Annotated in this window: 50 protein-coding genes and 2 pseudogenes (1 of these 52 only partly in view); 28 read left to right on the top strand and 24 right to left on the bottom strand. The window is 69.3% G+C overall.

Going from position 1 to position 54,990, the window contains the following annotated elements; genetic code table 11:
- On the bottom strand, positions 1–505 hold the 5' portion of the coding sequence (locus tag PIQ37_RS07205; RefSeq protein WP_342072932.1) for a VIT1/CCC1 transporter family protein. It extends 191 nt beyond the left edge of the window; the window shows 505 of its 696 coding nt (coding positions 1–505); it begins with the start codon at positions 503–505; its stop codon lies beyond the left edge, outside the window.
- A 222-nt stretch (positions 506–727) separates the two neighbouring features.
- On the opposite strand from PIQ37_RS07205, the gene PIQ37_RS07200 reads away from it, so the two are divergent.
- The 8 genes from PIQ37_RS07200 (at position 728) to PIQ37_RS07165 (ending at position 5,812) form a co-directional block, all read left to right on the top strand.
- A complete protein-coding gene (locus PIQ37_RS07200) occupies positions 728–2,092 on the top strand; it encodes a glutamate--cysteine ligase (protein WP_342072931.1) in 1,365 nt (454 codons plus the stop codon).
- 26 nt (positions 2,093–2,118) lie between these two features.
- Positions 2,119–2,508 carry a hypothetical protein gene (locus PIQ37_RS07195; protein ID WP_342072930.1) on the top strand — a complete coding sequence of 130 codons (390 nt, stop codon included), beginning with the start codon at positions 2,119–2,121 and terminating at the stop codon, positions 2,506–2,508.
- Between the two features lie 3 nt (positions 2,509–2,511).
- Positions 2,512–2,826: a hypothetical protein gene (locus PIQ37_RS07190; RefSeq protein ID WP_342072929.1), complete on the top strand. Its 315-nt coding sequence runs from the start codon at positions 2,512–2,514 to the stop codon at positions 2,824–2,826.
- Positions 2,827–2,974: 148 nt separating this feature from the next.
- The gene (locus tag PIQ37_RS07185; protein WP_342072973.1) at positions 2,975–3,796 is read left to right on the top strand and encodes a DUF2199 domain-containing protein; all 822 of its coding nucleotides are present in this window, start codon (positions 2,975–2,977) and stop codon (positions 3,794–3,796) included.
- 117 nt (positions 3,797–3,913) lie between these two features.
- Entirely contained in the window at positions 3,914–4,495 is a 582-nt protein-coding gene (locus PIQ37_RS07180; RefSeq protein ID WP_342072928.1) for a hypothetical protein, read from the top strand.
- A gap of 57 nt (positions 4,496–4,552) precedes the next feature.
- Entirely contained in the window at positions 4,553–4,882 is a 330-nt protein-coding gene (locus PIQ37_RS07175) for a hypothetical protein (protein WP_342072927.1), read from the top strand.
- Positions 4,883–4,982: 100 nt separating this feature from the next.
- Entirely contained in the window at positions 4,983–5,354 is a 372-nt protein-coding gene (locus PIQ37_RS07170) for a hypothetical protein (RefSeq protein WP_342072926.1), read from the top strand.
- Between the two features lie 74 nt (positions 5,355–5,428).
- The gene (locus PIQ37_RS07165; protein ID WP_342072925.1) at positions 5,429–5,812 is read left to right on the top strand and encodes a YbjQ family protein; all 384 of its coding nucleotides are present in this window, start codon (positions 5,429–5,431) and stop codon (positions 5,810–5,812) included.
- A gap of 37 nt (positions 5,813–5,849) precedes the next feature.
- Here the strand turns inward: PIQ37_RS07165 and PIQ37_RS20655 are convergent.
- The 3 genes and pseudogenes from PIQ37_RS20655 to PIQ37_RS07155 all read right to left on the bottom strand — a co-directional run.
- Positions 5,850–6,809: pseudogene (locus PIQ37_RS20655) on the bottom strand (ATP-binding protein); the annotation flags it as partial.
- Positions 6,810–7,033: 224 nt separating this feature from the next.
- Positions 7,034–7,361 (bottom strand): annotated as a pseudogene (locus PIQ37_RS20650) (two-component sensor histidine kinase); the annotation flags it as partial.
- Positions 7,358–8,068, bottom strand: coding sequence for a response regulator (locus tag PIQ37_RS07155; RefSeq protein WP_153750682.1), 711 nt, complete (start codon positions 8,066–8,068; stop codon positions 7,358–7,360). The pseudogene PIQ37_RS20650 and the gene PIQ37_RS07155, both read right to left, overlap by 4 nt.
- A 325-nt stretch (positions 8,069–8,393) precedes the next feature.
- On the opposite strand from PIQ37_RS07155, the gene PIQ37_RS07150 reads away from it, so the two are divergent.
- The 5 genes from PIQ37_RS07150 to PIQ37_RS07130 all read left to right on the top strand — a co-directional run bounded on the left by PIQ37_RS07150 (position 8,394) and on the right by PIQ37_RS07130 (position 11,841).
- A complete protein-coding gene (locus PIQ37_RS07150) occupies positions 8,394–8,669 on the top strand; it encodes a metal/formaldehyde-sensitive transcriptional repressor (protein ID WP_342072923.1) in 276 nt (91 codons plus the stop codon).
- Positions 8,670–8,709: 40 nt separating this feature from the next.
- On the top strand, positions 8,710–9,819 hold the full coding sequence (locus PIQ37_RS07145) for an S-(hydroxymethyl)glutathione dehydrogenase/class III alcohol dehydrogenase (RefSeq protein WP_017908004.1): 1,110 nt from the start codon (positions 8,710–8,712) through the stop codon (positions 9,817–9,819).
- 70 nt (positions 9,820–9,889) lie between these two features.
- A complete protein-coding gene (gene gfa, locus PIQ37_RS07140; protein ID WP_043090701.1) occupies positions 9,890–10,462 on the top strand; it encodes an S-(hydroxymethyl)glutathione synthase in 573 nt (190 codons plus the stop codon).
- A 90-nt stretch (positions 10,463–10,552) separates the two neighbouring features.
- Positions 10,553–11,383: an S-formylglutathione hydrolase gene (fghA, locus tag PIQ37_RS07135; protein WP_342072922.1), complete on the top strand. Its 831-nt coding sequence runs from the start codon at positions 10,553–10,555 to the stop codon at positions 11,381–11,383.
- Positions 11,384–11,712: 329 nt separating this feature from the next.
- Positions 11,713–11,841, top strand: a complete 129-nt coding sequence (locus PIQ37_RS07130) for a hypothetical protein (RefSeq protein ID WP_342072921.1) — start codon at positions 11,713–11,715, stop codon at positions 11,839–11,841.
- Positions 11,842–12,055: 214 nt separating this feature from the next.
- Here PIQ37_RS07130 and PIQ37_RS07125 read toward each other — a convergent pair whose 3' ends face one another.
- Positions 12,056–13,465, bottom strand: coding sequence for an aminotransferase-like domain-containing protein (locus PIQ37_RS07125; RefSeq protein WP_342072920.1), 1,410 nt, complete (start codon positions 13,463–13,465; stop codon positions 12,056–12,058).
- Positions 13,466–13,570: 105 nt separating this feature from the next.
- On the opposite strand from PIQ37_RS07125, the gene PIQ37_RS07120 reads away from it, so the two are divergent.
- Entirely contained in the window at positions 13,571–14,362 is a 792-nt protein-coding gene (locus tag PIQ37_RS07120; RefSeq protein ID WP_342072919.1) for a PhzF family phenazine biosynthesis protein, read from the top strand.
- The gene (locus PIQ37_RS07115; RefSeq protein ID WP_342072918.1) at positions 14,359–15,270 is read left to right on the top strand and encodes a DMT family transporter; all 912 of its coding nucleotides are present in this window, start codon (positions 14,359–14,361) and stop codon (positions 15,268–15,270) included. The genes PIQ37_RS07120 and PIQ37_RS07115 overlap by 4 nt, the downstream gene beginning before the upstream one ends.
- Positions 15,271–15,324: 54 nt before the next feature.
- On the opposite strand, the gene PIQ37_RS07110 is transcribed toward PIQ37_RS07115, so the two are convergent.
- The 3 genes from PIQ37_RS07110 to PIQ37_RS07100 all read right to left on the bottom strand — a co-directional run bounded on the left by PIQ37_RS07110 (position 15,325) and on the right by PIQ37_RS07100 (position 17,363).
- On the bottom strand, positions 15,325–15,663 hold the full coding sequence (locus PIQ37_RS07110; RefSeq protein ID WP_017913202.1) for a hypothetical protein: 339 nt from the start codon (positions 15,661–15,663) through the stop codon (positions 15,325–15,327).
- A gap of 81 nt (positions 15,664–15,744) precedes the next feature.
- A complete protein-coding gene (locus PIQ37_RS07105; protein ID WP_342072917.1) occupies positions 15,745–16,686 on the bottom strand; it encodes a DegV family protein in 942 nt (313 codons plus the stop codon).
- Between the two features lie 47 nt (positions 16,687–16,733).
- Positions 16,734–17,363: a 2-hydroxychromene-2-carboxylate isomerase gene (locus PIQ37_RS07100; RefSeq protein WP_342072916.1), complete on the bottom strand. Its 630-nt coding sequence runs from the start codon at positions 17,361–17,363 to the stop codon at positions 16,734–16,736.
- A gap of 317 nt (positions 17,364–17,680) precedes the next feature.
- On the opposite strand from PIQ37_RS07100, the gene PIQ37_RS07095 reads away from it, so the two are divergent.
- Positions 17,681–18,514, top strand: a complete 834-nt coding sequence (locus PIQ37_RS07095) for a GH12 family glycosyl hydrolase domain-containing protein (protein WP_342072915.1) — start codon at positions 17,681–17,683, stop codon at positions 18,512–18,514.
- Positions 18,515–18,721: 207 nt separating this feature from the next.
- Here the strand turns inward: PIQ37_RS07095 and PIQ37_RS07090 are convergent, their stop codons facing one another.
- The 3 genes from PIQ37_RS07090 to PIQ37_RS07080 form a co-directional block, all read right to left on the bottom strand.
- Entirely contained in the window at positions 18,722–20,326 is a 1,605-nt protein-coding gene (locus PIQ37_RS07090) for a rhamnogalacturonan lyase B N-terminal domain-containing protein (RefSeq protein ID WP_342072914.1), read from the bottom strand.
- 188 nt (positions 20,327–20,514) lie between these two features.
- The gene (locus PIQ37_RS07085) at positions 20,515–21,804 is read right to left on the bottom strand and encodes an amidohydrolase family protein (protein WP_342072913.1); all 1,290 of its coding nucleotides are present in this window, start codon (positions 21,802–21,804) and stop codon (positions 20,515–20,517) included.
- A complete protein-coding gene (locus PIQ37_RS07080) occupies positions 21,801–23,201 on the bottom strand; it encodes an amidohydrolase (protein ID WP_267101865.1) in 1,401 nt (466 codons plus the stop codon). Before PIQ37_RS07080 ends, PIQ37_RS07085 begins: the two co-directional genes overlap by 4 nt.
- Before the next feature lie 163 nt (positions 23,202–23,364).
- Here PIQ37_RS07080 and PIQ37_RS07075 point away from each other — a divergent pair, with 163 nt between their 5' ends.
- Entirely contained in the window at positions 23,365–23,910 is a 546-nt protein-coding gene (locus PIQ37_RS07075; protein WP_342072912.1) for a DUF924 family protein, read from the top strand.
- Positions 23,911–24,415: 505 nt separating this feature from the next.
- On the opposite strand, the gene grxD is transcribed toward PIQ37_RS07075, so the two are convergent.
- Positions 24,416–25,342 (bottom strand): Grx4 family monothiol glutaredoxin, encoded by a 927-nt coding sequence (grxD, locus tag PIQ37_RS07070; RefSeq protein WP_342072911.1) that lies wholly within the window; start codon positions 25,340–25,342, stop codon positions 24,416–24,418.
- A 42-nt stretch (positions 25,343–25,384) separates the two neighbouring features.
- Here grxD and PIQ37_RS07065 point away from each other — a divergent pair, with 42 nt between their 5' ends.
- The gene (locus tag PIQ37_RS07065) at positions 25,385–26,176 is read left to right on the top strand and encodes a polysaccharide deacetylase family protein (RefSeq protein ID WP_342072910.1); all 792 of its coding nucleotides are present in this window, start codon (positions 25,385–25,387) and stop codon (positions 26,174–26,176) included.
- Between the two features lie 78 nt (positions 26,177–26,254).
- On the opposite strand, the gene PIQ37_RS07060 is transcribed toward PIQ37_RS07065, so the two are convergent.
- The 4 genes from PIQ37_RS07060 to PIQ37_RS07045 all read right to left on the bottom strand — a co-directional run bounded on the left by PIQ37_RS07060 (position 26,255) and on the right by PIQ37_RS07045 (position 29,391).
- Entirely contained in the window at positions 26,255–26,593 is a 339-nt protein-coding gene (locus PIQ37_RS07060) for a hypothetical protein (RefSeq protein ID WP_342072909.1), read from the bottom strand.
- Positions 26,594–26,660: 67 nt separating this feature from the next.
- Entirely contained in the window at positions 26,661–27,332 is a 672-nt protein-coding gene (locus PIQ37_RS07055) for a methyltransferase domain-containing protein (protein WP_342072972.1), read from the bottom strand.
- Positions 27,333–27,389: 57 nt separating this feature from the next.
- Entirely contained in the window at positions 27,390–28,031 is a 642-nt protein-coding gene (locus PIQ37_RS07050; protein WP_342072908.1) for an SGNH/GDSL hydrolase family protein, read from the bottom strand.
- Positions 28,032–28,113: 82 nt separating this feature from the next.
- On the bottom strand, positions 28,114–29,391 hold the full coding sequence (locus tag PIQ37_RS07045) for a pyridoxal phosphate-dependent aminotransferase (RefSeq protein ID WP_342072907.1): 1,278 nt from the start codon (positions 29,389–29,391) through the stop codon (positions 28,114–28,116).
- A 308-nt stretch (positions 29,392–29,699) separates the two neighbouring features.
- Between PIQ37_RS07045 and rsgA the strand changes: the two genes are divergently transcribed.
- The 3 genes from rsgA (at position 29,700) to PIQ37_RS07030 (ending at position 32,862) form a co-directional block, all read left to right on the top strand.
- A complete protein-coding gene (rsgA, locus tag PIQ37_RS07040) occupies positions 29,700–30,827 on the top strand; it encodes a ribosome small subunit-dependent GTPase A (RefSeq protein ID WP_342072906.1) in 1,128 nt (375 codons plus the stop codon).
- 8 nt (positions 30,828–30,835) lie between these two features.
- Positions 30,836–32,080 (top strand): flavohemoglobin expression-modulating QEGLA motif protein, encoded by a 1,245-nt coding sequence (locus PIQ37_RS07035; protein ID WP_342072905.1) that lies wholly within the window; start codon positions 30,836–30,838, stop codon positions 32,078–32,080.
- A gap of 101 nt (positions 32,081–32,181) precedes the next feature.
- Positions 32,182–32,862 carry a type 1 glutamine amidotransferase domain-containing protein gene (locus PIQ37_RS07030; RefSeq protein WP_342072904.1) on the top strand — a complete coding sequence of 227 codons (681 nt, stop codon included), beginning with the start codon at positions 32,182–32,184 and terminating at the stop codon, positions 32,860–32,862.
- A gap of 514 nt (positions 32,863–33,376) precedes the next feature.
- Here PIQ37_RS07030 and PIQ37_RS07025 read toward each other — a convergent pair.
- From PIQ37_RS07025 to PIQ37_RS07015, 3 genes are all read right to left on the bottom strand, one after another.
- Positions 33,377–34,195, bottom strand: coding sequence for an SEL1-like repeat protein (locus PIQ37_RS07025; protein ID WP_342072903.1), 819 nt, complete (start codon positions 34,193–34,195; stop codon positions 33,377–33,379).
- A 411-nt stretch (positions 34,196–34,606) separates the two neighbouring features.
- Positions 34,607–36,526, bottom strand: a complete 1,920-nt coding sequence (locus tag PIQ37_RS07020; RefSeq protein WP_342072902.1) for an alpha-amylase family glycosyl hydrolase — start codon at positions 36,524–36,526, stop codon at positions 34,607–34,609.
- Positions 36,527–36,574: 48 nt separating this feature from the next.
- Positions 36,575–39,034 (bottom strand): TonB-dependent receptor domain-containing protein, encoded by a 2,460-nt coding sequence (locus PIQ37_RS07015; protein ID WP_342072901.1) that lies wholly within the window; start codon positions 39,032–39,034, stop codon positions 36,575–36,577.
- Between the two features lie 299 nt (positions 39,035–39,333).
- Between PIQ37_RS07015 and PIQ37_RS07010 the strand changes: the two genes are divergently transcribed.
- Positions 39,334–40,659 (top strand): MFS transporter, encoded by a 1,326-nt coding sequence (locus PIQ37_RS07010; RefSeq protein ID WP_342072971.1) that lies wholly within the window; start codon positions 39,334–39,336, stop codon positions 40,657–40,659.
- A 126-nt stretch (positions 40,660–40,785) separates the two neighbouring features.
- Here PIQ37_RS07010 and PIQ37_RS07005 read toward each other — a convergent pair whose 3' ends face one another.
- The 4 genes from PIQ37_RS07005 to PIQ37_RS06990 all read right to left on the bottom strand — a co-directional run bounded on the left by PIQ37_RS07005 (position 40,786) and on the right by PIQ37_RS06990 (position 45,485).
- Positions 40,786–41,817, bottom strand: a complete 1,032-nt coding sequence (locus tag PIQ37_RS07005) for a LacI family DNA-binding transcriptional regulator (protein ID WP_342072900.1) — start codon at positions 41,815–41,817, stop codon at positions 40,786–40,788.
- Between the two features lie 234 nt (positions 41,818–42,051).
- Positions 42,052–42,792 carry an acetoacetyl-CoA reductase gene (gene phbB / locus PIQ37_RS07000; RefSeq protein ID WP_010344527.1) on the bottom strand — a complete coding sequence of 247 codons (741 nt, stop codon included), beginning with the start codon at positions 42,790–42,792 and terminating at the stop codon, positions 42,052–42,054.
- Positions 42,793–42,901: 109 nt separating this feature from the next.
- Complete coding sequence (locus PIQ37_RS06995) at positions 42,902–44,227, bottom strand: CitMHS family transporter (protein ID WP_342072899.1); 1,326 nt, start codon at positions 44,225–44,227, stop codon at positions 42,902–42,904.
- 58 nt (positions 44,228–44,285) lie between these two features.
- Complete coding sequence (locus tag PIQ37_RS06990; RefSeq protein ID WP_342072898.1) at positions 44,286–45,485, bottom strand: OprO/OprP family phosphate-selective porin; 1,200 nt, start codon at positions 45,483–45,485, stop codon at positions 44,286–44,288.
- Between the two features lie 316 nt (positions 45,486–45,801).
- Between PIQ37_RS06990 and PIQ37_RS06985 the strand changes: the two genes are divergently transcribed.
- The 4 genes from PIQ37_RS06985 (at position 45,802) to PIQ37_RS06970 (ending at position 49,816) form a co-directional block, all read left to right on the top strand.
- Positions 45,802–46,509: a hypothetical protein gene (locus PIQ37_RS06985; protein WP_342072897.1), complete on the top strand. Its 708-nt coding sequence runs from the start codon at positions 45,802–45,804 to the stop codon at positions 46,507–46,509.
- A gap of 142 nt (positions 46,510–46,651) precedes the next feature.
- The gene (locus PIQ37_RS06980) at positions 46,652–47,356 is read left to right on the top strand and encodes a response regulator transcription factor (protein ID WP_342072896.1); all 705 of its coding nucleotides are present in this window, start codon (positions 46,652–46,654) and stop codon (positions 47,354–47,356) included.
- Positions 47,349–48,737, top strand: coding sequence for a sensor histidine kinase (locus tag PIQ37_RS06975; RefSeq protein WP_342072895.1), 1,389 nt, complete (start codon positions 47,349–47,351; stop codon positions 48,735–48,737). Before PIQ37_RS06980 ends, PIQ37_RS06975 begins: the two co-directional genes overlap by 8 nt.
- Positions 48,734–49,816 (top strand): ABC transporter substrate-binding protein, encoded by a 1,083-nt coding sequence (locus tag PIQ37_RS06970; protein WP_342072894.1) that lies wholly within the window; start codon positions 48,734–48,736, stop codon positions 49,814–49,816. The genes PIQ37_RS06975 and PIQ37_RS06970 overlap by 4 nt, the downstream gene beginning before the upstream one ends.
- 286 nt (positions 49,817–50,102) lie before the next feature.
- Here the strand turns inward: PIQ37_RS06970 and PIQ37_RS06965 are convergent, their stop codons facing one another.
- A complete protein-coding gene (locus PIQ37_RS06965) occupies positions 50,103–53,237 on the bottom strand; it encodes a diguanylate cyclase domain-containing protein (protein WP_342072893.1) in 3,135 nt (1,044 codons plus the stop codon).
- 279 nt (positions 53,238–53,516) lie between these two features.
- Here PIQ37_RS06965 and PIQ37_RS06960 point away from each other — a divergent pair, with 279 nt between their 5' ends.
- Together PIQ37_RS06960 and PIQ37_RS06955 are read left to right on the top strand one after the other, a co-directional pair.
- A complete protein-coding gene (locus PIQ37_RS06960) occupies positions 53,517–54,155 on the top strand; it encodes a LuxR C-terminal-related transcriptional regulator (protein WP_017910914.1) in 639 nt (212 codons plus the stop codon).
- A gap of 94 nt (positions 54,156–54,249) precedes the next feature.
- A complete protein-coding gene (locus PIQ37_RS06955; protein ID WP_153750699.1) occupies positions 54,250–54,600 on the top strand; it encodes a DUF5713 family protein in 351 nt (116 codons plus the stop codon).
- Positions 54,601–54,990 lie beyond the last annotated feature (390 nt).

Here is a 54,990-nt window from a genome sequence, read left to right as displayed (position 1 = left end):
GCCAGGCGGCCACGATCGGCAGCGCCGCGCCGGTGCAGAACGCGGCCGCCGATGCGGCCGCCGCCTGCAGCGGACGCGCACGCAGGCTCTCGGTGATGCCGAGTTCGTCGCGCGCGTGCGCGCCCAGCGCATCGTGCGCGGTCAACTGCTCGGCGACCTGGCGGGCCAGGCCGGGGTCGAGCCCGCGCTGGCGATAGATCGCGGTGAGTTCGTCCAGTTCGCTCTGCGGATCCTCGTGCAGTTCGCGGCGTTCCAGCGCCAGGTCGGCGCGCTCGGTGTCGGCCTGCGATTGCACCGACACGTATTCGCCGGCGGCCATCGACATCGCGCCGGCGACCAGGCCGGCGATGCCGGTGGTCAGTACCGTGGCCGCCGACGCGCCGCTGCTTGCGACGCCGACCACCAGGCCGGCCACGGACAGGATGCCGTCGTTGGCGCCGAGCACGGCCGCGCGCAGCCAGCCGGCGCGGTCGCTGCGATGGCGTTCGGAGTGGGTCGGGCGCATGGCGCTGCCTGCGGCGGAGCGGGAAGGAGACCGCAGCCTAGCCGAGCCGGCGCCGCGATCGTTTGCTGCGTCTCACTCTCGACGCCGTCAGCGGCGCGGCCATGGAATGCTGCAGTGCCGCCGGTAGCGACGCGGGCCCCGCCCCCGGCACGCTATAGTGCGGGCCTTGCGATGGCAGGGGATGGTCCCCACATCGCCTCACCCGCCGTGCGAGTCCTGCCCTTGTCGAGCCCCAGCCACGTTGCCGAGACGCCGATCACCGACCGCGCCGAACTGGTCGAGGTGCTTGCCTCCGGAGAAAAACCCGAAGCGCAGTGGCGCATCGGCACCGAGCACGAGAAGTTCGGCTTCCGGCTGGACGACCTGCGGCCGCCGACCTTCGACGGCGAGCGCGGCATCGAGGCGCTGCTGCTGGGCCTGACCCGCTTCGGCTGGGAGCCGGTGCGCGAAGCCGGGCACACCATCGCCCTGCTGCGCGATGGCGCCTCGGTGACGCTGGAGCCGGCCGGTCAGCTGGAACTGTCCGGCGCGCCGCTGCCGACCATCCACGACACCTGCGTCGAAGTGGGCAGCCACCTCAACGAGGTCAAGCAGGTCGCCGACGAACTGGGCCTGGGTTTCCTGGGCATGGGCTTCCAGCCGAAGTGGCGCCGCGACGAGATGCCGTGGATGCCCAAGGGCCGCTACCAGATCATGAAGCACTACATGCCCAAGGTCGGTTCGCTCGGCCTGGACATGATGACGCGCACCTGCACGGTGCAGGTCAACCTGGATTACGCCAGCGAAGCGGACATGATCAGGAAGTTCCGCGTGTCGCTGGCGCTGCAGCCGATCGCCACCGCGCTGTTCGCCGACTCGCCGTTCGCCGAGGGCAAGCCCAAGGGCTACCTCAGCTACCGCTCGCATATCTGGACCGACACCGACGCCGACCGCACCGGCATGCTCGACTTCGTGTTCGAGGACGGCTTCGGCTACGAACGCTACGTCGATTATCTGCTCGACGTGCCGATGTACTTCTCCTACCGCGACGGCACCTACGTCGACGCCAGCGGGCAGAGCTTCCGCGATTTCATGCAGGGCAAGCTGCCGGCCTTGCCCGGTGCGCTGCCGACGCTGCGCGACTGGTCCGACCACATGACCACCGCGTTCCCGGAAGTGCGCCTGAAGAAGTACCTGGAAATGCGCGGTGCCGATGCCGGTCCGTGGGGCCGGTTGTGCGCGCTGTCGGCGTTCTGGGTCGGCCTGCTGTACGACGATGCCGCACTGGACGCTGCCTGGGACCTGGTCAAGGATTTCAGTCTGGTCGAACGCCACGCGCTGCGCGACGGTGTGCCGAAGCAGGCGCTGAAGCTGCCGTTCCGCAACGGCACCGTGCAGAACCTGGCTGCCGAGGCGGTGAAGATCGCCCTGTCCGGCCTGCGCAGGCGCGCGCGCCTGAACCGCGACGGCCAGGACGAATCGCGCTTCCTCGAACCGCTGGTGGAAATCCTGCATGGCGGCGAGACCGCGGCCGAGCGCAAGCTGGCGCTGTACCACGGCGCCTGGCAGGGCGACATCGACCACGTGTTCCGCGAGTTCGCGTACTGAGCGCCGCGCCGCACGCCCGCAGGACGATGACCGCGATCGGTGACATGGCGGGCCTGTTCCAGGGCGAGCCGAGCAGATGGGGCGGCCGTGGCGATCCGTATCTGTGGGAAGAGATGGCGTCGACCCTGGCCGGCGTGCCGCTGCCGGCGACGTCCGTGCAGTGCGAGGCGCTGCTCACCGACACCTTCGCGCGCCTGGTCGGCACGGCGCTGGACGACGCATCCGTCGAGTCGGTCTTCGTGCCGCGCCTCAGCCATGGCGGCATGTCCTCGGGATACGTCAGCCTGGTGTTCTGGCGGGCGACCGCACTGCCGCTGTTGCTGGCGCGTCATGCCGAGGCTGTGGCGCAGCGACATGCGGCCGGCATAGCGCCGCAAACGCCGCCATGGTGGCGACGGTTATGGCCTTCGCGCTAGACCTTGCTGCCGTCCATCCGCGCTCTGGTCACGTCCCAGGCCGGGCAGCCACGCGCCGATGGAGTGCTGCTGTACGCCGCCACTGACCTGGCCGAACGCCATGCGACCTTCGAGGTCGCGCGCTGCCTGCCGGGCCATGTGCTGATCGGCGACGACAGCGGTGGCCAGGGCGTGCCGGTTGCGTTGACCGGACCGGCGTATCCCGTCTTTCTCTGCGATCTGGGCGCCCTGGCCGAGGCAGAGCGCGTGCCGCTTGCGGCGTCGTTGCCGGAACGGATGGCGGCGGGAAGCCTTTTTTTTCGTAGCGTCTTCGTCTAGCGTTGGTTGGCGTGAAGCGGGTGACTTTGGACTGCTCAGTGGCCTGGCGCACCGTCGACAGGAGGGCTGGAGATCGGTGCATTCCAATGCATCCTTGCAGGGCGGATACTGGGAACTGAAGTTTTTCGAACGGTCCCTGGGGGGAGCTATGGCGGGACATGACGTTGTGTGCACGAGCTGTGGGGAGGTGCATCAGGGATTGCCGACGGATAGGGGCTTTGGATTGCCGGATGAGGTCTTCGCGCTGTCCTATCTGGACGCCTACCGCCGTGTCCGTTCCAACGCCGATCTGTGCACGCTGGACGAGCGGAGATTCTTTATTCGGGGCGTCCTGGAAATTCCGTTTTTGTATCGGGAAGACGCATTTGCCTGGGGGCTTTGGGCCGAGGTGTCGAAGCAGGATCACGACTTCTATGTGAACAGCTTCAATGACGCGTCGGTGCAAGGCAGGGTGTTTTCGGGAACGCTCGCCAATACCATTCCCGGGATGAACGCTACCGCGGGGCTGCCTGTTTCGATCGAGTTCCAGGATCCGGCGAGCCGTCCCACGTTTGTCTTTCCATCATCCGCAGACCATGTGCTTGCCGTGGATCAGCGAAATGGCATCAATGAAGCGCAGCACCACCGCATGCTGGAGTTGTGCGGGCATTTCAAGGACTCTCGACGTATGGACGTCGCTCAGCAGGCTTCTTCTTGGGAGGTCGCACCAATTGGGGAAGGTGCAGAGCGTTTGGTGTCTCGCAATCCGGAAAGTGCCGCGATCACGTCTTGGCACTTCTACAAGAATGCCGCAGGCTTCTTCGGCTTTGTGTCTCTTTTCGTCTATTGCGGCATTCTGCTCGCGCTTGGACCAGCTGCAGGCGCGGTGTTGTTCATTGCATTGGGAATGCTTGCCACCTTCTTGATATCGGTGCGGTCGGGCAAACGGCTCCTGCTGCTCCGGCGCATGCGGATGGCGCAACGTCGATAGCGCTTTGCATCGGCTGGCCTGGTTTGCGGCCTCGCGTCTTCCATTGACACGCCTGAATGGTGATGACGGTAGCCACGAGGCAGGCGACAATGCAGCATTCGTCTTCAGGGGGACGTCATGCACCAAGCGCCGCCGCGATCCAGCTTTGTCACCATCCTGGCCTGGATCTTCATCGCACTCTCCGGTTTCGGTACGGTGGCCGGCCTCATGCAGATCTTCGTTCTGTTCGCCGTGTTCGATCACGTGGAGTTCGCCGACATGGCACGGAGGCTTCCGCCAGGGATGCCGCCCACGATGGCCTTAATTTTTTCCAACTTTCGTTGGTTGTTTCTTGGAACTGCGCTGTTTTCAGTGTGGACCCTGGCGAGTTCTATCGGGCTTCTGCGACGGCTGAGTTGGGCGCGGTGGTGTTTCATCGCGGCCATGTTGCTGGTGATCGCATGGAACCTGGGCGGCGCGGTCGTGCAGGTGCAGATGATCGCTTTCATGCAGAAGCAGCTCGCTGTTGCACAGATGCACGGCGCGCCGGACATGCAGCCGATGCTTTGGGCCATGTCGGCGATCGGCGTGGTCTTTGCTGCGGCTTTCGTCGCCCTGCATGGCTGGATCATCGCGCGCTTGCTTTCACGGCCTGTCGCTGCCGAGTTTCGACGTTCATTGCCGACGATGGGCGGCAGCGACGCGCCACCGACGCGTTGATCTGCAGTTTTTCGGGTGTTGCAGTCAACGGTGCTTCAGGCAGGGAAGGAGGATTCCATGGTGCGTGCGGATTGGTTCGAATCGAAATGGCGATGGCTCAAGCGATTCGCGGGCGCCGCTGGACTGGGAAGCGTGCTCATCGTCGCTGGCTGGAGCGCGGAGCGCGAGGTGGTTGTCGCTGTCGGAGGGCTGCTGGTGGTGCCGCTCCTGCTCTGGCTGTTCATCATTCCGATCCTGCACTGGAAGGATCGCTATGTGGGCGAACGCAGTGGCGCGTGGGGTGCACTGCTGGTGTTAGAGACTTCAAACTGGTCGAAAATGCTCTATTGGTATCGACATGTGTTGCCCGATTGGCGGCGCACGGGGCGCTACGAGCATGTGCCGTGATGGCGGTGTCCGCTGCATGAGGGTGTTGCCTTCTACGTTCGGCCAGAGACTTCACGACCAGGCGTGCGCGATGCGCTGTCGCTCGTCGAGTCGCTTCGCAATGAGCGCACTTCGCATCGTTCGCACTCGCCTTGCCACCTGCCTTGCGACGCGCAGCGGTTCTCGGCGCCATTGTGTTGGTCTGGTCGGCGTTCTGGCCGCGTCGCTCGGCTGCATGGCATCCGCGCATGCGACCAGCCAATGCCCGGCTGAGTTCGGTCCCAAGGATCCGCTCATCGATCTGCTTGGATGGGCCGTGGTCGCCAGCGGCGTGGTGCTGGGCGGCTGGCTGTGCGTGCATGTGGTGCGGCGCTCGCGCGGGCTGCGCCGATGGCGGCGGGTGGCGGTCGTGCTGGCCGGCGTCGTGGCGATGCTGCTGCTATGGGGTGGCGGCCTGGTGCTGGCGATTGCGTGGTTCTTCATGCGGTGCTAACACTGCCGGCCTCGGTGCGTGCGCGCCGGGTCCGCGGTCCGCGGAGCCACGGACCACGCCAGCAGGGGACACCGATGACCGATCCGTACAATTCCTCGCCGCCGCGTGCGGCGGTCTCGCCACTGAACGATGCGATGGTGACCACCGCGCTGGAGCTTCCCGGCCACCGGATCGTGCGCAATCTGGGCATCGTGCGCGGCATCACCGTGCGCTCGCGCTCCATCGTCGGCAATTTCCTGGGCGGGCTGCAGACGCTGTTCGGCGGCAACATCACCATCTATACCGAGCTGTGCGAGCAGGCGCGCCTGGAGACCTACCGGGACATGCTGCAGCACGCGCGGCAGATGGGCGGCAATGCCATCGTCGCGGTGCGCTACGACGCCACCGAGCTGATGGCCGGCCTGACCGAGGTGCTGTGCTACGGCACGGCCGTGGTCGTCGAGGCGAACCAGCGCTGAGTCGATCGACGTGCGGCGGTACGGCGGCGCGGCCGGCTCAGCCGCCGACGGCCTGGCACGGCAGCCGCACGCTGACCCGCAGGCCGCCTTCGGGGCGGTTGTCCAGGGCGATCTGGCCGCCATGCGCCAGCACGATGCTGTGCGCCACCGACAGGCCCAGGCCGATGCCGCCGGTGTCGCGGTTGCGCGAGTTCTCGCCGCGGAAGAACGGCAGGAACAGCTTCTCGCGCTGTGCGGGATCGATGCCGGGGCCGTCGTCGTCGATCCACAGCACGCATTCGCCGGCCTCGTGACGCAATTGCAGGCGTGCGCGCTTGCCATATTTCAGCGCGTTCTCCACCAGGTTCATCACCATGCGCCGCAGCGACAGCGGGTCGCCGTCGAGAGTGATGGCGTCGCCTAGCAGCAGCACCACGTCGGCGCCGGTGTCGCTGGCGTCGTCGACCACGCTTTCCACCAGCAGGCGGAAATCCAGTGGAGAGCGGGTGCCGCGGCGGCTGTCGTTGTGGATGAAGTCCAGCGCCGCGGAGATCATCGCCTTCATCTCGTCGATGTCGGCCATGGTCTTCTCGCGCAGCGGCGGCTGCAGGGTCTCCAGGCGGAACGCCAGCCGCGCCAACGGCGTGCGCAGGTCGTGGGCGATCGCCGCGACCATGTGCGTGCGCTCGTTGATCAGCCGGTTCAGGCGTGCCTGCATCGCGTTGAACGAATCGGCCGCCTGCACGATCTCGCTGGGGCCGCTGCGCCGCAGCGGCTGCGCGTCGGGATTGCGGCCGAGCTGGTCGGCGGCCTCGGCGAAGCGCCGGATCGGCGCCGACAGTGCGCGCGAGAACCACCAGGCCAGCGGCAGCATCGCCAGCATGCCGACCAGGAACAGCATCACCACCTGGGTCTTGAATTCGTTGGAGAACCGGCGTGGCGGCGACATCACGCTGCGCCAGTGTCCGTCGGGTTGGCGCAGGGCCGCGGTGAAGCCGTCCAGCAGCGGTACCGCCGGGGCGAAGCCGCGTTCGCGCCACCCCACGGCGCGCATGGTCGCGCCGAAGGCGCCATTGCGCGGTGCCTCGCCCGGCGCGGGCGGCGGCTCCGGCGGTGGCGGTTGCTGCGCGGTGGCTGGGGGTGACATCTCCGCGGGTGCGGGGACGTCGTCGTCGGCGGCCATGGCATGCGGCGGCGGCGGCGGGCGTTCGCCCAGGCGCAGGCGCAGGCGTTCCAGGCGGCCGTCGCTGTTGCGGTAGAAGCGCACCTGGTCCGGCGCGACTTCCAGCCAGTGCGCCATCAACCGTTCCACGTTGCGGTCGCGCACCTGGTCGCGCGCTGGCAGCGGCGCATGGGCGGTGTCCTGCACCTTGAGGGTCTGGGTGCCGGCCGGCATGCGCGTACTGAGCAGGGCGATCACTTCCGGGGGGTGCACCGGCATCTCGTAGACCGGCGTGCGCAGCACCAGGGCGATGCCGATCAGCTGCGCGGTGAGCAGCGCCACCACCAGCAGCAGGAAGGCGCGGGCGAAGATCGGCACGCCGCGGCGGGCGCGCGTGGGTCCGCTCACAGGCGGGCGACGCTCGGCAGCAGCATGTAGCCCTCGTTGCGCACGGTGCGGATCAGTTCGGTCTGCACGCGCTCGTTGATCTTGCGGCGCAGGCGGCTGATCTGGCTGTCGATGGCGCGGTCGTAGACCTCGGTGTCGCGGCCGCGCGCGTAGTCGAGCAGCTGGTCGCGGCTGAGCACGCGCTGCGGGTGCTCGACGAAGGTGCGCAGCAGCGCGAATTCGCCGTCGGAGAGATTGATGAAGATGCCGGTGGGATCGCGCAGGTCGCGACGGATCACGTCCAGCCGCCAGCCGGCGAACTCGTAGACGTTGCCGCGCGCTTCCGGCGGCAGTGTCGCCGCCTGGCTGCGCCGCAGCAGGGCGCGCACCCGCGCCAGCAGCTCGCGCGGATTGCACGGCTTGGCCAGGTAGTCGTCGGCACCCACTTCCAGGCCGATGATGCGGTCGGTGTCGCTGCCCAGCGCGCTGAGCATGATCACCGCGGGCGCGCCGCGCTCGCTGGCGAGCTGGCGGGCGGCGCTGAGGCCGTCCTCGCCGGGCATCATCACATCCAGGATCACCAGGTCCGGCTGGCGCTCGGCCATCCGCAGGCGCATCTCCGCCACGGTCTCGGCGGTGTCCACCTGATAGCCGTGGTCGCTCAGGAACTCGCTGATGAGTCGGCGCAGATCCGGATCGTCGTCGACGACCAGAATGAAGGATTTCATGTCCACGATCTTGAAGGGCGGCCACACGGGAATTCGCCCAGTCTAGACGTGGCCGCGGCTGCCTGGAACTGGGGGCGGGCAGGGACGTGGCCACCGGCACCGGGGCCCGCGCATGAACGCGTGGCCATCATAGGCAGCAGCGGCGGCGCGAACATGGCGGTTTCGTGTCCTTGGCCGACACGCGTTGCCATGCGCCGGCACCCGTGCGGCGGGGGCGTCCGGCCGCGGCCGGGCCGGCCAGGATGGGGGGCGTAGCGGCGCGGGCGTTTTCTTTTTTCGAAGGCAGGAATACTATCCCCCAGTATAGTTCCCGAGCGCCCGCCACATGCCGCACGCCCCGCACGAAAAGAAGCGCGTCCTCGCCCGCATCCGCCGCCTGCGCGGCCAGACCGAAGCGTTGGAACGCGCGCTGGAGGAGGGGACGGACTGTGCTGCTGTGCTGCAGCAAATCGCCGCCATCCGCGGCGCGGTCAACGGCCTGATGTCGGAAGTGATGCAGGCGCACGTCCGCGAGGAATTCGGCCATGCCGCCACCTCCGAGGCGCAGCGCGCCGCGCGCGTGCGCGAGATGGCGATGCTGGTCCGCTCCTACCTCAAATGATCCCTACCCCACGCCCATTCCGTCAGCCAGGAGAAATCGCATGAAGTCCCGAGCCGCCGTCGCTTTCGAAGCAGGCAAACCGCTGCAGATCGTGGAGATCGATGTCGAACCGCCGCGCCAGGGCGAAGTGCTGGTGCGCATCACCCATACCGGCGTGTGCCATACCGACGCGTTCACGCTGTCCGGCGACGATCCGGAAGGCATTTTCCCGGCGGTGCTCGGCCATGAGGGTGGCGGCATCGTCGAGGCGGTGGGCGAGGGCGTGACCAGCGTCAAGGTCGGCGACCACGTGATCCCGCTGTACACGGCTGAATGCCGCAAGTGCAAGTTCTGCCTGTCCGGCAAGACCAACCTGTGCCAGGCGGTGCGCGCCACCCAGGGCAAGGGCCTGATGCCCGACGGCACCACCCGCTTCTCCTACAACGGCCAGCCGATCTACCACTACATGGGCTGCAGCACCTTCAGCGAGTACACGGTGGTGCCGGAGATCTCGTTGGCCGTGGTCAATCCCGAGGCGCCGCTGGAGAAGGTGTGCCTGCTCGGCTGCGGCGTCACCACCGGCATCGGTGCGGTGCACAACACGGCCAAGGTGAAGGAAGGCGACAGCGTCGCGGTGTTCGGCCTCGGCGGCATCGGCCTGGCGGTGATCCAGGGCGCGGTGCAGGCCAAGGCCGGGCGCATCCTGGCCATCGACACCAATCCGGGCAAGTTCGAGCTGGCGCGCAGCATGGGCGCCACCGACTGCATCAACCCCAAGGACTACACCAAGCCGATCCAGGAAGTCATCGTCGAGCTGACCGACGGCGGCGTGGACTTCAGTTTCGAGTGCATCGGCAACGTGCACGTGATGCGCTCGGCGCTGGAGTGCTGCCACAAGGGCTGGGGCGAGAGCGTCATCATCGGCGTGGCCGGCGCCGGCCAGGAAATCAGCACGCGTCCGTTCCAGCTGGTCACCGGCCGCGTCTGGCGCGGCAGCGCCTTCGGCGGGGTCAAGGGCCGCACCCAGCTGCCGGGCATGGTGGAGCAGGCGATGCACGGCGAGATCGACCTCGATCCGTTCATCACTCACACCCTGCCGCTGGACGAGATCAACGAAGCCTTCCACCTGATGCACGAGGGCAAGTCGATCCGCACCGTCATCCACTTCTGACCGCAGGTCAGTCCGGCGCGCGGCCGTTTCCGCGCATTGCAGCGACGCAACGAACCCGGGAGGGGGCAAGATGAGTACTGTGACGATTCATCCGTCGGTGGATGCCGGCGTGCGTGCCGGCGCGGAGCAGTTCCAGGGCGGTACCCTGGAATGCCATTGCGCCAGCGACAAGGTGGTGGTGGAAGTGGGTGCGCAGACCGCGCACAACCACGCCTGCGGCTGTACCAAGTGCTGGAAGCCGAAGGGCGCGACCTTCTCGGTGGTGGCGGTGGTGGCGCGCGACAAGGTCAAGGTGACGGCGCACGAGGAGAAGCTGAAGGTGGTGGACGAGAGTGCGACCATCCGCCGTCACGCCTGCACCGGCTGCGGCGTGCACATGTACGGCCGCATCGAGAACACCGAGCATCCGTTCTACGGCCTGGATTTCGTGCATACGGAACTGTCGCCGCAGCAGGGCTGGTCGGCGCCGGGGTTCGCCGCCTTCGTGTCTTCGATCATCGAGAGCGGCACGCGTCCGGAGGCGATGGACGGGGTGCGCAACCGCCTGCGCGAACTGAAGCTGGAACCGTACGATTGCCTGTCGCCGCCGCTGATGGACGCGATCTCCACCCACGTGGCGCGCAAGAACGGCGTGCTGCACTGAAGCCCGCTGCCGCGCGCGTCGCCGGTCGACGCGTCGCGGCACCCCGCCTGCGGCCGGTCGCGGCCGCAGGCCCTCTTCCCGGAACTGCCCATGGAACGTATCGAACACCACGCCTGCTGCGGCGGCTGGCAGGACGTCTATCGCCACGACTCGGCTGTGCTCGGCTGCCCCATGCAGGTGGCCGTGTACCTGCCGCCGCAGGCCGAGCACACCACGCTGCCGGTGCTGTACTGGCTCAGCGGCCTGACCTGCACCGAGCAGAACTTCATCACCAAGGCCGGCGCGCAGCGCTATGCGGCCGAGCATGGCGTGATCCTGGTCGCGCCGGACACCAGCCCGCGCGGCGAGCAGGTTGCCGATGCCGAGGGCTACGACCTGGGCAAGGGCGCCGGCTTCTACGTCAACGCCACCCAGGCGCCGTGGGACGCGCACTACCGCATGTACGACTACGTGGTGCAGGAACTGCCGGCGCTGATCGAGGCGCAGTTCCCGCACAACGGCCGGCGCGCGATCAGCGGGCATTCGATGGGCGGCCACGGTGCCCTGGTGATCGCGCTGAAGAATCCGGGCCGCTACCGCAGCGTGTCGGCGTTCTCGCCGATCGTGGCGCCCACGCAGGTGCCGTGGGGCGAGAAGGCGTTCACCGCCTACCTGGGCGAAGACCGCACGCAGTGGCAGGCCTATGACGCCAGCGTGCTGATCGGCAGTGCCAGCGAGCGTCTGCCGCTGCTGATCGACCAGGGCGGCGGCGACGAGTTCCTCGAGAAGCAGTTGCGCCCGCAGTTGCTGCAGGCCGCCGCCGACGCTGCCGGCTATCCGCTGACCCTGCGCGTGCAGCCCGGCTACGACCATAGCTACTACTTCATCGGCAGCTTCATCGGCGAGCACATCGCCTTCCACGCGCGCGCCCTGCAGGGCTGAGCGCGCTCCACCGGCGGCCGCGCGACGCGGTCCGCCGGGCAGGGGGCAGCGCGCTGCGGTGCCGGTCGCAGCGTTCCCGCCTTGCCGTCCGTGGCCGTTCTGCGCGGTGGCAGGGCGGCCACAGGCGCGCGATGCATGCGAGGCTCGCCGAGCCCACACATGACAGCCCGGTGACCGCCGCGGCCGCCGCTTGGCCGGTCTCGTAAACAAACAGGGGCGCCGCAGCACCCGACATGCGGTTGTGCGATCGCGTTCGCGTCTGCTGAGACCGGCGCTGGCTAGATTCCGCAGGATTCGCCCTCGCCACGTCCCTGGATCGGAGCCGCGCCATGTCTTGCCGTCGCATCCTGCTGCTCCCCTGGCAGCGCTGGCGCAGCCCGCTCAGCCCCGTGGCGATGCTCGCCTGCACCCTGGTCGGCGCTTGCGTGGCGCTGGCGATCGGCGCGGCAACGCCGTAGCGCACGCCGTTCCTGGCTGACGTCGATCGCGGTCACGCCGTTTCATGGGACGCGGCCACCGCGGTCGTGTCGCATGCGGGGTGATCGCCGCGATCGGTCGGCGTGCATGTGGAGTTGGATGCATGGCTTCGCTCGGAGGCGGCGCAGGGCGCCTTGCAGGCGCGATGCAAGCAAACGCTGGTGGCGAACTTCGCATCGGGACCGCGGTGCGGCGCTAGCGCGGCAGTCGCGCTGCTAGTTCGCCCAGCCGCCGCATTGCATCTTCCAGCGTCTCGCTCCACGGCTGCCCGCAGCTCAGCCGCAGGTGGTCGGCGTAGTCGCCGCGGCTGGAGAACAGGTGCCCGGGCGAGCTGCCGATGCCCTCGGCGAGGGCGGCTTCGAACAGCGCCTGGCCGCTGCCGGCGTCGGCCAGTTGCAGCCACAGCGACAGGCCGCCGGCCGGGTCGCCGATGCGGGTGCCGGCCGGCCAGTGCCGCAGCACCGCCTCGCGCAGGCGCTGGCCGTTGTCGGCCAGGGTGCGGCGCAGCTTGCGCAGGTGGCGTTCCAGGTCGTGCCGCTCCAGGTAGTCGGCCAGGGCCAGTTGCGGCAGGCTGGCGCCGCCGATGGTGGAGAAGTACTTGGCGCGCACCAGCGTGTCGGTCCAGGCGCCACCGAGCAGCCAGCCCACGCGCAGGCCGGGCGCCAGCACCTTGGAGAAGGCGCCGCAGGTGATCACGTTGCCGTGCGTGTCGAAATGGCGCAGCGGCCGTGGGCGCTGCCCCGACCAGTCGAGTTCGCCGTAGATGTCGTCCTCGATCACCACCGTGCCGTGGCGCGCGCAGCTGTCCAGCAGCGCGCGCTTGGCCGCGTCCGGGGTGAGGCTGCCGAGCGGATTGTTGAAGTTCGGCACCAGCACCGCTGCGCGGGCCGGCGTGCGCTGCAGCAGTGCGTCCAGGCGCGCGGCGTCGATACCCTGACCCGGGCGATTGGGCACTTCCAGCACCTTCAGGCGCAGCGCCGCCACCGCCTGCAGGATGCCGTGGTAGGTCGGGGTCTCGACCAGCACCACGTCGCCAGGCGCGGTGAGCGTGCGCAGCGCCAGGCTGATCGCCTCCATCGCGCCGGCGGTCACCACCACCTCGTCGGCGGCGACGGTGGTGGCGCAGTGCGCGTAGCGCTGCGCGATCTGCCGACGCAGTGCGGCGTGGCCCTGCGGCGGTGCGTAGTCGAGCGCGGCGCTGCGCTGGCGGCGCAGTTGCCGCGCCAGTGCGCCGGCCAGGTGCGCGCCGGGCAGCAGCGCCGCCGCCGGCGTGGCGGTGTGCAGCGGCACCAGGTCCGAGCGCGCGAGCATGTCCAGTACGCCTTGCAGCGCGGGATTGGCGACTGTGCCTGGGGCGCGCCGCCGGGATGGGCCGGTGCCGGTCGGCAGCGGCGTCGCCGCGGCACGCACGAAGTAGCCCGAGCGCGGGCGGGCCTGCACCCGGCCTTCGCGTTCCAGCTGCAGGCAGGCCTGCACCGCGGTGGCGGCGCTGATGCCGTGGCCGGCGGCCAGTTGCCGGATCGACGGCAGGCGCTCGCCGGCGCGCAGCGTGCCCTGGGCGATCTGGTCGCGCAACTGGCTGGCGAGGGCTTCGTACAGGCGCATGCGCAGGCCTCATCTGTATCGGTCGATTTGCAGCGTATCTGACTCTGTGCTGGTCGCCCAGCCGGGCGCACACTGGCCGTGTCCTTCCATTCCCCGAGGCCGCGCGTGCAACTGCCGCTGTTCATCGTCGATGCGTTCACCACGGTGCGGTTCCGCGGCAACCCGGCCGCGGTGGTTCCGCTGCAGGCGTGGCTGCCGGACGCGCTGATGCAGGCCATCGCCAGCGAGAACAATCTGTCGGAGACGGCGTTCTTCGTGCCCGAAGCCGATGGCGCGTTCGCGATCCGCTGGTTCTCGCCGCTGCGCGAAGTGGGGTTCTGCGGCCATGCGACGCTGGCCAGCGCCTTTGTCGTCGCCACTCAGGGCCTGGCGCCGCTGCCGTTGCGGTTCCGCGCCGCGGCGGTCGGCGAACTGGCGGTGGATCGCGAGGCCGACGGGCGCTTCGTCCTGCGCTTCCCGAACCAGGCGCCGACCGCGTTGGCGACGGTGCCGCAGGCGCTCGCGCAGGCGCTGTCGATCGCGCCGCAGGCGGCATACCGCAACGATCAGGCCTACATCGCCGTGTACGCGGACGAAGCCCAGGTGCGCGCGGTAGTGCCGGACCTGGCACGGATGCTGGCGTTGGCGCCGCGCGATGTCGCGGTCACCGCGCCAGGCCGCGAGCACGATTTCGTGTCGCGCTATTTCTGGCCGGCCAACGGCGGCGCCGAGGATCCGGTGACCGGCTCGATCCATGCCGCGCTGGCGCCGCTGTGGGCGCAGCGGCTGGGCAAGCAGGACCTGCGCGCGTGGCAGGCCTCGGCACGTGGCGGCGAACTGGAGTGCCGGGTGCTGCCGGACCACGTGCAGGTGCGCGGCGCGGCCGTGCAGTACCTGCACGGGACGATCGCACTGTGAGCGCGGTGCAGGCAGCGCCTGCGGGCGCGTCGCGGCGTGCGCTGTGGCAGCTGTTGCTGGCCGAGGTGTTGATCGGCTCGGTCGGCGTGTTCGTGCACGAGAGCGGCCAGGATCCGGTGACCGCGGTGTTCTACCGCTGCCTGTTCGGCGCGCTGTTCCTGACCGTGTGCGGCCTGCTCGGCGGGCAGTTGCGCGGCCTGTGGCGCGAGCACGCGCTGTTGCGCGACGCCGCGCTCAGCGGCGTGCTGCTGGTGCTCAACTGGGTGGCGCTGTTCGCCGGCATGGCGCGTTCGTCGATCGGCGTGGCGACCATGGTCTACCACGTGTTCCCGTTCGTCATGCTGATCCTGGCAGCGTTGCTGCAGGGCGAGCGCAGCCGCCGTTCCGACCTGGGCTGGACGCTGCTGGCCTTCGTCGGCGTGGCCTGTTCGGCGGACCCGCTGCGGCTGTGGTCCAGCGCCGACCGCGGCTACCTGGCCGGGATCGCGTTGACCCTGCTGGGCGCGCTGCTGTGCGGCGCGTCGTTGCTGATGTCGCGGCGGATCAGCCGCGAGCGGCCACTGGCGGTGGTGACCGTGCAGTGCTGGGTCGGTGCGGCGATGCTGGCGGGCTTCTCCAGCAGCGCCGCGCTGCACCCCGGCCGCCACTGGTTCTGGCTGGTCGGCCTGGGGGTGATCCACAGCGGCGTGGTGTACGTGCTGTTCTACAGCGCCTACCGGCACCTGCACGTGGCGGCGATCGCGGTGGTCGCCTTCGTCTACCCGCTGGTGACGCTGCTGCTGGACTACCTGTTGTACGGCCACCGGCTGGTGCCGGTGCAGTGGCTGGGCCTGGCGCTGATCGTGCTGGGGACGCTGGCGGTCAATCTGCGCTGGTCCTGGCCGCGCCGGGCGGTGGCCGCGTCCTAGCGCGGCACCGCAGGGCGTCTCGGCCACCGCAGCGCGGCGGCCGTGCCGTTCGGCTCAGCGCACGTCGCGCAGTTCCCAGCCGCTGCCGGCGAGCAGGCGCAGGCGCTGCTTGAGGATGTCGCCGGGGATGCTGGTGGTCGCGGACAGGTCGATGCGCAGATCGTCCTGGCGGCCGGTCACCCGTGCTGCCGGATCGGTCACGCCCAGGGCAGGATCGACCTCGTCCGGCTCCGGCTGCATGGCGCGCCAGCGCTCGAACCAGGCCGGATCGCTCAGGGCGGCCTGCAGCTGTTCGGCGAAGGCGTCGGCGCCGTGCGCCGAGAAGCTCAGCGACGGGTTGCTGCCGCGGGCACGGGCGGGATCGGGCAGGCTGATCGAGTAGGTGACGGCCATGGGCATCTCTTGTGGGCGGTACGAAGCGGCGCAGCCTAGCAGAGCCGGCGGCGACCCGCCGTCGACGCGGCCAGCGGGCGATCAGCCGAAGCGCAGCGCCTCCCCGGCGAAGCCCAGCACCAGCGCGCCCTTGCCGACATTGACCATGCCGGTCAGGCTCATCACGCTCTCCAGCAGCGCCACGCCGTGGCTGTCGCAGGCCTGGCGCAGCGCCGCGTAGCCGGGCAGGGCGCGCAGTTCCGCCAGCTCGCCGCCATAGCTCAGGCACAGCGTGGGCGTCATCAGCCCGGCGGCCACGCGTTTGGCGGCCAGCCCGAACAGCGTCTGCACGGCGTGGTCGAAGCCCTTGAGCTTGGCCACCGGCGCGGTCTCGCCACGGTGGCAGTGCAGCACCGGTTTGATGTCCAGGGCCGAGCCGAGTGCGGCGCTGAGCAGGCCGACGCTGCGGTCGCCCTTGCTGCGCGCGCGGCTGCGCAGGTAGTACAGGTCGCGCGCGATCATGTAGCCATGGGTGTGCTCGGCCAGCGTCTCCAGCCGCTCGCGGATGGCCTGCACGCCGGCGCCGTCGGCACGCAAGCGCACCGCCTCGACGGCGATCACCGCCTGGGCGGCGAACAGGTTGCCGGTGTCGATCACGCGCAGCGCGAACGGCGAGGCATGGCCGGCCGCCTGACGGATCGGCTTGTAGTCGTTGAGGATGGCGAAACCGGCCTGCTGCGCGTGGTCGTGGATCGGGCTGCGGGTCTTGGCGATGGTCAGGCAGAACACGTGGTCGTAGTCGATGACCAGCCGGCTGAGGAACAGCTCGCGGATCTGCGCCACGCTGTACGGCACGGTCTCGGCTTCGGCACCGTGCGCGCTGACCTGTGCGTGCAGGAACTCCAGCGTCGCCGCTTCGTCGCGGTGGTCGGCGAGCACGGTGCCGCCGAGGCGCACGCTGATCGGCAACACCACCAGGTCGTGCTGGGCGATGTAGTCCTGCGGCAGATCGCAGGCGGAATCTACGACGATGCCGATGCGCATCCGCTGAAGCTCCAGTGATTGGGGAAATCGATGGACATGGCGACCGCTCAGGCGTTGCGCTGCACCGCGACCGGCAGCGCGCTCAGGCGCGCCATTTCGCCGCGCTGCAGCAGCTGCGGGTCGGCCAGCACCGCCCGCATCAGCGGGTGCGCGTCGTTGCCCCACAGCAGGGTGTCGTCGATCTGCAGGGTCGGCACGCCGAACACGCCGGCCGCCAGCGCCTGTTCGGTGTTGGCGCGCAGTTGCGCCTTGACCTGCGCATCGGCGGTGGCCGCGGCCACGTCGGCGATGCCCAATGCCTGGCCGACCGGCGCCAGCGCCGCGGCGTCGTCGCCGGCGTGGCCATCGCGCCACAGCCAGTCGAAGAGCGCATCGATGGCCTGCGGCGTGGTGCCGGCGGCGATGCACAGGCGCAGCGCCGTCAGCGGGTTGAACGGATGTGCCGGCGGGAAGCGCAGCGGCACGCCTTGCTGTTGCGCCTGCCACTGCACGAAGCGATAGGTGAACTCGCGCTTGTGCGGCACCTCGGCCGGCCCGCGCGTCTGCAGCTGCGCCAGCACCGCGCCGAACACGATCGGCACCGGCTGGATCCGGGCGAACTCCGGAAGCGCTTTCACCTGCTGCCAGTGCAGATAGGAAAACGGCGAGATGAAATCGAAATACCAGCGCAACGTCATCGTGCTTCTCCGTCATGACCCATCAGCTTATCGCGGCGTCGCGCGCGCTGCGACTGCGTCCATCGCATGCTGCAGTGCGAGATGTCGCTGCCGCCCATTCGCCGGGGCGACCGCAATGCGTAGACGATGCCGTGGCGGAAATCTCGCTGGCGCGCGATATCTGTGAAGCGCAGCGCGGCCGTGGCCTGGATCGCGGTAGCGCTATTGCGCTGGCGCATGGCGCGCGCGGGTCTTGTCATAGCTCGCGGTACGCGCACCTTGCTAGCGTCCGCCGCGGCAGCAGCTTCGCTGCCCCTGCACGCTCAGGAGAGACCGCCATGCACGCTTCCGCTTCCGTTTTCGCCGCTGCTTCGCCGCGCCTTCCCGCCACGGTCGTCAGGTCGCCGCGCGGCTGGGTGCGGCCCCTGCGCGCGCTGTTCGCCGCCGCGCTGCTCGCCATCGCGCCGATGGCGCTGGCCGGGCCGTACCAGGTGTACGGCAACCAGTACGCCTGGGTGAACAACTTCAACGACCCCAACAACGTCATCCAGGGCACGTTCCACAGCGGCAGCACGCCGAGCATGACCGTGACCTTCAATTTCCCCAACGCCAGCCTGTATGGCTATCCGGCGATCCTGCGCGGTTCGCACTACGGCTTCAATCCCACTGCCGACCGCACCTTCCCGCGGCAGGTCTCGGCGCTGCGGTCCCTGCCGGCGACCTTCGCCTACTCGTCCGGCGGCAGTAACCTGGCCGGCGACTTCGCCTACGACCTGTTCTTCCGCTGGGACAGCACGGTGTCCTCCAGCGCGATCCCGCAGGCCGAGGTGATGATCTGGGGCGGCCACAACTCGTACCCGATCGGCACGCTCACCGCCAGCAACGTCATCAGCGCCGGCGGCTACACCTTCGATCTGTGGGAAGGCATGAACAGCGCCGCCGGCTACTACGTCTACACCTTCATCCCGCACAACACCGCCGGCCAGCCGACCCTGCCCAGCAACGGCAATCTCAACATCGACATCAAGCCGTTCCTGAGCTGGCTGCACACCCATCGTGCGCAGGACGGACGCTTCAGCAACGCGATGTACCTGCACGTGGTCGAGGCCGGCTTCGAGGTGGTGCGCGGCAACGGCTGGGCCTGGATCCAGGCCAATATCGGCGCCAACTGAAGCCGCCGCGGGCACCGCCGGGCTCAGGGCGGCGGCGCCGTGCACCGTGCCGCGTTTTTCCAGGCGGCACGGGCGCTCGGCAGGAATGCATCGGAATCGCCAGGCTGCACGCTGTGGCGCACGTCCTCGGCATCGTTGCCGGCGCGTCCAGCCTGGTGCCAGCGTGCGCAGGCAAGCGGCGCCTCTCCAGCACCCCACGATGCCGCCTCACGGCGCGAGCAATTGCACGCTGTCGAAGACGATGCCCGGGCCGAGGAAACCGTTGTCCGGCGAGCCCGAGGCGACGTCGATGTCCAGTGTGTTGAGGCCGGCCTGCACGGCGCTGGCGGGGATGTCGAACAGATAGACGGTGTTGTTGCCGCGGTAGGTGCCGCGGGTGATGCCGCGGCTGTCCGGCTGCTCCGGGCGCGGCGGCGCCGGCTCGCTCCAGCGCTCGTTCACCCGCAGTTGCGGGCGGCCGCCGGCCTGGGTCAGGGTGACGAACAGCCGCAGGCGGTAGGCGTGGACCTGTTCCGGCGAGAGCACGAAGGCGATGCGCGTGGGCGTGTTGACGCCGCGCCATTGCGCCGCCGGGAATGCGTCGAGACTGTCGCGGCCCACGCGATAGGTCAGTGGCCCCCATGGCGCCATGCGCCGGTCGAAGGGATGCGCGTTCGCCAGCAACGCGGCGTTGCGGAAGCCGGCCGGCGTGCCATCGGGATCGCCGATCTGCCAGATCACCTGGCCGGGCAGCGGGACCGCGTGCAGGTCGGCCTGGGCGGTGGCCGCGGCTGCGATCTGCACGGTGTCGTGGGCCACCTCCAGCTCGTTCTGGTACAGCGCGATGCGGTACGCGCCGGGGCGGATGCCGGCGATGTGGAAGTGACCATCTGCGTCGGCCCTGGCCCAGTACTGCGCCTGCGCGTTGCGCAGGACAACCACCGCCGGCTGCCCCGTCGTGATGCCGGAGACCTGGCCGGCCACCGCGCCGCGCTCCGCCGCGCCCAGGAAGCCCTGCAAGCCCAGCGACGCGTCGACGAAGCGCAGATCCGGCGGCACCTGCGCTTCCGCGCCGCCGCGGCTGAACTGCAGCACGTACACTCCATGCAGGCCGCCGCGGTACGGCTCGGTCTGGGTGTGGTTGGAGAACATGTAGTTGTACAGCTCGTGGGTGCGCGCGGTCCGCTGCGTGGCGATGTCCTTGAAGAACGGCCCGCCCGCGCTGTGTTCGCGATCGCCCATCCACATGCGCACCGCGAGGCCGGGGCCGCTGACGCCATGCACGGTGTCGTCGATCGCGCGCCGCGCCGAGTAGAACTTGGAACTGGTGCGGCCGTCCGGCAGCAGGAACACGTCCTTGCCCTCGATCGCGGTGCCGACGTTGGAATCCGGCTCGCGTTCGGCATCGGGCAACTTCGCCGCGTCGAGCCGGGCGATGAAGCGCAGTTCGCCGACCGGCAGCAGGGTCGGCGCGTAGGTGGCCAGGTAGAGCGCGTCGCGGCCCTTGCGCGCCATGTAGTACTGCACAAGGTCGCCGGCGCTGGCCGAGACCACGATGGTGTCGCCGACGGTGCGCACGGCGACGCGGGCGCTGCCCAGGCCCGAGGCGATCTGCGTGTGCTTGGCTTCCGGGCTCTCCAGTTCGATGCCGCGGTAGCGCAGGGAGACCACGTCGCCGGTGTGGGCGTCCACGCTGAACTGCAGATCGGCGCCGCTGTCCACGACGAAGCGCTCGCCGACCCTGGCGACGCCGAAGCGGCTGGCGTCGGCCCATGCGGGCGCTGCACTGGTCAGCGCGAACAGGCACAGCAGCAGGCGAGGCAGGCGGGGCATGGCGGTGCGCGCAAGGGCAGGAAGGCGCACAGGCTACTGCGCGTCGGTGCGGTGCCGGATGTCGCCGGCGCGCGCCGGTCGGGTGGCGCTCAGCCGCGCGCGGTCGAGCGCGGTCGAGCGCGAGGAAGGCGTTGCCGCCGGGGGGACGGCAGCGTCTGTACGCTGCCGTCTCCGCTTCCTCGGTGGGCCTAGTGGGTGTACGCCTTCGGCAATGCGCCGTTCTGCTGCATGTAGCGGTCGCGCAGTTCGGTCTGCCGCGAGCGCATCGGAATGGCGCGGCCGCCCAGCCAGACCTGCTCGGCGTAGTGCGCCACATCCAGCGGGTCGCCTTCCCACAGCACCAGGTCGGCGAGCTTGCCGGGGGCGATGCTGCCCAGGCGGTCGCCCACGCCGAAGGCCTCGGCCGGGACCCGGGTCAGGCCGGCCAGGGCGGCGTCCCACGGCAGCCCGTGCGCGACCGCGTTGCCTGCCAGTTGCCGCTGCTTGCGCGCGTTGTGCGCGCCGTCGCCGCCCTGGGTGAAGCTCACCGCCACGCCGGCGGCGTTGAGGCGCGCGGCGTTCTCCAGGGTGGCGCCGATCTGGTCGAAGCTGGCCGGCAGGTCGTCCAGCGCATTGACGAACACCGGCACCTGCGCCTTGGCCAGTTCCGGCGCCAGCTTCCAGGCCTCGTCGCCGCCAGCGATGGCGATGCGCACCTTCTCGCGCTGTGCCCAGCGCAGCAGTTGGCGGATGTCGGCCGCGCGGTTCACCGTCACCACGATGCGGCCCTGGCCGGCGAGGTAGCGCGCCAGCACCGCGCGTCCGGCCGGGGTCAGCAGCGCATGCGGCGAATCGGCGGGCATGCGCCCGCGCGCTTCGGCGACCAACTGGTCGAGCAGCATCCACTGCGCTGCGCGCGACTTGCCGCTCAGTTCCAGCGCATCGCTGCCCAGGTGCAGGTACAGCGCGCGCGGGCCGATCGGGTCGGCGCCGCCGTCCAGGCGCATCACCGCGCCCTGGCCGGCGACGAAGGCGCCGCCGGTGTTGGCACCGAGCGCGGTGAAGCCGATGCCTTCCACGCGTGCGACCGGGATCAGCACCGACGCGGGGTTGTAGGCCAGAGTCACGTCGAACTCCGGGCGCATCGGCTGGTCGTGCGGCAGGGTCAGCGTGCTGTCGACGGTGGAGGCCTCGCCGGACACCTCCTCGATGCCGATCTCGGTGATGCCACCGAACAGCGCCGGGGTCAGCGGCCGGCCCTTGGCCTCGACCACGGCGACGCCGGCCGGCGCGCTCAGGCCGGGGCCGACCGCGCGGATCACCCCGCCCTGGACCAGCACGTCGGCATTGGCGAGGGTGCCGCGGGCGCTGGCGGTGTGCACGGTGGCGCCGCGGATCAGCACGTCCTGGGCGAACCCGGGCGCGCTGCCCAGCAGCAGGCAGGCGGCCAGGGCCAGGCGCTGCGCCAGGCGGTGGGGCGAGGGTAGGGTGCGGATCATCGGGCAGCCTCCTGGCCGAGCATGAAATCGGAGGTGGGTTGCAGGCGGCGGTCGGCGCGGTCGTAGACCTGCGCGCCGTCGATGTAGACCTTGTCGGCCAGGGCATAGGAACTGAAGGGGTTGCCGTTCCACAGCACCACGTCGGCCATCTTGCCCGGCTCCAGCGAACCGGTCTGCCTGTCGATGCCCAGCGCCTTGGCCGGGTTGCTGGTCAGCCAGCGGATCGCGCGTTCGGGCGGGATGTCCATGCCGGCGCGGCGGCCGGCGGCCATCGCCTTGGCCGCTTCCTGGTTGAGCCGCTGGATGCCTTCCTCTGAGTCCGAGTGCACGATCGCGCAGCCGTTGGCGGGGCGGTCGACCAGGGCGATGTTCTCCTGGATGCCGTCGAAGGCTTCCATCTTGAAGCCCCACCAGTCCGCCCACAGCGCGCCGCAGACATTCTCCTGGGCCAGGCGGTCGGCGATCTTGTAGGCCTCCACGCCATGGTGGAACGCGGCGATCTTGAAGCCGAACTCCTTGGCCAGGTCGAGCATGGTGGTCATCTCGTCGGCGCGGTAGCAGTGGATATGCACGCGGATGTCGCCGTTGATCGCGCCGGCCAGGGTGTCCAGCTTGAGGTCGCGCTTGCCGCCGCTGTCGCCGCTGCTGTCGTTGTCGCCGGCGCCGCGGCTCCACCAGTGGCGCTTGGGCGGGCTCTTCTGCTTCGGCGCGTTCTTGCGCAGGTACTCGCTGGCGTCGATGAAGGCGGCGCGGTAGCCGGCGACGTTGCCCATGCGCGTGGACGGGCCGCCCTTCTCGCCGTAGACCCGCTTGGGGTTCTCGCCGCAGGCCATCTTCAGGCCCCACGGCGCGCCCGGGAACTTCATCGCCTGGTAGGTGGTGGCCGGCACGTTCTTCAGGGTGACGCCGCGGCCGCCGACCAGGTTGGCCGAGCCGGGCAGCACCTGCAGCGCGGTGACGCCGCCGGCCAGCGCGGTGCCGAAGCCGGGATCCTGCGGCCAGATCGAATGCTCGGCCCACACGTTCGGGGTCACCGGTGCGGTCGCTTCGTTGCCGTCGCTGTGCGCGCTGACGCCCGGGCTGGGGTAGACGCCCAGGTGCGAGTGCACGTCGATGATGCCGGGCGTGACCCACTTGCCGTGGCCGTCGATGCGGGTGGCGTTGGCCGGCGCGGCCAGCGCGCGGCCGACCGCCTGCACGCGGCCGTCCTGCAGCAGCACGTCGGCATCGTCCAGGCGCTCGCCGGTGCCGGTGAGCACGGTGGCGTGTTCGATCAGCACCGGCACCGACGCCAGCGCGCGATAGGTGCTGGGATAGGGATCGTCGACGAAACGCGAGGCAGCGGCGGCCGGGCCGCACAACGCCACGCCCAGGCAGGCGAGCAACAGATGACGCATCGAATTTTCCCCGGAAGATGAACCCGGCCCTTGCGGCCGTGCCCGCACGCTAGCCCGAGCCGGCGCGCTTGCCAAGTGCGGGTGCGGCATCGGCAGGCCTTGCTGCACCGAATCGCGACGCGGAACCTGTTATGCAGCGCGATTCTCGCCCATGGACACCGCAATGACCGACACCCCCGCGCGCACCGTCGTGGACTTCTGGCGCAGCGCCGGCCGCGAACGCTGGTTCGCCGCCAACGACTCCTTCGACGCCAATGTCCGCCAGCACCTGCTGGAGGCGCACCATGCCGCCGCGCGCGGCGAACGCGGCGACTGGCTGGCCGACGCCGAGGGCGCGCTGGCGCTGCTGCTGTTGCTCGACCAGGTGCCGCGCAACGTGTTCCGCGGCAGCGCGCACGCCTTCGCCACCGACGGCCTGGCCTGCCGCTATGCCGACCAGGCGCTGGCGGCAGGCTTCGACCAGGAGACCGATGCGGAACTGCGGATGTTCTTCTATCTGCCTTACACACATGCCGAGGACGCTGCGCGGCAGCGCCAGGCGGTGGAGCTGTTCAGCGCGCTCGGTGATGCGGAATCGCTGCAGTGGGCGGTGGTGCACGAAGACGTGATCCAGCGCTTCGGCCGTTTCCCGCACCGCAATGTGGCGCTGGGGCGCACGACGACGCCGGAGGAGCAGGCGTTCCTGGATGCGGGTGGGTTTGCTGGTTGAGGGAGGCATGCCTGCAGCTACAAGGTTTTATGCCAGCGACGCCACTGGCGCATCGGACCTCATTGCAGTCGGGACTGAAGTCCCTCCCACAAGAAGTCACCGGTGGTTAGCGCGGCCGCCAGCATTCCCCCCCTGTACATGCATAGGAGACAAGGAGCGCGCTTCTTGTGGGAGCGGCTTCAGCCGCGACGAGCGAAGCCATCGGACGCATCGGATCTCATTGCATTCGGGACTGAAGTCCCTCCCACAGGAAGCGCCGGACTTCGGTGCTGCCGTCAGCACTTGCGCAAGACGCCAGGCGAGTGTGTGCCTAGGGTAGGAGCGGCTTCAGCCGCGACCTGGCCTTGCCGGTAAAGCCCGGTCGCGGCTGAAGCCGCTCCTACGGGTGCGCGTGTGTGCGTGCTTGCGCGCTGTGGCGATCGCGGCACGCGGGCACAAAAAAGGGCGATCGTTCGATCGCCCTTTCGGCGCGTCCGCACGGGACGCAAACCACGAGGTGCGTGGCTCAGTACTTCGGCACGCTGCCGTCGACCTGGTCGGTCCAGGCGTCGATGCCGCCGACCACGTTGTGCACTTTCGTGAAGCCAAGCGAGCGGAAATGCTCGGCCGCCTGCGCGCTGCGGCCGCCGTGGTGGCACAGGAAGGCCAGCGCGGTGTCCTTCGGCAGCGCTTCCAGCTGCGCGCGCTGCTCGCCGTCGAGGGTGCGGAACGGCACGTTGACCGCCGCCACCGCGCGCTCTTCCGGCGGACGCACGTCCACCAGGATCAGGCCGCCGGCGCGCACCTGGTCGTCGGCGTCCCGCGGGCTCAGGTCCTGCACCGGCTTGGGCGCGTTGGGATTGTCGATGGACAGGCCGCGGCCGCGGATGTCGTCCACCCAGTCGATGGTGATGCCGTCGGCGCGGCGCGCGCTGCCCAGGTCGAACTGCACGCGCAGGCCGTTGGACTCGGCGGCGATGGCGTTGGGATCGGTCGGCGCCAACTGGAAGTTCGGCTGGAACTGCGCGTCGATCGCCAGTGCCAGGCTCGCGCCCGGGGCGTCGGCCAGCGCGCCGCGCAGCATCTCGGCGGCGGCGTCGGTGATGGTGATCGACGGCGGGGTGCGGTCCGGCGCGGCCACGCCGAGCAGTTCGCTCAGCTCGCCGCTGCCGGCCATCTGCAGGATGATGTCGCTGCCGCCGATCAGCTCGCCGTCCACGTACAGCTGCGGGATGGTCGGCCAGTCGCCGTAGACCTTGATGCCCTCGCGGATGTCCTGGTCGGCCAGCACGTTGACGTGGGCGAAGTCGACGCCGAGTTCGTTCAGCGCGCCCACCGCCTTGGCGGAGAACCCGCACTGCGGCATGCCCGGCTGGCCTTTTATGAACAGCACGACGCGGTTGGAGCTGAGCAGCGTTTCGATACGGGAGCGCAGGGCGGGGTCGAGGGACATGGCAGCAGTCGTCGCAGAGTCGGACCGGTCATTCTACGCCGCATGGCATCATGGGGCATGACAGTTCCGGAAACGCTGCATCGCATCCCACGCCACCCGTACCGCTGGCTGCCCTGGGCAATGGCCTCGCAGGTGCTGGTGGCGGTGCTGTGGTGGGCGTATGGCTGGCCGGTCGGCCTGCCGGCGCTGCTGCTGTCGCACGCGGCGCTGGTGTTGCCGGTGTTCCTGCCGCGGGCGCGGCTGTACGCGCCGGTGTTGGATCGCCTGCCCGGCAGCGCGCCGCGGGTGTGGCTGACCATCGACGACGGCCCGTCCGACGACACCGTGGCGATCCTGGACCTGCTCGACCGCCACCAGGCCAAGGCCACGTTCTTCCTGGTCGGCGCCCGTGCCGCCGTGCGCCCGCAGCTGGTACGCGAGATCCTGCGCCGCGGCCACGGCATCGGTAACCACAGCCAGCACCACCCGCAGGCGTGGTTCTGGGCGCTCGGGCCGCGGCGCATGGCGCAGGAAATCGGTCAGGCGCAGCAGACGCTGGCCGCGATCGCCGGTACCGCACCGCGCTGGTACCGCTCGGTGGTGGGCATGACCAATCCCTTCGTCGCCGCACCGCTGCGCCGGCATGGCCTGACCCGGGTGGCCTGGAGCGCGCGCGGCTTCGACGGGGTGCGTTGCGACCCCGCGGTCACCGTCGCGCGCATCGCCCGCGACCTGCAGCCCGGCGCCATCGTGCTGCTGCACGAGGGCGCGGCGCACGGGCACAATCCGGCGATCGTCGAGGGGGTGTTGCAGGCGTTGCAGGCGCGCGGGTTGCAGGCAGTACTGCCCGATTGAGTCGGATGTGCGTCGTGGCGCCGCGGCACGGTGTCGTGCGCGGCATGCCGCATGTCGATCGATGCGCCAGCGCGGGAATCAGCCCGGTTGGGCCATGCCGTACGCGATCAGCGCCGCCATCGCGCCGAGGGTGAGCAGGGCGCACAACAGGCCGAGAATGCCGTACCGCTTGCTGCGCTCACGCTGCAGACAGTTGCCGATGCCCAGCGCGATGGCGCAGACCTGGGCGATGGCGGTGAACAGCGCCAGCAGGCCGAGCAGCAGCGACATCGGCGCGTCCGGGCCAGCGGCGAACGTTGGAATGACGAAGAAGGTGCTCAGCAACAGCGCCGCGAGCAGCACGAAGGCGCTGATCAGGCTGGTCGCCAGGGCGGCGATGCCCAGGCCGGAGCGTGGCCGTGGTGCGGGTGTGTTCATGCGTGGCGATGCGAGCGTGGGCAGGCGCAGCCGGAGCGGCCGCTGCGTGCGCGGTGCCGCGGCAACCTCAACGCGGCTCCGCCACGATCAGCCAATTGTTGAACGGCGTGTTGCCGTACAGCGGCGCGAAGCTGGCGCGCAGGCCGGCGGCATCGAGCTGGGCCTGCAGGCTGTCACGGGTGGGGTAGGCCTTGGGCAGTTCCTGCATCCAGCCGGCCAGGTGCGCGAGCACGTCGGTGATGCGGCTGGTGCGGCCGCGGCCGCTGGCATCGCCCAGGCCGCTGCGGATCACCAGCTTGGCGCCGGGCGTGAGCATGCGCGCGACGCTGCGGATCAGGTTGGACTGCATGTCGCGATCCAGGTACTGCAGCACGTCCAGGATCGCGACGCTGCCGTGATGCTCGGGCCAGGACTGACCCAGGTCGACCACCGCGAAATGCGTGTCCTGCAGCCCGTTGCGCGCGGCGATGGCGCCGGCGCGGCGAATCTTGGCCGCGTCGATGTCCACGCCGTGGTAGCGCTGGCGCTGGCCGTCGGCGCGCAGCGCGTGCGCAAGCAGGCCCAGCCCGCAGCCCAGGTCCAGCACCGGCGCGTCGGTGCCGCGCAGCGCGGCGAGCACGCCGGGGTAGAGCGGATCGGTGCGCAGCTTGGTGCGCGTGTAGTAGTAGTCGTAGCGGTTGCCCAACGGATGCGTGGGCAGGAAGGCGCGCGCGATGGCCAGGGCCTGCAGGCGGGTCATGGGCTGGGTGGTGCTGGCGTCGCGCAATGTCGGTCCTTGGCAGCGGGCGTACGCCAGCTAGGCTAACGCATCGCGTGCCGCCGGCAACAGCAGCGCGGTCCAGCGCGCATACATCGCCGCCGACGGATGCAGCCCGTCCGCGGCCAGCATCGCCGGGCTGCCGCCGCCATCGCGGCTGCAGCCGGTGATGTCGACGAAGCGCACCGCGCGCGCGGCGCAGCAGGCCAGCGCGGCGGCATTGAAGGCGTCGATCTGCACGGCGATGCGCGCCGGATCGTGTGCGGGCGGCTGCGCGAAGGCGGTCACGCCCCAGTCCGGGATCGAGACCGCCAGCACTCGCTGCGGCCGCGCGTCGGCGAAGCCGATCGCACGCTGCAGCAGCGCGTCGAACTGCGTGCGGTAGTCGTCGAGCGGGTAGCCGCGGTACTGGTTGTTGACGCCGATCAGCAGCGTCACCAGGTCGAAAGGTCCCTGCGGCGCGGCCGCGTCGATGCCGGCGTCCAGTTCGTCGGTGGTCCAGCCCGTGGTGGCGACGATCTGCGGATCGGCCAGGGCGATGCCGTCGCGGCGCAACCCCGCGGCCAATTGCATCGGCCAGCGTCCGTCGGCGTCCACGCCTTCGCCGATCGTGTAGGAATCGCCCAGCGCCAGGTAGCGCAGCGTTGCATGCTGGACAGCGGCGAAACGCGCCTGGCTCATCTACGCGGCGCCAATGGCAGCCCCATCACCGGGACGCGCGCTCGCAGGAACGGCGCACGCTTTGCCATTCCCCATTCCCCACTCACCGCCCCACAGCCGCCCGCGGCTTCAGCGGCACCACCTTGGTGGCATCCTCGGCGCGGCGCGCCAGCACGCGGTCGATGCGCGCGAACACCTCGCGCATCGTCGCCGCCTCCGGCAGCAGGGTGACGCGGAAATGGTGCCGATAGGGCACGTTGAAGCTGGAACCGGGCACCACCAGCACGCCTTCCTGTTCCATCAGCTCCAGGGCGAACGCGTGGTCGTCGAACCCGCGCGCGGCGGCGCCGACCACCGCCGGGAACGCGTACAGCGCGCCGGCCGGCTGCACCAGCGACAGGTGCTCGCTGGCCGCGCAGGCCTCGAGCACCGCGCGGCGCGTTTCGTACAGGCGTCCACCCGGGGCGCACAGCGGCGAGATCGTGTCCGGGCCGTTGACCGCGGCGTCGATCGCGAACTGGCCGGGAACGTTGGCGCACAGGCGCAGCGCGCCGAGCAGGTCCATGGCGTTGCGGAAATCGCCGACGCGCTCGGTATCGCCCGACAGCAGCGCCCAGCCCACGCGCCAGCCGCAGGCGCGGTGCACCTTGCTCAGGCCGCCGAAGCTGATGCACGGATGCGTGCCGGCCAGCGGTGCCACCGACACGAATTCCGCGTCGTCGTACAGCACCTGGTCGTAGATCTCGTCGACCATCAGCAGCAGGTTGTGCTTGACCGCGATGGCGACGATCTTCTCCAGCAGCGCGCGCGAGTAGCTGGCGCCGCTGGGGTTGTTCGGGTTGATCAGCACGATGGCGCGGGTGCGCGAGGACACCAGCGTCTCGATCTCCACCGGGTCCGGCTGGAAGCCGTTCTCGGGCGCGCAGCGGTAGTACACCGGGCGGCCGTCGTTGAGGATGGTGGCAGCCGACCACAGCGGGTAGTCCGGCGAGGGCACCAACACTTCGTCGCCCGGGTTGAGCAGGGCGCGCAGCGACAGGTCGATCAGCTCGCTGACGCCGTTGCCGACGAAGATGCGGTCCGGGTGCGCGTCCGGATGCTGACGCCGGGCGTAGGCCGCGGCGATCGCCTCGCGCGCCTCCGGCAGGCCCTGCTGGTGGGTGTAGGGATCGGTGCGGCCCATGTCGTCGGCGATCGCGCGCTGCAGATGTTCCGGGGCACGGAAGCCGAACGCGCCGGGATTGCCGATGTTGAGCTTGATCAGCTTGCGCCCCTGGGCCTCCAGCTCGCGGGCTCGCCGTGCCAGTTCGCCGCGGATCTCGTAGCGGACTTCGGACAGGCGTTCGCGGATCGCGAGCGGCTTGATCGGCAGGGTGGGCATCGCATTGGCCGGTGGGGCGTGGGACCTGCATGGTAGCGGAAATGTGACACCGCGGCGGGGCGGTGGGGCGCCGTGGTGGCGGGTCGTCTACGGCGCCCGGCCGCCGCGCTCGGCGCTGCGACGGGCGTGGCGCGGTGGCTGGCCCGTGTGGCGGCCACACACGCGTCGCGCGGGTCATGCGCCGCTGCTGGAGACTCCCAGGACGTCGCCTGCGGGGCGGGCTAACCACGCGAGGCGCCGCCCCGCGCGTGTCCCAGTGGCCGCCCTGCGCTCACCTTTGGGTGCGGCACACCCTCTAGAATTCGCCCATGACCTCCTCCCCGATCGACTTCGACGCGTTGCGCCCCATCGGCTGGCCCTGGCCCGGAATGCCCGAGGAGCCGGCCTGGCGCGCGCTGTTCGACGCCCATCCGCAGGCGCGGCCGGCGCGGGTGGTGGAGCAGCACCGCACCGGCTACGTGGTCGCCGATGCGGTGGACACCGGCTTCAAGGTCGAATCGCTGCCGGACTGGCAGCGGCCGCGCTTCCCCAGCCACGAACGCGCCGCGGTCGGCGATTGGGTCTTGCTGGAAGAGACGCGCATCGTCGCGCTGCTGCCGCGGCGCACCGCGATCAAGCGCGGCGCGGCCGGCGAGCACTATCACCAGCAGGTGATCGCGGCCAACATCGATACGGTGTTCATCGTCTGCGGCCTGGATGCGGACTTCAATCCGCGCCGGATCGAGCGTTATCTGCTGCTGGTGGGCGGCGGTGGTGCGGCGCCGGTGGTGGTGCTGACCAAGGCCGACCTCACCGAGTACGCCGACGATGCGCTGGCGGTGCTGGAGGAACTGGCGGCACAGGCGATTCCGCTGCTCACGGTCAACGCCCGCCAGGCCGACAGCGTCGACGCGCTGCGGCCGTGGCTGGGGCCGGGGCAGACCGCGGTGCTGGTCGGCTCCTCCGGCGCCGGCAAGTCCACCCTCACCAACACCTTGCTCGGCGTGCAGAAGATGCGCACCGCGGCGGTGCGCGCCACGGATTCGCGCGGCCGCCACACCACCACCCATCGCGCGCTGCTGCCGCTGCCGTCCGGCGCCTGCCTGATCGACACGCCCGGCATGCGCGAACTCAAGCCCACCGGCGAGGAAGACCTGGCCGAGGGCGGCTTCGCCGACATCGAGGCGCTGGCCGCGCAGTGCCGCTTCAACGACTGCGCGCACCTGGCCGAACCGGGCTGTGCGGTGCAGGCGGCGATCGAGCGCGGCGAGATCGAGGAGGCGCGCCTGGCCAATTACCTGAAGCTGCGCGACGAGGTCGCCGGCGCCGCCGGCAAGCTGGCGCAGCGCCAGGCGCAGAACGCGGCCGCAGGCCGCGGCGGCAAGCCCGGCGGTAGCAAGCCCAGCGGTGGCAAACCGGGCGGCAAGCGTCCGCCACCGCGCACCCTGCGCCGCTGACGTCGGCCGTGGTCAAACGCGTGCTCCCGGCCGAGATCCGCCACCATGCCGCGCTCGACGCGCGGCTGGTCAAGGCGGTGCGCGGCATCCGCCTGCTGGCCCTGGCCAGTTGGCCGGTAGCGCTGCAGGCGCCGTTCCTGGAGAGCGTGGCGCGCGGCCAGCCGCAACTGCCGCAGGTGGACTACCCCAGGTTGAATTTCGCCGACACCCGCCGCGAGCTGGCGGCGATCGCCGAGGCCGCCGATCCGGCGCACCCGCTCGGCGCCTACCTGCAGGCCTCGGTGCACAGCTGGGATCTGGCCGCGGCATTGCTGGAAGCGCTCGGCACGCCGGCAGTGGGCACCTATTCGGCGCAGTTGTTCGGCGTGCCGGACGACCCGATGCCCGGCCACGGCCCCACCACCCGCGAGGCCGCCGGCCATTTCATCCGCATTGCCCAGGAGCTGGACCGCGAGCTGTTTTCGGCCGAGGAGCAGGTGCCGGTCTCGGCCACCGCCTTGCGCCTGCTGCTGCAGCGCGACCTGGACGAGTTCTTCGGCACGCGGGTGATCACGGTGGAACTGGATCCGGACCTGCTGGCCAAGGCCGCCGCCGGCGCGCAGCGCATCCGCCTGCGCTCCGGCGCCCACTTCAGCGACTACGACCGCGCGCAACTGTTCCACCACGAGGCGCTGGTGCATTCGCTGACCGCGCTCAACGGCCGGCAACAGACGCAGTTGCCGAGCCTGGCGCTGTCCTCGCCGCGCACCACCGCCACCCAGGAAGGCCTGGCGACCTTCGCCGAGCAGATCACCGGCAGCATCGACATCGAGCGGATGAAGCGGATCAGCCTGCGCATCGAGGCGATCGCGCTGGCCCGCGACGGCGCCGACTTCATCGAGGTGTTCCGCTATTTCGATGCGGCCGGGCAATCGCCTGCGGAGAGCTTCTCCTCGGCGCAGCGCGTGTTCCGCGGCGTGCCGACCAGCGGTGGCGCCGCCTTCACCAAGGACACCGTGTACCTGCGCGGGCTGGTGTCGGTGCACACCTTCTTCCGCCAGGCGCTGCAGCGCGACCGCCTGCCGCTGTGCCGCTGGCTGTTCGCCGGCAAGATGGCGCTGGAGGACGTGGCCGCGTTCGCACCGCTGTTCGAGTCCGGCGTGCTGGCACCGCCGCGCTGGTTGCCGACGTGGGTGGCGCGCGCCAGCGGCCTGGCCGGAATGCTGGCGTTCTCGCTGTTCGCCAACCGCATCCGCATGGACCAGGTGGACTGAACGGCGCCACGCCGCGCTCACCCGCCGCGAATGTGCGGCTGCCGATACTGCGGCGCCCGGCCTGCCCCCGCATGGCCGCTTCCCCTCACAAGGAGATCCGCATGAAGATCCTGATGGTGCTGACGTCGCACGACCAGCTTGGCGGCACCGGCCACAAGACCGGCTTCTGGCTGGAAGAATTCGCCGCGCCGTACTACACGTTCAAGGATGCCGGCGCCGAGATCACGCTGGCCTCGCCCAAGGGCGGGCAGCCGCCGCTGGACCCGAAGAGCGATGCGCCCGACGCGCAGACCGAAGCGACCCGCCGCTTCAAGGGCGACCCGGCGGCGCAGCAGCAACTGGCGAGCACGCATCCGCTGGCATCGGTACGCGTGGACGACTACGACGCGCTGTTCTACCCGGGCGGCCACGGCCCGCTGTGGGACCTGGCCGAGGACCGCGATTCCATCGCGCTGATCGAGGCGTTCGCACGCGCCGACAAGCCGATCGGCTTCGTCTGCCACGCGCCGGGCGTGCTGCGCCGGGTGACCGCGGCCGATGGCACGCCCCTGGTGAAGGGCCGTCGCGTCACCGGCTTCACCAACGGCGAGGAAGCCGCGGTCGGCCTGACCGACGTGGTGCCGTTCCTGGTGGAGGACGAACTGCAGCGCCTGGGCGGCAACTACAGCAAGGGTGCCGACTGGGGCGTGCACGTGGTCGAGGACGGCCGTTTGGTGACCGGGCAGAATCCGGCCTCGTCCGAGGCGGCGGCCGAGGCCTTGCTGGGGATGCTACGCATCTGAGGTTATGGATAGCCCACGGCACAGTGGAACCACGTGCCGTGGGCGCTCTGTCAGCCCACGGTCACCGTGCATCTGGGGCAAGTGTCCGGCGGCGAAGGATTCGGAATCCAAATCCCACCACCACCACCACCACCACCGCCACCGCCACCGCCACCGCCACCGCCACCGCCATCACTACCGCCGCCTCCGCCGCCAACTACTTGTTGTTTAACAGGGGCGCCTCCGAGCCAGCCAGTGCTAGTCTTTGTATAAGCTACACATGCAAATTGATTGCAAAGAACTACTTGGTCACCAGGCCCTACAGTTACTGCCGGTGCATTAGGTAATGGATTGTTGTGCTGTTTCAATGCGTTTTTTACATCCACCCCGGGGTATGGGGTGTCAAGTTTAATTGATACGTAGTATGGGCCGTAAGTTTCCGCAATCGCTATTACGCAAATTGCGAGTAGCGAAAATACTAAGATGCATACTCTTGCTAGGCTTCTATCCATGTGTAACCCCTGAGGTAAGGCTTTTATTTTTGGGAGCAGCAATTTTTATAGATGTAAAGCGCTTCTTTGTTGGCCTGGGATACTTGGGTTGATGTCAGTTTTGACTCCGTTTGTGATAATGTTGCTGAAAGGTTGCTTGATGTCGTCATTTGAGTTGCGCGGTAAAATGCATAAGCTTTAACTGGATCTTTTGGTAAGAGGATTCCGTCGTTATAAGCATCGCCCATTGCCAATAGCCCCTCAGGGTTCCCGATGGAAGCTGCATCAGAAAGAAATTTAACAGCCTTCTTCTTGTATTCAATTACCTTTTCGGGATTGCGTAACATGTCGGTGGCGTCGCCCACGATTGCTTCTGGATCACTTGCGTATAGTAATTTTGCTTGTAGACTTCCAAGTGTGGCCGCTTCTTCAAGCCATTTCCCTCTATTTAGAAGATCCTTATCTGTTACCCCGGTGCATTGAGATATGTTTTTCTCTGAATTTTCTGCAAATTGTTCTGGAGTAATTCCGGCTGACGCGTATGCTTTTATTTCTTCGGAGGAAACTTTGCTGTGTAGTGCTGTTTGGCAGGTTGAGAGTTTTAGATAGAGTGAAAGTGCTGATTCGGCGTCTCCGGCTTCAGCCTTGGCTTTCAATTCGGGTCCGATGTCAATAAATTTCCCTTCTGGAAATTTAATTTCCGGAAGTTGTTGTGATGTTTTTAACGGGCGATTAGATGGGGCTTTAATGAGCGCAGACTTTATTGGCTCTTCTGTTTTTATGTTTTTTTTGTCGATTGTTGCAGTAAAAGCCAGGGCTGCTATGATTGTAAATGCAGCGGGTAAGTAATATCTCTTCTTCATTCTAATCCCATTGTATCTGCAGCCGTTTCGTCCGTGCGTAGATTTTTACTTCTACGGCTTTCTATGGGCACGTAAGCTATTCAGGAAAAATATTTTACTCAATGCAGTTGCGAATGTATGTTTTGCAATGCAGTTGAGTATTTTGCGCTTTGATAAGACTTGTTCGGAAAAAGGATATCGGGCCGCACCCGTGCAAGGCCCCGTGCAAGCATGCGAATGGGATATCGGCAAAAAACATCCAATACTGAATTTCATATCTGCCACCAGTCCTTGACGTGCAGTGCCGACACTCGGCTCGAGTCAGGCGAGCATGGCAGTTGGAATTTGCAATTTCAAGCGGGTGCTTGCCCACTCTGGCTTGAGGACAGGTTTGCAGAGCGATATTGACTGAAGTTCTGGAAAAGCCTTCGCTCAGCCGCGCCGCCACCAGCGCAGCCCGTAGGCGGGCAGGGTGCCGTTCCAATGCGCCAGCGCTGCGGGATCGCTGCAGCCATCGGCGATGGCTTGCCAGTCGCCTGTGCCCAGCACCTCAGCGACATCCACCGCAATCGGCTGCGCACTGAAGTTGTACACCGCCACGAACGTCTCGCCGCGCGCCAGCCCGAGCAGGGCGGGATCGCCCAGCGGCACCGCACGCAACGGCTGGTCGGCGGCCAGCGCCGCAGTGGTGGCACGCGCGGTGATGAGATGGCGCAGGCGGGCGTAGACCTGGCCGGGCAGGCTGTCGCTGTCGTGGCGTTGCGCCGCGCGCGCCCAGTCCATCGCCGGGCGATGCAGCCAGCGGCCTTCGTGGCGGCGCAGTGGATCGTCGCGATAGGCCTCGTCGTTGCCCAGCGCCAGTTCGTCCCCCATGTACAGCAGCGGGATGCCCGGCATCGCCAGCGCCACCGCATACAGCAGCAGCAGGCGGCGCACGCCCAGTTCCAGCGCGTCGGCGTCATCGGTGGCCAGCGCCGCGGCGATACCGGTCAGCGCCGCGCTCATGCCGTTGCTGCCGTGCACGCCGTCGCCGCTGCTCTGGAACGCTTCGCCGCGCGCATAGCTGTCCGGCGTGCGGCCCGCATAGAACTGGGCGATGCGCGCCAGCGCGAACGGAGCCACGCCATCGCTGCCGCTGGCCTCGCGCTGCAGCACGTTCCAGCCGATGTCGTCGTGGCAGCGCACGTAGCTGAGCCAGCCGCAGGCCGGCGGCAGCGCCGGCGTCTGCGCGATCGCCGCCTGCACGATGTCGCCGCGCTGCTCGGCCAGTGCCACCCAGCCGGCCGCCATCAGCGTGCTGTGGTAGGCCAGGTGGCATTCGTGGCCGCGCGCGGTGCCTTCGCCGAAGTAGGGCGGCAACTGCGCCATCGGTACGATCGCCTCGGCCTTCATTAGCACCGCCGGCGCAAGGATGTCGGTGAGCGCGCGCAGCGCCTGCAGGATCGTGTGCGCCTCCGGCTGGTTCATGCAGTCGGTGCCGGGACGCTTCCACAGGTAGGCGGTGGAATCCAGGCGGAACACCTCCACCCCCAGGTTGGCCAGGCGCAGCAGCGCCAGCGCCATCTCGCCGAACACCGCCGGATTGCTCCAGTCCAGATCCCATTGATAGGGGTAGAACGTGGTCCACAGCCAGGCGTCGGCGTCCTCCACCCAGGTGAAGTTGCCCGGCGCGGTGTGCGGGAACACCTGGCCCAAGGTGCGCTCGTAGGCATCCGGCGTGCTGCGGTCGCGGAAGTGGTGGTAGTAGCCCAGATGCCGCGCATCGCCGCGCTTGGCCGCCAGCGCCCAGGGATGGTCGTCGGCGGTGTGGTTGAGCACGAAGTCGGCGCACAGGCTGATCCCGGCCGCACGCAGCCGCGCGGTCAGCGCCGCCAGATCGTCGGCGTCGCCGAGCCGCGGTTCGACCTGGCCGTAGTCGCTGACCGCGAAACCGCCATCGTTGTCGCCGGCGCGCGCGCGCAGGAACGGCAGCAGGTGCAGGTAGCGCACGCCCAGTTCCTGCAGGTAGGGCACGCGCTCGCCGACGCCGTGCAAGGTGCCGGCGAAGCGGTCGACATAGGCGCTGTAGCCGAGCATCGCCGGGGTGGAGAACCAGTCGGGCGCGCGCTCGGCATCGAGCTGGCGCAGCGCCGGCGGCCGCGCAGTGGCGATGGCCGCCAGTTGCGTCAGCCACTGCGGCAACCACTGCGCGAAGGCCGGATGCGTGCCGTACAGCGCATGCAAAGGCGCCAACAGACGTTCGCCGTGGCGCTGCAGGCGCGGCAGCAGCGCGGCGGCGGTATCCGGAGGCAGATGCGCCTGCCACAGGGTGTGGGCGAGCGCGGACAGTGCGGAAGGAGCGGGTGCGGTCATGGGGGGGCTTGGCCGCGCCCCGGGCGGGGCGCGGATGTGCGGTCCTCGTCAGAAGTCGTAGCGCAGGCTGATGCTGGAGGTGCGGCCCGGGATCGAGCGCGCGCGGATCACGCCGGAGGATGCGTCGGCGATCGAGGCTTCTTCCGCTTCGGTCAGGCCGAAGGTGTTGAACAGGTTGTTGACGTTGAGCGAGACGGTCAGCGCATCGGTGATGCGGTAGTCGCCGAACAGGTTGACCTGGGTGTAGCCGGGCATCTTCAGCTGGTTGCTGTCCTGGGTGTAGGCCGAGCTGGTGCCGATCGCGTTGACGCCGACCTGGTAGCGCTCGCCGCGGTAGCTCGGCGTCAGCTGCCAGACGAAGCGCGCCTGCCGACGCGGGGTGTTGCCGGCGTTGGCCGGGGTGATCTGGTCCTTGTCGATGGTGGCATCGGTCCAGGTCAGGCCGCCGTTGAGGGTGAAACCGCCGGTGCGGTACGCCGCTTCCAGTTCCAGGCCGTGCGCCTTGTAGGTGCGGTCGAAGAAACGTTGGGTGGTGGCTTCGTAGTTCTGCTCCTGCGTGCGTGCGGCGAATGCTGTGGCGAACAGGCTCAAGCCGCCGCTGCGCCACTTCAGGCCGCCTTCCAGTTGCTTGACCACGTTCACCGCCTCGTTGGAGGACACCGAGCCGTCGTCGCGGACCACGCCGAACAGCAGGCGGTCGGCGTTGGCGCGCGCGCCGCGGCTGTAGCGCGCGAACGCGGCCAGGTCGTCGCTGAGCATGTAGTTGCCGCCGAACGAGTAGGACAGGTAGTTCCAGTCGTAGCGCACCGGCTTGCGGTTGCCGTAGTCGATGGTGGCCACGCTTTGCTCCGGCGCCTCGATCACGCCGTCGCCGTTCACGTCGACGTTGCTGGCCAGTACGCCGCCGGCGGTGTTGCCGCGGGCGCGGCCCATGTCGTAGCGCAGGCTGCCGTCCACGCTCAGCGGTCCCTGGTCCCAGCTCAGCGCCAGGTACGGCGCGTTGATGTCGTAGCGCACATCGTAGTGGCGGGTATTGTCCAGTCCCCAGTACGGCACGCCGTAGGCGTACAGGCCGTCCTGCGAGCGCAGGCTGCCGTCGGCGGCGACCACGTCCAGCAGCCGCGGACGGTGCCCCAGCGACTGCACGTAGGAGTTCCAGGTCCAGTCCACGTCGATGGTCTGCCGCGAGGTGTACCAGCCGGCCTTGATGTTGAGATTGCCGCCGTCGCCGCTGCCGAAGTCGCGCGCCAGGCTGACATCGTTGACCGCGTTGCCCAGGTCGTTGAGGTGCACGTTGAACAGGTGCGTGCGCAGCGCCAGGCCGGTGTAGGACTGGCCGGCGTTCGGCCCGTCGACGTAACGCAGGCCGGCACCGGCGCCGCCGATGCTCGCCGCCAGCGCGCCGGCATCGGCCACCTGCGCCGGGAACGGCGAGACGAAGCGGCCGGAGGTATCGGCGATGCGGAACTTGTCGGTCAGGGTCCAGCCGCCGCCGATGTCGAACTGCGCCTCGGCGCCGAACGCGCGCGACAGCGGATGCATGCCGTCGCCCAGTTCCACCCGCGAGGGCGTGTTGCCGCCATCGAGGGTGGCGCTGCTGCGGAAGTACGGGCTGTACAGCGTGTCGGTGCCGGGATCGAAACCGTCGATGCTGCCGAAGTGCGGCGACCCGTCGCTGCCGCTGACCCGGGTCGGCGCCGGCAGATAGCCGGCGGCGCGGTCGTTGAGGTACTTGGCGTAGACGCGCACGTAGCCGTTGTCGAACAGCCGGGTCAGGTTGGCCTTGAGCTGGCCGCCCTTGTCGGTGGTGTAGCCGGCATCGCGGATGCCGTCGCCGCGGCGGTAGAAGCCGCCGACATTGAACTGCCAGTGCTCGGCGAACGGTGCGCCGTAGTCGAAGTCCAGGCGGGTGTTGTCGTAGCCGCCCAGGCCGCGGGTGAGGCCGACGCTGCCGCCGGCGGTGTCGCCGGTCTTGCTGATGAAGTTGATGATGCCGCCGGGCGAGTTGCTGGCGAAGGTGGAGGCCGAGCCGCCGCGAATCGCCTCGATGCGCTCCAGGCTGTAGTCGGCGCGCAGGAAGATGTCGGCGTTGCCGAAGGCGATGTCGCCGAACTCCAGCACCGGCAGGCCGTCTTCCTGCAACTGCAGGAACTTGGCGCCGCCGGAGGCGACCGGCAGGCCGCGCACGGCGATGTTGGCATTGCCTTCGCCGCCGCTGGACTCGGAGCGGATGCCGGGGATGTTGCGGAAGATCTCGGCGGTGCTGCGCGGCGCCGACTGTTCGATCGCCTCGGCGCCGACGGTGCTGACCGAGACGCTGGACTTGAGCTTGCTCTTGGGCGTGGCGGTGCCGGTGACGAACACCGAGTCCAGGCTGACCACGTCGCCCTGCGCCGCCGGGGCGTCGGCAGTGGCGGGCGTGGCCTGTTGCGCGAGCGCCGCCGGTGCGGACAGCGCGGCGGCGACGGCCAGGGCCAGGGTCTGCAGGCGGATCGAAGGGTGATGCATCGCTGTCTCTCCCGAAGCGAGTGGTGCAGTGGGTGGCGGCGCGCCGCTGCCGGAACGGGCAGGGCGCGGCGCGGACGGTGGGTGCGGCGGCGTACAGATACGGCTGTCCGCAATCGATTGCAATTTGCAGTGCAGCAAATCCACCGGCGGTGCTTTAGCTCAACTCTACGTTGGGAGATCGAGGCATTCTGCATGGTGCAACGCAGCGTTACAAACGATTGCAAGCGCAGCGACACTCCGCTCCGCCGCTGCGGCACGCCTCCCGCGTGTCCGACCCGTCCAGGCCGATGCCGATGCTGATGCGTTCCGATCGTCCCCTGCTTCCTCTGTCGCGCGTGCTGGCGCTCAACGCCGGCTTCTTCGGCGTGCAGTACAGCTTCGGGCTGCAGCAGAGCAACATGAGCCCGATCTACAACTACCTGGGCGCCGACCACGCCAACTTGCCGTACCTGTGGCTGGCCGGCCCGATCACCGGGTTGGTGCTGCAGCCGGTGGTCGGCGTGCTCAGCGACCGCACGGTGACGCGCTGGGGCCGGCGCATGCCGTACATGGTGGTGGGTGCGCTGGTGTGCAGCCTGTGTCTGCTGACCATGCCCTTCAGCGTGGCGTTGTGGATGGCGGTGGCGCTGCTGTGGATGCTGGATGCGGCCAACAACGTGGCGATGGAGCCGTACCGTGCGCTGGTGAGCGACGTGCTGGCGCCGCCGCAGCGACCGCTGGGCTACCTGACCCAGAGTGCGTTCACTGGTCTCGGCCAGACCCTGGCCTACGTCACCCCGCCGTTGCTGGTGTGGCTGGGCATGAACCAGGACGCGGCCAACGCCCACCACATTCCCTACGTCACCATCGCCGCGTTCGCGATCGGTGCGGGATTCTCCGCCGCGTCGATCCTGCTCACCGCGCGCAGCGTGCGCGAGCCGGTGCTGCCGGCGGCGCAACTGCAGCGCCTGCGCGGCGCTGCGGTTGGGCCGCTGGCGACGCTACGCGAGATCGTCGACGCCGTGCGGCAGATGCCGCCGACGATGCGGCAAATGGCGCCGGTGATGCTGTTCCAGTGGTATGCGATGTTCTGCTACTGGCAGTACATCGTGCTGTCGCTGTCGACCACCCTGTTCGGCACCACCGCAGCCGACTCGCACGGCTTCCGCGAGGCCGGCCTGGTCAACGGGCAGATCGGCGGCTTCTACAACTTCGTCGCCTTCCTGGCCGCGTTCGCGATGGTGCCGGTGGCGCGCCGGTTCGGTCCCAAGGCCACCCACGCCGCCTGCCTGGTCGCCGCCGGCGTCGGCATGTGCGTGCTGCCGTCGATCCACGACCGCTGGCTGTTGCTGCTGCCGATGCTCGGCATCGGCCTGGCCTGGGCCAGCATGATGGGCAATCCCTACCTGATGCTGGCCAACAGCATCCCGCCCGAACGCACCGGCGTGTACATGGGCCTGTTCAACCTGTTCATCGTGCTGCCGATGCTGATCCAGATCGTGACCCTGCCGCTGTACTACGACCGCCTGTTGCAGGGCGACCCGCGCAACGTGATTCGCCTGGCCGGTGCGTTGATGCTGGCGGCGGCGGTGGCGATGTTGTTGGTGAGGGGGCGGGATTCGGGAGTGGGGATTCGGGATTCGTAAAGCGGTGGAGCAGGGATTGGGCATTCGGGATTCGGGATTGGAAAAAGCCGGCTCCACCAGTGCACGCTCAGCGCGCAAGTTCCCGCTTTTACGAATCCCCAATCCCGAATGCCCAATCCCGGCCCCTCACGCCGACTCCCGCACCACCAGACTCACCGGCAGCTCCACCGATTCCACCGACGTGCCGGCGATCAGGTTCAGCACGCCGTCCACCAGCAGGGTGGCGGCATGGGCCAGGTCCTGGCGCACGGTGGTCAGCGGTGGCTGGCTGTAGGCGGCCAGGGGGATGTCGTCGAAGCCGACCAGGGCGATGTCCTGGGGGACGCGGTGGCCGGCTTCGATCAGGGCGCGGATCGCGCCCAGCGCGATCACGTCGGAGGCGGCGAAGACCGCGTCCGGCGGGTCGGTCTTCTTCAGCATCGCCCGGGTCAGGCGGTAGGCGTCCTCGCTGAGGAAATGGCTGCGCGCGTGCAGCCGCGGGTCGAACACCAGGCCGTGCGCGTCGAGCATGCGCCGGTAGCCGGCGAAGCGCGGCGCCACTTCCGGTAGCTGCTCGTCGCCGAGGAAGGCGATGCGCTGGCGGCCGTGCTCGATCAGGTGCGCGGTGGCCAGTTCGCCGCCGCGCAGGTTGTCGCTGCCCACGCTGGCATAGGCCTGGCCGTCGATGCGGCTGCCCCACACCAGCATCGGCAGGCCGCCGCGTGCGGCCGCGTCGAGCGACGCATGCTCGTGGCTCTGGCCGAGCATGATGACGCCGTCGGCGCGGCTGCTGCGCGCCAAGTCCTCGACCCAGTGATCCTGGTGCTGGTCGAGCTTGGACAGCAGCATGCTGTAGCCACGCGCGGTCAGCGCGTCGGCGAGCAGCGCCAGCATGGTCATCATGAACGGGTCCGACAGCGGCTGCTCGTGCGCGTGCATCAGCGGCACCGCCACGCAGACGATGTTGGAGCGGCGCGAGCGCAGGCTGCGTGCCACCGGATCGACGCGGTAGCCGGCGTCGCGGGCGAGCTGCTTGATGTAGGCACGGGTGCGTTCGGCGACCACCGGGTTGTCGGCCAGCGCACGCGACACCGTGGATTCGGACACGCCGGCCATGCGCGCGATGTCGGCCATCTGCAGGCGCGCGGCGGGCGCGCCGGGTTCGGGTTTGTCGGACATGCGGAGCGGGCGCGACGGACGAAGCGGAACCGGCAGTGTATGCCAGGCGGGCGTCGCGGCGCTTTGCACGCCGCGGCTGCATCGCCGCGACGGGGTGATGCATGCCTGCCTGAGGATACCGTGGCGTGCCAGTCGGCCGAATCCTGTGGCCGTGCGTGTTTAAGCACACGCCCACGTCCCGCATCCCCGCTGCATGCAAGCGCAACCGTGGCGCCATGCGGGGCAGGCGAGGCGCTAGGCCATGTGCAGGCCGCCGTTGACCGCGTAGTCGGCACCGGTGACGTAGGCGGCCTCGTCCGAGGCCAGCCAGGCGCACAGCGCCGCCACTTCCTCGGGCTTGCCGAGCCGGCGCAGCGGTACCGAGCTGGCGAGACGATCGAGCACGTCCGGCGGGAAGCCGCTGATCGCCGCGCTGGCGATGTAGCCGGGCGAGACGGTGTTGACGGTGACCCCCCGCGAGGCCACTTCCTGCGCCAGCGCGCGGCTGAAGCCCTGCATCGCCGCCTTGGCGGTGGCGTAGTTGATCTGCCCGATCTGGCCCTTCTGCGCGCTGACCGCGCCGATGTTGACGATGCGGCCCCAGCCGCGCGCGGTCATGCCGTCCACCACCTGCTTGGTGATGTTGAACAGCGCATGCAGGTTGCTGGCGATCACCGCCTGCCAGTCCTCGCGGCCCATCTGCCGGAACAGCATGTCGCGGCTGCCGCCGGCGTTGTTGACCAGCACGTCGATCTCGCCGACCTCGGCCTTGACCTTGGCGAACGCCGCCACCGTCGAATCCCAGTCGGTGGCGTTGCCCTCGGAGGCGATGAAGTCGAAACCGAGCTCGCGCTGCTCGCGCAGCCAGGCCGACTTGCGCGGCGAGTCCGGCCCGCAGCCGGCGACCACGGTATGGCCGTTGCGCGCCAGCTTCTGGCAGATCGCGGTACCGATGCTGCCCATGCCGCTGGTGACGTAGGCGATTCTGAGGGTCACGTGGAACTCCTTCGGAGTTGGGATTCGGGATTGGGGAGTCGGGATTGGATGGGCACGGGCAGTGGCTTTTACCAATCCCGAATGCCCAATCCCCAATCCCGGGCGGCGCTCACTTGGCCAGCGGAAACAGGCCGAACAACAACCCGCCGCCCATCAACACCAACGACACCAGCACCGCCCACTTCAGGGTGAAGCGCTGGTGGTCGGCGAAGTCGACCTTGGCCAGGCCGACCAGCAGGTAGGTGGACGGCACCAGCGGGCTGAGCAGGTGCACCGGCTGCCCGGCCAGCGAGGCGCGGGCCATTTCCACCGGGGTGATGCCGTAGTGGCTGGCAGCCTCGGACAGGATCGGCAGTACGCCGAAGTAGAACGCGTCGTTGGACATGAAGAAGGTGAAGGGCATGCTCGCCAGCGCGGTGATCACCGCCAGGTACGGCCCCCAGGCGTCGGGGATCACCGCCAGGAAGCTGCGCGACATCGCCTCGACCATGCCGGTGTTGGAAAGGATGCCGGTGAACACGCCGGCGGCGAAGATCAGCGACACCACCGACAGCACATTGCCGGCATGGTTGACCAGACGGCGGCGCTGCTCGGCCAGGTTCGGGTAGTTGATCAGCAGCGCCAGCGCGAAGCCGATCATGAACAGTACCGGCATCGGCAGCACGCCGATCACCAGCGCCGCCATCAGCGCCAGGGTCAGCGCCAGGTTCACCCACAACAGCCGCGGCCGCTTGATGTCCTCGGCATCCTCCACGGTGGGTAGCGCCTCGCCGTCGTCGGCCACGCTGCCGTCCATCCAGGCATCGCCGGGCAGCGTCACCACGCCGAGGCGGCGGCGCTCCTTCATGCCCAGGTACCAGGCCAGCAGCAGGATGCCGACGATCGCCAGCGCCATCGCCGGCACCAGCGGCACGAACACGTCGGCCGGGTCCACGTGCAGCGCGGTGGCCGCACGCGCGGTGGGGCCACCCCACGGCGTCAGGTTCATCACCCCGCCGGCGAGGATGGTCACGCAGGTCATGTTCAATGCGTTCATGCCCAGCCGCCGATACAGCGGCAGCATCGCCGAGACGGTGATCATGTAGGTGGTGGAGCCGTCGCCGTCGAGCGAGATCAGCAGCGCCAGCACCGCGGTGCCGACCACGATCTTCATCGGGTCGCCCTTGACCAGGCGCAGGATGCGCCGCACCAGCGGATCGAACAGGCCGGCGTCGATCATCACCCCGAAGTACAGGATCGCGAACATCAGCATGACGCCGGTGGGCGCGATCTTCTTGATCCCCTCCAGCATCATCTCGTTGATGCCGGTGCCGAAGCCGCCGGCCAGCGCGAACACGATCGGCACGATGATCAGCGCGACCAGCGGCGACAGCCGCTTGCTCATGATCAGGTACATGAAGGTAATGACCATTCCGAAACCGAGCGCGGTCAGCATGGAAGTTCCTTGGTGGTGCGGGGGAAGAGGCGTTGCGGTTTTTGTAGGAGCGGAGGACTCAGAAGTCGTACTGGAAACGACCCGTAATCGCGCGGGTATGGTCGAGCGTCACCCCGGCCAGGTGATCGCGGTTGCGGCTGTCGATCAGGTTGAGCATCAGACGCAGGTTCGGCTTGAGGTACCAGTTGCCGGCCAGCGTCCACGAGGCGGTGGAGGCGTCGAGCAGATCGGGTTGCCCGTCGCGGTGCTGCGCGCCCCACATGCGGTCGTAGCGCAGCGCCAGTTCGAAGGCGCCGTATTTGTGATTGACCTGCTTGATGCGGGTGAAACGTCCAGTCTTGCTGTCGTAGCGCCGCGATTCGCCGGTGGCGAACCAACTGACGAAACCGTAGGCCGCCATCACGTCGGCACGCTGCGTGCCGTCGTCGAACAGCCCGCCGCTGAACTCGCCCTGCCACGACAGCGGCCCGCGCACCTGCGCGTATTCCAGCGACCACTTGTCCACGTCGGTGTCGCGGCCGTCGGCGAAGCGCGCCAGGGTGACGCGGCTGTCGTCGGACAGATGCCCGGCCGGGCGCGGGCGGATGCTCAGCGCCGGCGCGCCGCCGGCACCGGGATGGTTGTAGTGCTCGTGCGCCAGCGACAGGCCCAGGTGCAGCACATCGCCGTCGCGCGCGCCCGGCGCCCAGGTGCCGCGGCCGCCGAACGCATGGCCGCGGACGTTGGAGACGTCGATGCTCTGCAGGCTGTAGACGCTGGCCGCCCAGGTGTAGTCGGTGCCCGCGGCCTGCCACGACACCGCCTTGCGGTACAGCGGCGCCAGCGTGCTGCCCGCACCGCTGCGCTCCAGGAACTGGCCGAAGTTGGAACCGGTGCGGTCGTCGAGGGTGAAGTACTGCTTGAACTGGCCCACGGTGAGCGTGCCGGCATCGAATTTGCGGGTGATGTAGACGTCCTTGGCCTCGATGCCCTTGCCGTTGAAGTCGTCCTGCAACCCGGCGAAATCGCCTTCGACCTTGTAGCCGAAGCCGAAGACCTTGCCGGACACGTCCAGCCACAGGCGGCGGATCTCGGTGTCGTCGGGATTGGGCGTGCCGCGCCGGTCGTTGTCGAAGTGGGCGAAATCCCAGTGCAGGCGCCCGCCGAGTTCGGCGGTGACTGGGCCGTCGTCGTCGCCATCGGCGGCGCGCGCCAGCGCGGGCAAGGACAACAGGGCGCAGGCGCAAGTGCCGCACAGGCTCAATTTCTTCAGGTCCACGTACCCTCCCAGGTGCGCGCAGTGCGTCGATGAGTCGGTAGCCCGCAGCGGAACGCGCAGGCCAGCGTGGCTGCAGCCTAGTGCGGCGTAGCTGTCATCGACCTGTCGGTGGGGAGCCAACTGTTTCGGGCGCGCCCGGTCGCCCGCTGCCGGCGTGTCGGCCCCGGCGCGCTGGCGACGACACTGCAGCGCGCGTCGTTGTGCAACCGGCGCAGCCTAGGTAGGTTATCGGCACTGGACTTTCGGCCAGCCGGAGACCGCGTTCCCTCGCGTCGCGGCATCTGCCTGGCCTCAATCGCGCGTCATCGGAGTCGCCATGCGTAGAGTGTTCGCGGGCCTGTCGGTCCTGCTTCTCGCGGTCGGAGCGTTCCTGCTTTGGCAGCGGCCGCCTGCCGCCACGCGCTCGCAGCCAGGCACCGTCGCCTCTGCTGCCGCCGCTGAGGGCGAGGCGCGCGCCGCCGGCGCCAAGGCGCGCTCAGGGACGGACCTGCCTGGAGCCGAGGAAACCTCACCCGACACTACCGAAGCGCTCCCTGCACCGCAGGATCGCCCGCCGGCAGCGGCGGCGGAGATGGCGTTTCTCACCGGGAAGTCGATCGACGGCGACACGGCGATGCATGTCATCGGCGGCAAGGACTTCGACCTGATCCTGCAAAAGGTGGCAAGCCAGGCCGAGTCCGACGGCATGGCCAAGTCAAGGACCTACAGGAGGAATTTCAGCGACTACCTGCGCGAGGCCGATCCCGGTTTCGCTCTCAAGGATGTCGCATGCGGAACCCATGTCTGCATGGCATCGGCCTCGAACGCGCATCTCGGCGATGCGCAATTCTCCACCGCAGTCCAGGCCATGGCCGGCGCTGTCGATACGCCGATGTATTCCATCGTCATGCAGACGTTGCCGGATCCGGCCATGCCAGGCGCTTACCTGTACCGCCTCATCTTCACCACGGATCCGAGCATGGCGTCGATCAGCATGCAATCGCAGTTAACGCGCCATCGGTGGGCGCAGCGGCGGTGGCCTTGATCTGTGATCTTGATGCTGCGCGTCTTCCCAACCTCGATCGCCAGCGGCCAACGCGAAGCAAGCGGGTTGCCATCCACCGGCAGAATGGCATTTGCCGATCCCCAATCCCGGCTTTCCACAGCCGCACGGCTGGTCATCCCGAATGCGCCTTTTATTAGTAGAAGACAACGCCGATCTCGCCGATGCGATCGTGCGGCGCATGCGCCGCAGCGGGCATGCGGTGGATTGGCAGCGCGATGGGTTGAGTGCGGCCGGGGTGCTGCGCTACCAGCGTTTCGATCTGGTGGTGCTGGACATCGGCTTGCCGGGGCTGGACGGGCTGCGGGTGCTGGCCGGGCTGCGCGAGCGCGGCGATACCACGCCGGTGCTGATGCTGACCGCGCGCGACGGCATCGAGGATCGGGTACAGGCGCTGGACGTGGGCGCCGACGATTACCTGGGCAAGCCGTTCGATTTCCGCGAGTTCGAGGCGCGCTGCCGGGTGTTGCTGCGGCGCAATCGCGGCCAGGCCAGCGAGGTGGTGCAGCTCGGCGGCTTCGCCTTCGACAACGCCGCGCACAGCGTCAGCCTGGACGGTAACCCGATCGAATTGCCCAACCGCGAGTACCGGCTGCTGGAGATCCTGATCGGCCGGCTCGGCCAGGTGGTGGGCAAGGACGAGATCGGCAACGGCCTGTTCGGCTTCGACGACGAGGCCGGGCCGAATGCGATCGAACTGTACGTCGGACGCTTGCGCAAGAAGCTGGCCGACGCGCCACTGCGCATCGTCACCGTGCGCGGCGTCGGCTACAAGCTGGAGGCGGCCGCGCTGCCGCCGGATCCGGCGGCAGCGGATACCGATGGCTGAGGCCACGCCACCGGCGCCATCGATCCGGCGCACGCTGCTGCGCTACCTGGGCGCGCTGTCGCTGCTCGGCGCGGTGGCGCTGTTCTTCGTCGCCCGCGACTACGGCCAGCGTGCCGCCAACCGCTCCTACGACCACCTGCTGGTGTCCTCGGCGCTGTCCATCGTCGACTCGGTGGCGCTGGCCGGCGGCCAATGGCAGGTGGACCTGCCGTATGCGGCGCTGGACCTGCTGGCGATGGCGCCGGAGGACCGGGTGTTCTACCGCGTGTTCGATGTGCGCGGGCGCACCATCACCGGCTACGACGACCTGCCGGCGGCGCCGTCGCTGCCGCGCGCCAGCGCGCCGCCGCGCTTGTTCGATGCGGTCTACAGCGGCGAGCCGGTGCGCTTTGCGGTGGTATCGCGGCGGGTGTCCTCGGCGGCGGCGCAGGATCAAGTGTGGGTGCAGGTTGGGCAGACCCGGCGCGCACGCGAGGCGCTGGCGCAGGACGTGGTGCTGCATGCGCTGGTGGCGATCGCGTTGCTGTCGCTGCTGGCATTGGCGCTGGTGTGGCTGGGCGTGTCGCGTGCGCTGCGCCCGCTGCGCACGCTGGAGCGCGAACTGTCGCGGCGCGAACCGTCCGAACTGAAGCCGGTGGCCGCGACGGCGCCGCAGGAGATGCAGCAGATGGTGGCGGCGCTGAACCGCTTCATGGCGCGCCTGGCCGGCAGCAACGAGACCCTGCGTGCATTCATGGCCGAGGCCGCGCACCAGATGCGCACGCCGCTGGCGGCGCTGCGCGCGCAGGCGCAACTGGCGCTGGACGAGGACGATCCGCATGAGATGCGCCGCAGCCTGGAGGCGATCGAGCGCAATGCCACGCACATGAGCCGCCTGCTCAACCAGTTGCTCAGCGACGCCAGCGTGATCCACCGCTCGAACCTGCAGCGCTACGCCAGCGTCGACCTGGCCGAGGTGCTGCACCAGGCGCTGCACGAGGCCGTGCCGCAGGCCGCGCCGCGGCCGCGCGTGCAATTGGCCGTTGCCAGCGAACCGGCGCTGGTGCGCGGCGACGCGCTGCTGTTGCGCGAGGCGATCAAGAACCTGATCGACAATGCCTGCAAGTACGGCGGCGACGGCGCGCTGCAGGTGGCGCTGACCTGCAGCGCGCGCGATTGCGTGGTGACCGTGGCCGACCATGGCCCGGGCATCGCCGCCGCCGAGGCCGAGCGCGTGTTCGAGCGCTTCGTGCGCGGCGAGGGCGCGGCCGCCGGTGGCGCCGGGCTGGGCCTGGCGATCGTCAAGCGCGTGGTCGAGGCCCATGGCGGGCGCATCGACCTGTCCAATCGCGTGGGCGGCGGCCTGATCGCCAGCCTGCACCTGCCGAGGTTGCATCCATGACCCTGCCTGCGCTGCTGCGCCGTCTGCCGCTGTTGCTGACCCTGCTGCTCGCCGGCAGTGCCCTGGCCGCGCCCGGCGACGTACGCCGCTTCCCGGCGCAGGGTGCCGCCACCGCGCAGCTGTGCATCCAGGGCTCGACCGACATCGAGGTATTCGCCGCGGTGATCGGCGACTACCAGCGCCTGCATCCGCAGACCGAGGTGGTGTACCAGGACGCGATCGCCTGGGACATCTACCAGCGCTATCTGCATCCGGGTCCTGGTCCGCGCTGCGCCGATCTGCTGATCAGCGCCAGCATGGATCTGCAGACCAAGCTGGTGAACGACGGCCACGCACTGGCGCACCGCTCGCCGCAGACCGAGGCGCTGCCGGCGTGGGCGCAGTGGCGGCACGAGGTCTTCGGCATCAGCTACGAGCCGGTGGCGATCGTCTACAACACCGCACGGCTGCCGGCCGCGCAGGTGCCGCGCACCCGCCGCCGGTTGCTGGAACTGCTGCGCGCGCCGGGCTCGCCGCTGCGCGGGCGCATCGGCACCTACGACGTCGAACGCAGCGGCGTGGGCTACCTGTTCGCGACCCAGGACAGCCAGTTGGGCAGCATGGCCGGTGCGTTGCTGGCGGCGATGGGCGACAACCAGGTGGTGCTGGAAGAACGCACCGGTGTGCTGCTGGACAAGGTCGCGCGCGGCGACCTGCTGCTGGCCTACAACGTGCTGGGTTCGTACGCGCAGGCGCGCATCGATGCCGGCGCGCCGCTGGCGATCGTGCAGCCGGAGGACTACACCCTGGTCGCGCTGCGCACCGCGGTGATCCCGCGCGACAGCCCGCACGCGGCCGAGGCGCGCCGTTTCCTGGATTACCTGCTCTCGCCGCGCGGGCAGCAGGGGCTGTCGCGCGAGGCGCGGCTGCAGCCGATCCTGCCGCAGCCGGGCGTGGCGGTGCAGGGTGGGCCGGCCGCCGCCGCGGCGTTCCGCCCGATCGCGCTGGGCCCGGGGCTGCTGGTGTACCTGGATGCGCTGAAGCGACGTCAGTTCCTGGACGCTTGGCGCAGCAGCATGCAGCAGGCGCCGCCGCGCTGAGCTAGGGCGTGTCACCAATCCCCGAGCATGCCGCGTTGGGTCTGGCAGGCGCGCGGCCGGCGTTGCGTGGCGCAGCGCCTGACTGGCCGTCAGGTCAAGCCGCGCGGCGCCGGCCGCGCGCCTTCCAGGCCCAACCCGAAGGGCCGCGGTTGCGCGCGCCCGTGGCCGCGTCATCGCTCGGGCGTGGACGCACGTCCACTTCCTCGCTCTTCCTTGCCACAGGCACGCGCAACCGCGGCGCGGCATGCTCGGGGATTGGTGACACGCCCTAGGGCGCCGGCGTCGCTCAGCGCGCGAAGCGCGGTTGGCGCCCGGGCGAGCACAGCACACGTACGCTGTCGCCCAGTTCTTCCGGTGCGCCGCCGGCCAGCAGCGCATGCAGGCGCGGCCGGTCCGGCGCCGCGCCCGGCGCCAGTCCCACCCAGGCGTCCTTGCCGGCGCCCTTGGCGGCGTAGAGGCAGCGGTCGGCCAGGCCCACGCTCTGTTCCCAGTCGCCCAGCGCCGGCCACGCGGCGACGAACGGCCACGGGGCGAAGCCGATGGAGCAGGTCAGCGTGAGTTCGCGCTCGGCCAGCGCTAAGCGCTGCGTCGCCACCGCCGCACGCAGGCGTTCGGCCAGGTCGCTGGCGGCGTCCTCGCGCGGCAGGCGGGTGACCAGCAGGAACTCCTCGCCGCCCCAGCGCACCAGCAGGTCGCGTTCGCCGCACAATCCGCGCAGGCGATCGGCGCAGTGCACCAGCGCGGCGTCGCCGGCCTGGTGGCCGTAGTCGTCGTTGATGCGCTTGAAGTTGTCCACGTCGATCATGAAGAAGTACAGCGCATCGGCGCTGCTGCCCTCGTCCAGCGCCGCCAGCAGAGCCGGGCATTCGCGCGCCAGCCAGTCCTGCAGTTCGCGGCGGTTGGCGACCTGGGTCAGCGGATCCAGGCGCGTGGCCGCCTGCAGGCGCGCATTGCTCTGCAGCAACTGCTGGTTGGCGCGTTCGAGCTGGCGGGTGCGCTCGGCCACGGTCAGGTTGAGCAGTTCCACCATGTCGCGCTCGCGGTTGACCGTATGCCGCACCCGCTGCAGCGCCAGGCCGAGCAGCGCCAGGCCCAGCACCACGTAGCCGGCGTAGGCCAGAGGATGCCGCCAGGGCGGCGGCAGCACCTCGATCTGCAGCCGCCGCGCGCCACCGAACTGGCCGTCGCGCCCGGCCGCTTCCACCACCAGCGTGTAGCGGTCCGGTGGCAGGTGGCTGACCGAGAAGTCGCTGTGCGCGGTCTGCGGGTACACCCAGCCCTTCTGCAGCCCGTCCACGCGGTAGCGCAGGCGCGCGGTGCCCGGGGCGGCGAAGTCGATCGCGGTCATGCCGATGGTGAACACGTTGTCGCGGTGGTCCAGGGCGATGCGCTGCGCGTAGACCACGTCGCTCTCGGTCTGGTTCTCGCTGCCGTTGCGGTCCTCGCCGGCCGTGAGGATGCGCAGGTCGGTCAGCACTGCGCGTGCCTGCGGGCTGCGCAGCGGCAGGCGCGTGGGATCGATCACGTCCACGCCCTGGGTGCCGCCGAAGTACAGCAGGCCGTGCGCGTCGCGGTAGCCGCGGCCGCTGTTGTATTCCTGGTTCTGCAGGCCGTCGCGGCGGCCCAGGCTCTGCACGATGCGCGTGCGCGGATCGAGCACGCTCAGGCCGTTGTTGGTGCTCAGCCACAGCCGCCCCTGCGGATCCGGCAGGATCGTGTAGATGACGTTGCTGCTGAGCCCCTCGCGGTCGCTGTAGCGCAGTGCCACGTCGCGCTTGAGGTCGATGCGGAACAGCCCGCCGGAGAAGGTGCCCACCCACAGCACGCCGTCGTGTTCGTACAGCGACCACACCGAGGGGTACAGGGTGCTGCCGCGCGGGCGGTACGGCTCGGCGGGACGGCCGCTGCGCATGCGCCACACGCCGCAGTCGTTGCAGCCGATCCACAGCGTGTCTTCGCTGTCGCGGTAGACCCGGGTCAGGGTGTGCCCGTTCAGGGGTGCCCAGCGCGGATCGTTGCGCACGCGCCCATCGACCACGCGGGTCAGGCCGCGACGGGTGGCCACCCACAGCGTGTCGCCTTCCAGCAGCAGATCGTTGACGTGCTCGTCGGCCAGCCCGCCCAGGCGCCGCACTGCGCCGTTGCGGTCCAGGCGCCACAGCCCCTGGCGCGTGCCCAGCCACCAGCCGCCGCGGTCGGCGGCGATGCTGCGGATCGCCTGGCTGGCCAGCCCGGGCACCAGCTGCCAGGCGGCACGGCTGCTGTCGCGCAGCAGCAGGCCCTGGTCGGTGCCGATCAGCATGCGCTCGCCGTCGCGCCAGATGCTGCGCACGCTGCTGCTGGGCCACGCATGGGTGTCGCTGATGTGCTCCTCGTCGTTGCGGATCACCGCCGACAACGGACGCACCCGGTACAGCCCGCCGGTGTAGGTGCCGATCCACCAGGTGCCGTCGGGCGCCTGGTAGAAGCGGATGATGGCGCTGTTGGGCGGCATGTCGAAGCTCAGCCGCTGCGGCGCATGCTGCGCGCTGTCCAGTTGCGTCACCGTGGCATTGGTGGTGCCGACCAGCACGCGGCCGTCGTGCAGCCGGATCAGCGCGCTGAGGTCGCTGCCGCCGGTGAGCAACTGCGCTGGCGTCCAGTGCGCCAGCACCGCGCCCTGCGCATCGAGCTGGAACAGGCCGCCGCGTGCCGAAGCCAGCCACAGCCCTTCCGGGCCGGACTGCAGGCCCACGCATTCGTCTATGCCGGGCGGTGCCGGCAGTTCCTCGCGCGCGTCGTGGCCGAGTCGCCACAGCCGGCATTGCCGGTCCAGCGCCACCGGTTGCTTGCCGTCCGGCATCCAGGTCAGGCCCACCACCGGCGCATCGCCGCCCAGCGGGCGCGCCCGCTGCAGGTCGGCCTCGACCCGGTCCGCCCCGCGTTCGGTGCCCAGCCACGCGCCGCCCTGCGGATCGATCAGGATCTGGGTGACGCGGTTGTGCGACAGGCCCTGCTTGGCGCCGAGACGGTGGTGTTGCCAGGTCGCCAGCTCGATCACTTCCAGGCCGGCGTCGTTGGTGCCCAGCCACAGGCGGGTGCCGCGCGGCTCGAAGCCGATGCTGTCGATGCTGCTGCTGAGCAGGCTCTGCCGGCTGTCGCTGCCGAGTTCGCGCCGGTAGGCCCGGAACAGATGCCCGTCGAAGCGGTTCAGGCCTTCTTGCGTGCCCACCCACAGGAAGCCCTGGTCGTCGCTCTGCAGGGCGTTGATCGACAGCTGCGACAGGCCCTCGTCCAGGCCGAAGTGTTCCAGGCTGCTGGGCAGGTCGTCGTCGCTTGCGGTGACGGCCGCGGGCGCGTCCGGCGCGAGCGCCAGGCACACGATGAGGCAGGACGCGGCCAGCGGCAGGCGGCCCAGCAGATTGGAGAACGAGACGGTCACGCCGTGTTATCGGCCATGGTGGGGCCGGCCTTGAATGCGCGGCCGAGGACGCCTTTGCGCGCTGCGGAGGGCCCATGCGCGGCGTGGCGGTGCTGTGCGCCACGGCCTGCGCGTCCCGCCGCAGGCATCCGGCGTGCCGGTCTCGGCCAACCCGCCGTCGCCCGATCGGATCCCGCACACTCGGCATCCAGCGGCCCCGCACGTACACTGCGGGTCCTGCGCGTTGTCCGCGCCCACCCGATGCCGCTCTGCAGCGTCATGCCAGCTGCCTTCACGCCCATGGATGCCCCGACGATCCTGGTCGCCGACGACCACCCGCTGTTCCGCGCCGCCGTGCTGCACGCGTTGCGCCAGGCTTTGCCGCGCGCCCTGGTGGTGGAGGCGGCCAGCGCCGGCACCCTGGATGCCGCGCTGGCCGCGCAGGCCGATGCCGACCTGATCCTGCTGGACCTGGCCATGCCCGGCGCGCGCGGCTTCTCGGCCCTGCTGCACGTGCGCGGCGAGCGCCCGGACGTGCCGGTGGTGGTGATTTCCTCCAACGACCATCCGCGGGTGATCCGCCGCGCGCAGCAGTTCGGCGCGGCGGGTTTCATTCCCAAGTCCTCGCCGGCCGAGACCATCGGCATTGCGGTGGCGGCCGTGCTCGACGGCGGCACCTGGTTCCCACCGCTGACCGCGGCGCGGTCGGAGGCCGACGCGCAGCTGGCGGCGCGCCTGGCGCAACTGACCCCGCAGCAGTTCCGGGTGCTGCTGTGCCTGGCCGACGGCCTGCTCAACAAGCAGATCGCCTACGAACTGGGCCTGGCCGAGAACACCGTCAAGGTCCACGTGACCGCGATCCTGAAGAAGCTCGAATGCCACAGCCGCACCCAGGCCGCGGTGCTGGTGAAGGCGCTGGAGCCGGAAGGCGAGGCCTGAACCGGGCGCCGGCGGGGGGCGTTTTCTGCGGGGCCCGGATACGCGATGCTATGCGCCGATGCCCGCGCCCCCCGCGGGCGGAGACCACCGGACCATGCCCACCACGACCATCCGCAACGAGCAGACCGCCCACTATCCGTTCCTGCAGGAGATGCTGGACGACGACTACTTTCCCCCGTCGCTGGTCGGCAAGGGACAGAAGATCCTGCTGCGGTTGTGCGAGGCGATCGAGGCGCAGGCACCGGCGGACCTGCCGGCGCTGTACCGGCTCACCCATGCCGCCACCGAAGAGTTCAACAAGCTGGCGCTGGAGTTCGAGGCCCACGACAGCGAGATCGAGACCGCCGCAAGCGAGAACATCGGCGTGGATTTCCTGCACATCGCCAAGGCCTATGGTTTCGCCGACGCCGATGTCGAAGAGCTGATCGCCCCGCGCGAGTGGTAGACATCGCGCGGCGCCCCGTACCCTCACCCCAACCCCTCTCCCGGGGGGAGAGGGGCTAAAGCGCGGCGCCGCCGGCTTTTTCCTTCTCCCCTCGGGAGAAGGTGCCCCGCAGGGGTGGATGAGGGTGCCGCAGCCATGGTGCTCATCGACGCAAGGCAGATCCGGGGCGCACCAGCTTTGACGCGGCGCTGCGCGTCCGTACCCTCACCCCAGCCCCTCTCCCACCGGGAGAAGGTGCCCCGCAGGGGCGGATGAGGGTACGGCAGCCATGGTGGTCATCGCCGCAAGGGCAGAGCAGGGGCATATCACTTTTGACGCGGCGCTGCGCGTCCGTACCCTCACCCCAACCCCTCTCCCGACGGGAGAGGGGCTAGCGCCTTCCTTCTCCCA

This window comes from Xanthomonas protegens, assembly GCF_038442435.1.
Classification (GTDB): domain Bacteria; phylum Pseudomonadota; class Gammaproteobacteria; order Xanthomonadales; family Xanthomonadaceae; genus Xanthomonas_A; species Xanthomonas_A sontii.
Note: the sequence above shows the minus strand (reverse complement) of the source record. Positions and strands in the feature narration are given on the sequence as shown.

What these genes read in the sequence shown, in the direction of transcription:
- PIQ37_RS07195 (WP_342072930.1), top strand. Translation starts at nt 2,119, where the DNA reads ATGACCGCGATCGGTGACATGGCGGGCCTGTTCCAGGGCGAGCCGAGC.
- PIQ37_RS07185 (WP_342072973.1), top strand. Translation starts at nt 2,975, where the DNA reads ATGGCGGGACATGACGTTGTGTGCACGAGCTGTGGGGAGGTGCATCAG.
- PIQ37_RS07180 (WP_342072928.1), top strand. Translation starts at nt 3,914, where the DNA reads ATGCACCAAGCGCCGCCGCGATCCAGCTTTGTCACCATCCTGGCCTGG.
- PIQ37_RS07175 (WP_342072927.1), top strand. Translation starts at nt 4,553, where the DNA reads ATGGTGCGTGCGGATTGGTTCGAATCGAAATGGCGATGGCTCAAGCGA.
- PIQ37_RS07170 (WP_342072926.1), top strand. Translation starts at nt 4,983, where the DNA reads ATGAGCGCACTTCGCATCGTTCGCACTCGCCTTGCCACCTGCCTTGCG.
- PIQ37_RS07165 (WP_342072925.1), top strand. Translation starts at nt 5,429, where the DNA reads ATGACCGATCCGTACAATTCCTCGCCGCCGCGTGCGGCGGTCTCGCCA.
- PIQ37_RS07155 (WP_153750682.1), bottom strand. Translation starts at nt 8,068, where the DNA reads ATGAAATCCTTCATTCTGGTCGTCGACGACGATCCGGATCTGCGCCGA.
- PIQ37_RS07150 (WP_342072923.1), top strand. Translation starts at nt 8,394, where the DNA reads ATGCCGCACGCCCCGCACGAAAAGAAGCGCGTCCTCGCCCGCATCCGC.
- PIQ37_RS07145 (WP_017908004.1), top strand. Translation starts at nt 8,710, where the DNA reads ATGAAGTCCCGAGCCGCCGTCGCTTTCGAAGCAGGCAAACCGCTGCAG.
- gfa (WP_043090701.1), top strand. Translation starts at nt 9,890, where the DNA reads ATGAGTACTGTGACGATTCATCCGTCGGTGGATGCCGGCGTGCGTGCC.
- fghA (WP_342072922.1), top strand. Translation starts at nt 10,553, where the DNA reads ATGGAACGTATCGAACACCACGCCTGCTGCGGCGGCTGGCAGGACGTC.
- PIQ37_RS07130 (WP_342072921.1), top strand. Translation starts at nt 11,713, where the DNA reads ATGTCTTGCCGTCGCATCCTGCTGCTCCCCTGGCAGCGCTGGCGCAGC.
- PIQ37_RS07125 (WP_342072920.1), bottom strand. Translation starts at nt 13,465, where the DNA reads ATGCGCCTGTACGAAGCCCTCGCCAGCCAGTTGCGCGACCAGATCGCC.
- PIQ37_RS07110 (WP_017913202.1), bottom strand. Translation starts at nt 15,663, where the DNA reads ATGGCCGTCACCTACTCGATCAGCCTGCCCGATCCCGCCCGTGCCCGC.
- PIQ37_RS07105 (WP_342072917.1), bottom strand. Translation starts at nt 16,686, where the DNA reads ATGCGCATCGGCATCGTCGTAGATTCCGCCTGCGATCTGCCGCAGGAC.
- PIQ37_RS07100 (WP_342072916.1), bottom strand. Translation starts at nt 17,363, where the DNA reads ATGACGTTGCGCTGGTATTTCGATTTCATCTCGCCGTTTTCCTATCTG.
- PIQ37_RS07095 (WP_342072915.1), top strand. Translation starts at nt 17,681, where the DNA reads ATGCACGCTTCCGCTTCCGTTTTCGCCGCTGCTTCGCCGCGCCTTCCC.
- PIQ37_RS07090 (WP_342072914.1), bottom strand. Translation starts at nt 20,326, where the DNA reads ATGCCCCGCCTGCCTCGCCTGCTGCTGTGCCTGTTCGCGCTGACCAGT.
- PIQ37_RS07085 (WP_342072913.1), bottom strand. Translation starts at nt 21,804, where the DNA reads ATGATCCGCACCCTACCCTCGCCCCACCGCCTGGCGCAGCGCCTGGCC.
- PIQ37_RS07080 (WP_267101865.1), bottom strand. Translation starts at nt 23,201, where the DNA reads ATGCGTCATCTGTTGCTCGCCTGCCTGGGCGTGGCGTTGTGCGGCCCG.
- PIQ37_RS07075 (WP_342072912.1), top strand. Translation starts at nt 23,365, where the DNA reads ATGACCGACACCCCCGCGCGCACCGTCGTGGACTTCTGGCGCAGCGCC.
- grxD (WP_342072911.1), bottom strand. Translation starts at nt 25,342, where the DNA reads ATGTCCCTCGACCCCGCCCTGCGCTCCCGTATCGAAACGCTGCTCAGC.
- PIQ37_RS07065 (WP_342072910.1), top strand. Translation starts at nt 25,385, where the DNA reads ATGGCATCATGGGGCATGACAGTTCCGGAAACGCTGCATCGCATCCCA.
- PIQ37_RS07060 (WP_342072909.1), bottom strand. Translation starts at nt 26,593, where the DNA reads ATGAACACACCCGCACCACGGCCACGCTCCGGCCTGGGCATCGCCGCC.
- PIQ37_RS07055 (WP_342072972.1), bottom strand. Translation starts at nt 27,332, where the DNA reads ATGACCCGCCTGCAGGCCCTGGCCATCGCGCGCGCCTTCCTGCCCACG.
- PIQ37_RS07050 (WP_342072908.1), bottom strand. Translation starts at nt 28,031, where the DNA reads ATGAGCCAGGCGCGTTTCGCCGCTGTCCAGCATGCAACGCTGCGCTAC.
- PIQ37_RS07045 (WP_342072907.1), bottom strand. Translation starts at nt 29,391, where the DNA reads ATGCCCACCCTGCCGATCAAGCCGCTCGCGATCCGCGAACGCCTGTCC.
- rsgA (WP_342072906.1), top strand. Translation starts at nt 29,700, where the DNA reads ATGACCTCCTCCCCGATCGACTTCGACGCGTTGCGCCCCATCGGCTGG.
- PIQ37_RS07030 (WP_342072904.1), top strand. Translation starts at nt 32,182, where the DNA reads ATGAAGATCCTGATGGTGCTGACGTCGCACGACCAGCTTGGCGGCACC.
- PIQ37_RS07025 (WP_342072903.1), bottom strand. Translation starts at nt 34,195, where the DNA reads ATGAAGAAGAGATATTACTTACCCGCTGCATTTACAATCATAGCAGCC.
- PIQ37_RS07020 (WP_342072902.1), bottom strand. Translation starts at nt 36,526, where the DNA reads ATGACCGCACCCGCTCCTTCCGCACTGTCCGCGCTCGCCCACACCCTG.
- PIQ37_RS07015 (WP_342072901.1), bottom strand. Translation starts at nt 39,034, where the DNA reads ATGCATCACCCTTCGATCCGCCTGCAGACCCTGGCCCTGGCCGTCGCC.
- PIQ37_RS07010 (WP_342072971.1), top strand. Translation starts at nt 39,334, where the DNA reads ATGCGTTCCGATCGTCCCCTGCTTCCTCTGTCGCGCGTGCTGGCGCTC.
- PIQ37_RS07005 (WP_342072900.1), bottom strand. Translation starts at nt 41,817, where the DNA reads ATGTCCGACAAACCCGAACCCGGCGCGCCCGCCGCGCGCCTGCAGATG.
- PIQ37_RS06995 (WP_342072899.1), bottom strand. Translation starts at nt 44,227, where the DNA reads ATGCTGACCGCGCTCGGTTTCGGAATGGTCATTACCTTCATGTACCTG.
- PIQ37_RS06985 (WP_342072897.1), top strand. Translation starts at nt 45,802, where the DNA reads ATGCGTAGAGTGTTCGCGGGCCTGTCGGTCCTGCTTCTCGCGGTCGGA.
- PIQ37_RS06980 (WP_342072896.1), top strand. Translation starts at nt 46,652, where the DNA reads ATGCGCCTTTTATTAGTAGAAGACAACGCCGATCTCGCCGATGCGATC.
- PIQ37_RS06975 (WP_342072895.1), top strand. Translation starts at nt 47,349, where the DNA reads ATGGCTGAGGCCACGCCACCGGCGCCATCGATCCGGCGCACGCTGCTG.
- PIQ37_RS06970 (WP_342072894.1), top strand. Translation starts at nt 48,734, where the DNA reads ATGACCCTGCCTGCGCTGCTGCGCCGTCTGCCGCTGTTGCTGACCCTG.
- PIQ37_RS06960 (WP_017910914.1), top strand. Translation starts at nt 53,517, where the DNA reads ATGGATGCCCCGACGATCCTGGTCGCCGACGACCACCCGCTGTTCCGC.
- PIQ37_RS06955 (WP_153750699.1), top strand. Translation starts at nt 54,250, where the DNA reads ATGCCCACCACGACCATCCGCAACGAGCAGACCGCCCACTATCCGTTC.